This is a genomic window from Amycolatopsis sp. NPDC101161 (assembly GCF_044768185.1).
Lineage (GTDB): Bacteria > Actinomycetota > Actinomycetes > Mycobacteriales > Pseudonocardiaceae > Amycolatopsis.
This window is the reverse complement of record NZ_JBIWPI010000001.1, coordinates 440,868-490,905: the sequence shown is the minus strand read 5'-3', so window position 1 is coordinate 490,905 and position 50,038 is coordinate 440,868. Positions and strand designations below refer to the sequence as shown.

Sequence of the window (50,038 nt, the reverse complement as noted above, 5' to 3'; positions counted from 1 at the left end):
GCGGGGGGGGGGGGGGGGGGGGGGGCCCCCCCGGCCCCCCCCCCCCCCCCCGCGGCCCCCGCGGCCCCGGGCACCCGGGCCGGGGGGTGTTGGCCCCCCGCACCCCCCCCCCCCCCGGCGGTGAGGTCACGGGAGCTCGGGGGTCTCCGGGACGACCAGGGTCTCGGGCGTCTGCGGGTTCTCCTCGACCAGCCACAGCACACCCGCCGGCGGTAGCTGGAGCACCGCCGAGGCCGGCTGGCCGTGCCACGCGTCCTCGGTCGCCTCGACCGCGCCCAGGTTGCCGACGCCCGAGCCGCCGTACGCCTCCGCGTCGGTGTTGACCACCTCGCGCCAGCGTCCCGCGGCAGGCAGGCCGACGCGGTAGTCGTGGTGCGGCACGCCGGCGAAGTTCGCCACGCACGCCAGCCGCGAACCGTCGGTCCCGATGCGCAGGAAGCTCAGCACGTTGCCGCTGGAGTCGTTCGCGTCGATCCAGCGGAAGCCGTCCGGGGACGTGTCCTGGCTGAACAGCGCCGGAGTCGACTTGTACACCGAGTTCAGCGACCGCAGCAGGTCCTGGACGCCGCGGTGCAGCGGCTCGTCCAGCAGGTGCCAGTCCAGCGACCGCTGCTCCGACCACTCGGACGGCTGACCGAACTCGCCGCCCATGAACAGCAGCTGCTTGCCCGGGTGCGCCCACATGAACGCCAGCAGCGACCGCAGCCCGGCCGCCTTGTTCCACGCGTCGCCCGGCATGCGGCCCCACAGGGATCCCTTGCCGTGCACCACTTCGTCGTGCGACAGCGGCAGGACGAAGTTCTCGCTCCACGCGTACACCAGCGAGAACGTCATCTCGTTGTGGTGGTACGCGCGGTGGATCGGCTCGTGGGACAGGTACCGGAGCGTGTCGTGCATCCAGCCCATGTTCCACTTGAAGCCGAACCCGAGGCCGCCCAGGTGGGTCGGGCGCGTGACGCCCGGCCACGCCGTCGATTCCTCGGCGACCATCACGATGCCCGGGTGTCGCTTGTAGACGGTCGCGTTCAGCTCCTGCAGGAACTTCACCGCGTCCAGGTTCTCGCGGCCGCCGTACTGGTTCGGCAGCCACTCCCCTTCGTTGCGGGAGTAGTCGAGGTAGAGCATCGAGGCGACGGCGTCGACGCGCAGGCCGTCGAGGTGGAACTCCTCGATCCAGTACAGCGCGTTGGCGACCAGGAAGTTGCGGACCTCGTTGCGGCCGAAGTCGAACACGAGCGTGCCCCAGTCGGGCTGCTCCCCTCTCCGCGGGTCCGCGTGCTCGTACAGCGCGGTGCCGTCGAACTTCGCCAGCGCCCAGCTGTCCTTCGGGAAGTGCGCGGGCACCCAGTCGACGAGCACGCCGATCCCCCGCTGGTGCAGGCGGTCGACGAAGTAGCGGAAGTCGTCCGGGGAACCGAAGCGGGACGTCGGCGCGTAGTACGACGTCACCTGGTAGCCCCACGAGCCGCCGAACGGGTGCTCCGACACCGGCAGCAGCTCCACGTGCGTGAAGCCGGTCTCGACCAGGTAGTCGCCGAGCTGGTCGGCCAGCTCCCGGTAGTCGAGCCCGGGCCGCCACGAGCCGAGGTGGACCTCGTAGACGCTCATCGGCGCCGAGGCCCACTGGGTCGCTTCGCGGGTGTCCACCCACTCGTCGTCTTCCCACACGTAGGACGACGTGGTGACGACCGAGGCCGTCGCGGGCGGCTGCTCGGTGCCGAACGCCATCGGGTCGGCCTTCTCGTGCCAGTTCCCGTCGGCGCCGAGGATGCGGAACTTGTAGCAGGTGCCGGCCCCGACGCCGGGGACGAACAGCTCCCAGATCCCCGACGAGCCGAGCGAGCGCATCGCGTGACCGCGCCCGTCCCAGCCGTTGAAGTCGCCGATCACGCGGATGCCGCGGGCGTTCGGCGCCCACACCGCGAACGACGTCCCCTCGACGACCCCGTTCGGCGTCTCGTACGAGCGGACGTGCGCGCCGAGCACCTCCCAGAGCCGCTCGTGGCGCCCTTCGCCGATCAGGTGCAGGTCGAGCTCGCCGACCGTGGGCAGCCAGCGGTAGGGGTCGTCGGCGGTGACGGTGTGCCCGTCGTACTCGACCTCCAGCCGGTAGTCGCCCGGGTGCTCCGGCACCGCGGCGGCGAACAGCGCGTCGATCACCGGCTCCAGCGGGTACCGGTGCTCGCCCGCGAGCAGCGTGACCCCCTTGGCGCCGGGCAGCAGCGCCCGGGCCGCGAAGCCCTTGCCCACCGCGTGCACCCCCAGCACCGAGTGCGGGTCGTGGTGCGAGCCGGCGAGCAGCCGGTCGATGTCCGCGGCCGGCGGGGCCGCGGCCGGGAGGCCTTCCGGTACCGCGTTCACGGTGTCATCCCTCTCCGTCGGTGATCCGGGCGATCGAGGCGAGCGGCACGCCCAGCCAGTCCGGCCGGTTCGCGTGCTCGTAGCCCACCTCGTAGACCGCCTTGTCCAGTTCGAAGGCGCGCAGCAGCTCGCCCGCCTCGCGCGGGTCCGCCGCCACCGCCGCGTAGCCCTCGCAGAACGCCGCGCGGTTGCGTTCCGACCACTCGTGGGCGCGCTCGGCCAGCGCCGGGTCGTCCGGCTGGCCGACCAGCATCTGCTGGGCCGCGTAGTCGAACGACCTCAGCATGCCCGCCACGTCGCGCAACGGCGACCGCAGCGCGTGCCGCTCCTCGACCGGGGCCGCGGGCTCGCCCTCGAAGTCGATCAGCAGCCAGCCGCCGACCGTCCGCAGCACCTGGCCGAGGTGCAGGTCGCCGTGGATGTACTGCATGGTGACCGAGTCCAGCGGCAGCGTGCGCAGCTCCTCGAACGCCGCCCGCAGCGCCGGGGCGTGCGCGGCCAGCTCGGGCACCCGGCCGGCGATCGTGTCCAGGCGGTCGAGCATCGCCTTGGCCGAGCGTTCCAGCTCCTCGGCGTCGACCGGCTCGGTGCCGAGCGCCTCGGCCAGGTCCGCGTGCACCTCGGCGACCGCGCGCCCGAGCCGCTCGGCCTCGCCGGCGAAGTCGCCGCCGACCTCCCCGGCGTGCAGCTCCGGCGCCGCCATCAGGTCGCGGACGCTGGTGGTGGCCATCGCCCAGCCGTCGACCGCGTCGGAGACGAACTGCTGGAGCATGCCGACCGTGGTCGGCTCGCCGTCGAGGTCGCCGGTGATCGAGCCGAGCGGGGCCGCGATGTGCTTGCTGCCGACGCCCTGCAGCGCGCGGTGCAGCAGCAGGTCCTTGTTCTTGCCCGGGGTCAGCTTCCGGAACAGCTTGAGGATGTACTGCCCGCCGTAGACCAGGGAGGTGTTGCTCTGCTCCGACGTGATCGGACGCGCACGCAAACCGGTCTCCAGCTCGACGCCCGGCTCGTGCTCGAAGACGAGCGAGCCGACGCTGCCCTCCCGCGCCATCAGGTCCAGCAGCACGCCGGTGACGTCGAGGTCGCCGGACGCCTCGTAGGCGTTGAGGTCGCCGACCGCGCCGATCCAGCTGGTGGACGCGATCTCCGGCGGGTGCGTCCGCCGGCCCACGAGCAGCTGGTACGGCTCGCGCCGGTCGTCCTGGACGACCTCGACGACCACGTGCAGCAGCTGCGGATCGCCTTCGACCAGCTCGGTCACGCCGAGCGGCCGGACGCCGGTGACCGGCCGGTCCTTGCCGGCGAACCAGCGCTGCTCCGGCAGCCAGCGCTTCAGGTCCTCGGTCAGGTCGTCGACCAGCTCACGCGGGTCGGACAAGGGACTCACCTCGCTTCGCCTTCGTCTCCCGAGCTCGTCAGCTGGAACCAGTAGAAGCCGTGCCCCGGCAGCGTCAGCAGGTAGGACAGCTCCCCGATGCTGGGGAACCGCACGCCGCCGGTGAGCTCCACCGGCGTGCACCCGCGGTGCGCGGACAGATCCAGCTCCACCGGCTGCGGGAACCGGGAGAGGTTGTTCACGCAGAGCACGACGTCTTCGCCGCCGTCCGGGCGCCGCCACTGGCGCTTGTACGCCAGCACGCTCGGGTTGGACCCGCCGAGGTCGACGAACTCGCCTTCGGCGAACGCGTGGTGCTGCTTGCGCACCTCGATCATCCGCCGGGTCCAGTTGAGCAGCGAGGCGTCGTTGTTCGACTGCGCCTCGACGTTCAGGCCCTGGTAGCCGTACACCGGGTCCATGATCACCGGCAGGTAGATCCGGCCCGGGTCGCAGGAGGAGAACCCGGCGTTGCGGTCCGGGGTCCACTGCATGGGGGTGCGGACCGCGTCGCGGTCGCCGAGCCAGATGTTGTCTCCCATGCCGATCTCGTCACCGTAGTACAGAACGGGCGAGCCCGGCAGGGACAGCAGCATCGCGGTGAACAGCTCCTGCTGGTTGCGGTCGTTGTCCAGCAGCGGGGCCAGCCTCCGGCGGATGCCGATGTTGGCCTTCATGCGCGGGTCCTTGGCGTACTCCGCGTACATGTAGTCGCGCTCTTCGTCGGTGACCATCTCGAGGGTCAGCTCGTCGTGGTTGCGCAGGAAGATGCCCCACTGGGCCCCGCTGGGGATGGTCGGGGTCTGGGTGAGGATCTCCGAGATCGGGAACCGGGACTCGCGGCGCACCGCCATGAAGATCCGCGGCATCAGCGGGAAGTGGAACGCCATGTGGCACTCGTCGCCGCCGACGGCCGGGTCGCCGAAGTACTCGACGACGTCCGACGGCCACTGGTTCGCCTCGGCCAGCAGGATGCGGCCCGGGTACTCGTCGTCGACGACCTTGCGGCAGCGCTTGAGGAACTCGTGCGTGCGCGGCAGGTTCTCGCAGTTGGTGCCCTCCTGCTCGAACAGGTACGGCACGGCGTCCAGGCGGAACCCGTCGATGCCCAGGTCGAGCCAGAACCGCAGGGTGTCGATCATCGCGTTCTGGACGTCGACGTTCTCGAAGTTCAGGTCGGGCTGGTGGGAGAAGAACCGGTGCCAGTAGAACTGGCCGCGCACCGGGTCGTAGGTCCAGTTCGACGTCTCGGTGTCGACGAAGATGATCCGCGCGTCGGCGTAGCGGGAGTCGTCGTCGCTCCACACGTAGTAGTCGCCGTACGGGCCGTCGGGGTCCTGGCGGGACTGCTGGAACCACGGGTGGGCGTCCGAGGTGTGGTTGAGCACCAGGTCGGTGATCACCCGGATGCCGCGCCGGTGGGCCTCGTTGAGGAGGAAGACGAAGTCCTCGACGCTGCCGAACTCCGGCAGCACCGCGCGGAAGTCGCTGATGTCGTACCCGCCGTCGCGCAGCGGCGAGGCGTAGAACGGCGGCAGCCACAGGCAGTCGATGCCCAGCCAGGCCAGGTAGTCCAGCCGGCCGGCCAGGCCTCTCAGGTCGCCGGTGCCGTCGCCGTTGGAGTCGGCGAACGCGCGCACCAGCACCTCGTAGAACACCGCGCCCTTGAACCACTCCGGGTTGCTCGGCGCCTGCTGCGCCGACCGGAAGTCCCCGGCCTGCGGCTCGACGAGCATGCCGTCCGCGGTCATCGCCTCACCGGTGTGCGGCACGCCCTCCAGTCCCAGAGCCGCGTCGGGCCGGGTTTCTTCCGCCATGTGTTCCACCTCGTCCCTCGAGTCCCTGTCCTTCCCCGCTCAGCCGGCCAGCCGGCGTCTCACCGACACGACGTGCGCCACCGCGCGCCAGGGTTCGAGCCGGACGTAGTTCGCCGGGCCCCAGTCCCAGGTGTCGCCGGTGACCTCGTCGTGGGCGATCAGCCGTTCGTGGGCCTCGAACCCGAGCGCCTCCGTGTCGAGCCAGAGCGTGCCCTCCTGGGGCCCGTACGGGTCGAGGGTGACGACGGTGACCACGGTGTCGCCGGTGGCCGGGTCCTGTTTGGAGTAGGCCAGCAGCGCGTCGTTGTCGATGTGGTGGAAGTGCAGGGTGCGCATCTGCTGCAGCGCCGGGTGCGCGCGGCGGACGGCGTTGAGCTTCGCGATCCACGGCTCCAGCGAGCGGCCTTCGGCGAGCGCGCGCTCGAAGTCGCGCGGCCGCAGCTGGTACTTCTCGGAGTCGAGGTACTCCTCACTGCCCTCGCGGACCGGGACGTGCTCGAACAGCTCGTACCCGGAGTAGACGCCCCACGTCGGCGAGATCGTCGCGGCGAGCGCGGCCCGCAGCGCGAACATGCCCGGGCCGCCGCGCTGCAGCGACTCGTGGAGGATGTCCGGCGTGTTGACGAACAGGTTCGGCCGGCCCTCGTTCCAGTGGTCGCGCAGGTCGACGGCGAAGTCGATCAGCTCCTGCTTGCCGGTCCGCCACGTGAAGTACGTGTAGCTCTGGGTGAAGCCGAGCCGGGCCAGGCCCCACAGCCGCGCCGGGCGGGTGAACGCCTCGGCGAGGAAGAGGACGTCCGGGTGGGCGTCCTTGACCGACTGGATCAGCCAGGCCCAGAAGTCCGGCGGCTTGGTGTGCGGGTTGTCGACCCGGAAGATCTTGACCCCGTGGTCGATCCAGACCGTGATGACCCGCAGCATCTCCTCGTAGACGCCCTTGGGGTCGTTGTCGAAGTTGATCGGGTAGATGTCCTGGTACTTCTTCGGCGGGTTCTCCGCGTAGGCGATCGAGCCGTCCGGGCGGGTGGTGAAGAACTCCTGGTTCTTGAGCACCCACGGGTGGTCCGGCGCGGCCTGCAGCGCGAAGTCCAGCGCCACCTCCATGCCCAGCTCCTCGGAGCGGGCGACGAAGGCGTCGAAGTCCTCGAAGGTGCCGAGGTCCGGGTGGATGGCGTCGTGCCCGCCCTCGTCGGAGCCGATGGCCCACGGCGAGCCGACGTCGTCCGGCTTGGCGTCGAGGGTGTTGTTGGGGCCCTTGCGGTTCACGCGGCCGATGGGGTGGATCGGCGGCAGGTAGACGACGTCGAAGCCCATCTTCGCGACGCGGTCGAGCGCAGCCGCGGCGGTGGTGAAGGTGCCGTGCACCGGCTTGCCCTCGGCGTCGAGCCCGCCGGTGGAGCGGGGGAACAGCTCGTACCAGGAGCCGAACGCGGCCCGGCGGCGGTCCACCCAGACCTTGTGCGGCTTGCCCTTGGTGATCAGCTCGCGCACCGGGAACTCGCGCATGAGCTGGCGGATCTCGGGCGACAGCGCGGGCCCGACCCGCTCGGCGAGGCCGCGCGCTTCGTCGCGCAACGCCGCCACCGCGCCGGTCAAGAGCGCTTTCTCGGCCCGGCGGTCCGGGCGGCGGGAGACGCGCTCCAGCAGCCGGGCGCCGTTCTCGAGGTCGTTCGCGAGGTCCTCGGGTCCCTGCCCGGCGGCGACCTTCACCTCGACGTTGTGCTCCCAGGTCGCCCAGGGGTCGCCCCACGCGTCGATGCGGTAGGTCCACAGACCGGTGGTGTCCGGGACGATCACCGCGGCGAACTCGTCGGGGTGGTCGGGACCGCGCGGCACCATCCGCGTCTGGCGGGTCAGCCGGTCGGCCGGACCACGCCACGCGACGGTGGCCGCGACGGCGTCGTGGCCTTCCCGCCAGACGGTCGCGGTGACCGGGATGTGTTCCCCCACAACGGCTTTGGCCGGATACCGGCCGCAGCTCACGCTGGGGGAGACGTCGTCGATGCCGAGCCGGCCGGTCATGGGCAACGCCCCTCGGTGTGTTCGGTTGGACGCAGGCGACGCCAGTCTGCCTGACTCGATCAAGCGCCTGGGAGGCAGGGTTCTCTACGGTGTACCCACGTCGCCGCGGACGAAACGCTTTCCCCGCAACGAATTTCCGGATGATGTCCGGGACGTGAAGATCGTGTGCGAATGCGCGGGACCGACACGCGGACCCGAACGGCGAACACCCGTACCCGAATGGACGAACCGGACAGCGCCGGACCGGCCCCCGTCAGGGGCCTTCGACCGGCGTCTCCGCCGCCAGGCGCGGGGCCCGCAGCAGGAGCAGCGACCGCGACTGCAGCGTCACCCGGCTCTTGGCCTCCAGCGCACCCGGGTTGGCCGGGCTCCCGTCGGCGGTGCTCGTGTCGAGCGTCGGCTTGAACGTCTCGCCGTACTCGCGGCCGGGCAGCACGACCTCGGCCGGCTCGTCGCCCGCGTGCAGCCACAGCAGCCACGAGTGGTCGGGCACCAGTTCGCCGTCGCGGTTGCGGGCCTGGCTGTTCGAGCCGTCGATCCACATGCCGAGCGTGTGCCGGTCCTCGAACCAGTCGGTCTCGCCGAACTCCTCGCCGTCCGGGCGGAACCAGACCAGGTCGGGCTGGCCGGTCGGCGTCGTCCGGCCTTCGAAGAACTCCGGCTGCCGCAGCGCCGGGCTGTTCGCCCGCAGCCGCACGACGCGGCGGGCGAAGGTCAACATGGCCTCGGCCTCGGGGTCTTCCGGCGTCCAGTCCAGCCAGGACGTCTCGTCGTCGACGCAGTACGCGTTGTTGTTGCCGCCCTGGGTCCGCCAGAACTCGTCGCCCGCGGTGATCATCGGGGTGCCGGTGGACAGCAGCAGCGTCGCGAACAGGTTCCGCACCTGCCGGGCGCGCAGCTGGCGGATCTCGGGGTCGGTGGTGTCGCCCTCGGTGCCGTGGTTCCACGAGCGGTTGTCGTTGCCGCCGTCGCGGTTGTCCTCGCCGTTGGCCTCGTTGTGCTTTTCGTTGTAGGACACCAGGTCCCGCAGCGTGAAGCCGTCGTGGGCGGTGACGAAGTTGATCGACTGCCACGGCCGGCGCAGGTTGTGGTCGTACAGGTCCGACGAACCGGACAGCCGGTAGGCGAGGTCGCGGACGCCGGTCGCGCCGCGCCAGAAGTCGCGCACGGTGTCGCGGTAGCGGCCGTTCCACTCCGCCCACTGGGCGCCGAAGCCGCCGACGCGGTAGCCCTCGCCGGTGGCGTCCCACGGCTCGGCGATGAGCTTGCAGCGCGAGAGCACCGGGTCGGTGGTGATCGCGGTGAGCAGCGTCGACGCCGGGTCGAACGGGCCGCCGCGGGCCCGGCCGAGCGTGCTGGCCAGGTCGAACCGGAAGCCGTCGACGCCCAGCTCCTGCGTCCAGTACCGCAGCGAGTCGGTGACCAGCCGGACCACGGTCGGCGAGCCGGCCTCCAGGGTGTTTCCGCAACCGGTGATGTCGGCCATGTGCCCGCGGTCGGTGTGCAGGTAGTACACCGGCGCGTTCAGGCCGCGGAAGCTCAGCGTCGGCCCGTCCGGCCCGCCTTCGCAGGTGTGGTTGAACACGACGTCGACGATCACCTCGATGCCGGCCGCGTGCAGGGCGGCCACCATCAGCCGGAACTCCTCGACCTCGTGGCCGGGCTCGCTGGCGTAGGCGGCGTGCGGCGCGAAGAAGCCGAGCGGCGAGTACCCCCAGTAGTTGTGCCGCCCGGCCCGCACCAGCGACGGCTCGTCGAGGAACGTGTGCACCGGCAGCAGCTCCACCGAGGTGACGCCGAGCCGGGTCAGGTACTCGATGGCGACCGGATGGGCCAGGCCGAGGTAGGTGCCCCGCAGCGCCTCCGGGATGAACGGGTGCCGCTGCGTGAACCCCTTGACGTGCAGCTCGTAGATCACCGCCTCTTCGAACGGGACCTCCGGCTTGACGCCGGTGTCCGGCCCGCCGGGCGAGGACACCACCGACAGCGGCACGCTGCCCAGGGAGTCCACAGTGGACATCGGACCGCGTTCGGGGTCGCCGGTGAAGCCCTGGGCCGCGCTCAGGTCGGTGAGGCCGCCGGTGATCTGCCGGGCGTAGGGGTCGACGAGCAGCTTGTGCGGGTTGCAGCGCAGGCCCCGGCCCGGGTCGTACGGGCCGTGGACGCGGTAGCCGTAGCGCTGCCCCGGTGTCACCCCGGGCACCAGGCCGTGCCAGACGCCGAACGTGCGCTCGGTGAGCGCGATCCGGCGTTCCGACCCGTCGGCGTCGATCAGGCACAGGTCGACCGCGTCCGCGACGGCGGAGGTGATCGCGAACCGGACGCCGCCTGCCTCGGGGTGGGCCCCGAGCGGGAACGGGCGTCCGGCGCGGACGTGCTGGGTCGAGGGTCGTGTGGCCATTCCTGAATCGTCCCAGATCCGGCCCGTCCCCCGCGCCCCTATACCGGGACGGTTACCGGGCCGCCGCCGTTTCGACGAGGACGAAGGTGTCCGGCGGCAGCTGCGCGGCACCCCCGTCCACAGTGGCTTCCGCCCAGGTCAGCAGGGTCGTCGTGGCCCCGAGCGGGAGCGTGACCGGGCCTTCGCCGAAGTTGACGGCCAGCCGCAGCGCACCGCGGTGCAGCACGAGCCAGGACCCGTCCGGCGCGGCGTCGACGCGCAGGTCGCCGACCCGGGGGTCCGCCAGCTCGGGGTGGTCACGGCGCAGCCGGATCAACGCGCGGTACAGGTCCAGCACCTCGCGGTGACCGGGCTGGTCGGCCTCGGCCCAGTCGAGCCGGGAGCGGTCGACCGTGGCCGGGTCCATCGGGTCGGGCACCTCGGACTCGCCCCAGCCGTGCCGGGCGAACTCGCGGCGGCGGCCCGTGCGGACCGCTTCGGCCAGCTCCGGGTCCGGGAAGGAGGCGAAGAACTGCCACGGCGTGCTCGCCGCCCACTCCTCCCCCATGAACACCATCGGCGTGAACGGCGAGCAGAACAGGATCGCCGCGCCGCAGGCCAGCCGGTCCCGGGACACGGTCGCGGACAGCCGGTCGCCGGTCGCGCGGTTGCCGATCTGGTCGTGGTTCTGCAGGTAGGCGAGGAAGCGGTGGCCCGGCACGGTCCGGGTGTCGACCGGCCGGCCGTGGGTCCGCTCCCGGAACGACGACCAGGTCCCGGCGTGGAAGAACACCTCGCGCAGGACCCGCTCGACGGCGTCCTGCGCGGCGAAGTCCGTGTAGTAGCCGGACGTCTCGCCGGTGAGCTTGACGTGCAGGGCGTGGTGGAAGTCGTCCGACCACTGGGCGTGCAGGCCGTACCCGCCGCGCTCGCGGGGCGTCACCAGCCGCGGGTCGTTCAGGTCGGACTCGGCGATCAGCGTCAGCGGCCGGTTCAGCGCCGCCGACAGCGCCTCGGTCTCGGTGGCGAGCTGTTCGAGCAGGTGGACCGCGCGCCGGTCGAGCAGCGCGTGCACCGCGTCCAGGCGCAGCGCGTCGACGTGGAAGTCGCGGAACCAGCTCAGGGCGTTGTCGACGACGTACCGGCGGACCTCGTCCGAGCCGGCGCCGTCGAGGTTGAGACCCGGACCCCAGTCGTTCTGCCCGGCGAAGTACGGCCCGAACCGGTCGAGGTAGGCCCCCGACGGCCCGAGGTGGTTGTAGACGACGTCGAGCACGACGGCCAGCCCGCGCGCGTGTGCCGCGTCGACGAACCGCTTGAAGCCGTCCGGCCCGCCGTAGGGCTCGTGGACCGCGCCCCACAGGACGCCGTCGTAGCCCCAGCCGGCGGTGCCGTCGAAGGAGTTGACCGGCAGCAGCTCGACGTGGGTGATGCCGAGCTCGACGAGGTGCTCGAGCCGGTCGATCGCCGCGTCGAAGGTGCCGCCCTCGGTGAAGGTGCCGATGTGCAGCTCGTAGACGACCCCGCCGGGCAGCTGGCGGCCGTGCCACGCGTCGTCCGTCCAGTCGAACTCGGCGTGGTCGTAGACGCGCGACTCCTGGTGGACGCCGTGGGGCTGCCACCGCGACCGCGGGTCGGGCAGCCGCTTCTCGTCGTCGTCCAGCAGGAAGGCGTAGTTGATGCCCTCGGCCTCGGCGTGCCACCAGCCGCCCTCGCCGGCGGTCATCTCGTGCACGCCGGCGTCGACGCTCACCCGGACCCGCCCGGCGGCCGGGGCCCACACGCTGAACCTCATGCGTCTCCTCGCACCAGCAACGCGACGGGGTACCGGTCGAACAGGGTGGCCACGTCCGGAGTCGCGTCGCGGCCGGTCAGGACGTCGGTCCAGACGCCGTCGGGCAGCGGCAGCACGGTGTCGCCCCAGCCGCCGCCGGCCTCGAGCCCGACCGGCAGCCGGGTCACCGCGACGGCCAGGTCCGCGGACCGCGTGAAGGCCAGGACGTGCTTCGCGGCCGCGCCTTCGGCCCGCAGCGGCCGGTAGCCGCGGAACAGCGCCGGGTGTTCGCGGCGCAGCCGCAGCGCCTTGTGCACGACCAGGAGCTTCGCCGCGCCGGACGCGTCGATCTCCGGCTGCTCGCCGTCGGCGACCCGGGCCAGGATCTCGCGGCGGACCGCGTAGTCGACCGGGCGGCGGTTGTCGGGGTCGACCAGCGAGAAGTCCCACAGCTCGGTGCCCTGGTAGACGTCGGGGACGCCGGGCGCGGTCAGCTGAACGAGCTTCTGGCCGAGCGAGTTCGCGTAGCCGGGCCGCTCGATCCGCGCGACGAACGCTTCGATGTCCGCCGCCAGCTCGGCGTCGCCCATCACGTCCGCCGGCCACGCGGCGACGTCGGCCTCGAACGTCTCGTCGTGGTCGGTCCAGCTGGTCCGCAGCTTGGCCTCCTTGGCCGCCTTGTCGAGGTAGCCGCGCAGCCGGTCCGGCTCGATCGGCCAGGTCGACACCAGCGTCTGCCAGGCGAGGAGGTTCAGCGCCGGCTCGGCGATCCCGCGGCGCACCGTCCACCGGCGGACGGCGTCGGCGAACTCGCCGGGCAGCTCCGCCAGCACGGCCATCCGCGCGCGGGTGTCTTCCGAGCGCTTGGTGTCGTGCGTGGTCAGCGTCGTCATCGCGGCCGGGTAACCGGCCTCGCGCTCGGCCGCCAGGCGGTGGAACTCCTCGACGTCCAGGCCGAACCGGTCCGGGTTGCCGCCGACCTCGTTGAGCGCGGCGAAGCGGGTGTAGCGGTAGAACGTCGTGTCCTCGGTGCCCTTGGCCACGACCATGCCGGACGTCTGCTGCAGCCGGGTGGCCAGCTCGCCGTCCGGCTCGGCGCGGACCTGCGCGTCGAGGGCGTCCAGCGCGGCGCCGAGGTCGGGCCGGGCTTGCCGCGCCCCGGCGATCGCGGCCGCCCAGTGCGCCGCGCCTTCGGGCAGGTACGAGCGGTAGACGGGGAACGCGATCATGGTCTCGGCGACGGCCGCGCGCGCCGCGTCCTGGTCCAGCCCGCGCAGCAGCGCCGCGATCCGCCGGACCTCGGCGACGAGGATGCGGTCGGTGACCAGCCGCCGGGCCTCGGCCTCGACGCGGTGGTAGCCGGTCTTCACGCCCAGTTCGGTGGCCAGCTCGGTGAAGCCGGGCTCGCCCGCCGGGTCGACGAAGACGCCGGCGATCTCGCGCAGGGCGTCGTAGCCGGTGGTGCCGTCGACCGGCCAGCTCTGCGGCAGCGGCTCGCCCGGGTGCAGGATCTTCTCCGCGACGATCCACGCGTTCGGCGCGTTCTCCCGCAGCCGCCGGAAGTAGCCGCCCGGGTCGGCGAGGCCGTCCGGGTGGTCGACGCGCAGGCCGGTGACGTCGCCGTCGGCGACCCAGCGCAGGACCTCCCCGTGCGTCTCGGCGAACACCTTCGGGTCCTCGACGCGGACCGCGGCCAGGTTCGTGATGTCGAAGAACCGGCGGTAGCCCAGCTCCGCGTTGCCGCGGCGCCAGCCGATCAGGCGGTAGTGCTGGCGCTCGTGGACCTCCTGCGGCGTCCCGGCTTCGGTGCCGGGCGCGATCGGGAAGCGGTGGTCGTAGTAGGCCAGCTCGCCGTCCTCGACCGACAGCTCGGCGACGGCGTCGTCGTCACCGAGCACCGGCAGCAGCAGCGGGCCGCGCTCCCAGTCGATGTCGAAGAAGGACGCGTACTCGGAGTCGCGGCCGTGCTCGAGCACGTCCCACCACCAGCGGTTGAGCTTCGGCACCTCGACCGACATGTGGTTCGGCACGATGTCGACCACCAGCCCGAGCCCGAGCTCCTTCAGCAACGCGCCGAGCTCCTGGCGCGCCGCCTCGCCGCCCAGCTCCGGCCGCGCGCGCGTCGGGTCGACGACGTCGTAGCCGTGGGTCGAGCCGGGTGCCGCGTCCAGCACCGGCGAGGCGTAGAGCGCGCCGATGCCCAGGTCGCGCAGGTAGCCGGCGATGCCGGCGGCGTCACCGAACGGGAACTCCGGGCGCAGCTGCACCCGGTAGGTCGACTCCGGCACCGTCATGCGGGCTCCGTCCGCTGCAGCACGATCAGGGACCGGGCGGGCAGGGTGAGCTGGCCGCCCCCTTCGATGGGTTTCGCGTCGAGGGGCTCGACCTCGCCGGTCGCGGTGTCGACGACGACCGTCCAGGCCTGGCCGTAGCCGTTGCCCGGCAGCTTGGCGTCGATGTCCTCGTAGTGCGCGTTGAACGCGAGGAGGAACGAGTCGTCCTCGACGTGCATCCCGCGCGGGTCGAGGTCCGGGATGGCCTGGCCGTTGAGGAAGACGACGACCGCCTTGCCGAAGCCGTCGTCCCAGTTCTGCTCGGTCATCTCCTCGCCGGCCGGGGTGAACCAGGCGATGTCGCCGAGCTTGTCGCCCTTGCCGACCGGGCCGCCCTGGAAGAACCGGCGGCGGCGGAACACCGGGTGGCGGTGCCGGAACGCGCCCAGCCCGCCGGTGAACCGGACCAGGTCGGCGTGCTCGGTGGCCAGTTCCCAGTCCATCCAGGACAGCTCGGAGTCCTGGCAGTAGACGTTGTTGTTGCCCTGCTGGGTCCGGCCGAACTCGTCGCCGTGCAGGATCATCGGCACGCCCTGCGACAGCATCACCGTCGCCAGCATGTTGCGCTGCTGGCGGGCGCGCAGCTCGTTGACCTCCGGGTCGTCGGTCTCGCCCTCGACCCCGCAGTTCCACGACCGGTTGTCGTCGGCGCCGTCGCGACCGTCCTCGCCGTTGGCCTCGTTGTGCTTTTCGTTGTAGGACACCAGGTCCCGCAGCGTGAAGCCGTCGTGGGCGGTGACGAAGTTGATCGACGCGAACGGGCGGCGGCCGTCGTCCTGGTAGAGGTCGGACGAGCCGGTGATCCGCGACGCGAACTCGCCCAGCGTCGACGGCTCGCCGCGCCAGAAGTCGCGGACGGTGTCGCGGTACTGCCCGTTCCACTCCGTCCACAGCGGCGGGAAGTTGCCGACCTGGTAGCCACCGGGGCCGACGTCCCACGGCTCGGCGATCAGCTTCACCTGGCTGACGATCGGGTCCTGCTGCACGAGGTCGAAGAACGTGGACAGCCGGTCGACGTCGTAGAACTCGCGCGCCAGGGCCGAGGCGAGGTCGAAGCGGAAGCCGTCGACGTGCATCTCCGTCACCCAGTACCGCAGCGAGTCCATGATCAGCTGCAGGGTGTGCGGGTTGCGCACGTTGAGGGAGTTCCCGGTGCCGGTGTAGTCCATGTAGTACTCGGGCTCCCCCTCCACCAGCCGGTAGTAGGCCTCGTTGTCGATGCCCCGCATCGACAGCGTCGGCCCGAGGTGGTTGCCCTCGGCGGTGTGGTTGTAAACCACGTCGAGGATCACTTCGATGCCGGCCTCGTGGAAGGCCTTCACCATCCCCTTGAACTCCTGGACCTGGCCGCCCTCGCCGGGCATCGCGGCGTAGGCGTCGTGCGGCGCGAAGTAGCCGATCGTGTTGTAGCCCCAGTAGTTCGTGAGGCCCTTCTCCTCCAGCCCGTGGTCGGAGACGAACTGGTGCACCGGCAGCAGCTCGACCGCCGTCACGCCGAGCTTCTGCAGGTGCTCGACGACGGCGGGGTGCGCCATCCCGGCGTACGTGCCCCGCAGCGCCTCCGGCACGAACGGGTGGTTCACCGTCATGCCCTTGACGTGGGCTTCGTAGATGACCGTCTCGTTGTACGGCCGCTTCGGCTGGCGGTCGTTGCCCCAGTCGAAGAACGGGCTCGCGACCAGCGAGTACGGCACCCGGCCGGCGGAGTCGGCGTCGTTGCGCTCCTCCGGGTTGCCGAACTGGTAGCCGAAGAGCGATTCGTCCCACTTCACGCCGTGCGAGACGGCCTTCGCGTACGGGTCGATCAGCAGCTTGTTCGGGTTGCAGCGCAGGCCGCGGGCCGGGTCGTACGGGCCGTGCACCCGGAACCCGTAGCGCTGGCCGGGGCCGACGTTGAGCAGGTAGCCGTGGTGGACGAAGCCGTCCACCTCTTCGAGCGCGTACCGCGTCTCGTTGCCCTCGGCGTCGAACAGGCACAGTTCGACTCGCTCGGCGACCTCGGAGAACAGGGCGAAGTTCGTCCCGACTCCGTCGTAGGTCGCGCCGAGCGGGTAGGGCGTTCCGGGCCAGGGCCGCACTGGGGTCTCCTCGAGCTTTCACAGGGTTGTTCCGGGCGCGTCCGCGCTCGCGAACGCGCATCACTGCGGGGGTCGTACGCCGGGGAGTACCCGTTACCCGGGCAACGGACGCGCCGCTGCCAGCGGCGCCACCGCGGCGCGCACCCCCTTCGCGGTGAAGAAGCCGTCGACGCTGACGGGAAGGGGAATCCGCCAGTTAGGGTACTGGTCGACCGTTCCGGGCAGATTCGGCTGCCGCACCTGGCCCGCGACGTCGGCCGGAGACGTCAGCACCAGCCGGGATGCCGCCCGGGCGAGCAGGGTGTGCAGCGCGACGACCATGTCGTCGGCCGGAATCCCTTCCCGGGCAAGGAGTTCCCGGAGTGCCTGCCGTTCGGCGGCGGCCGCTTCTTCCTCCGCTTCGACGCCCCGGTCCAGCAGGCCCAGCTCGGCCCGGACGCGGACGTGCTCGCCCTGAAGCCAGCCGGAGACGGTCGGCAGGTCGTGCGTGGAGATGCTGGCCATCGCCTCCGGGTCCCAGGTGTCCGGACGCGTGAACGGCTTGCCCGGCGCGTCCCAGTCGCGTTCGAACCACAGCACGGCCGAGCTGAGCATGCCGCGCTCGTGCATGGTCTCGGTGACGGTCTCCTCGACCGTGCCGAGGTCCTCCCCCACGACGACCGCGCCGGCCCGGTGCGCCTCGAGCGCCAGCACCCCGACCATGGCCTCGGCGTCGTAGTGGACGTACGTGCCGCGGTGCGCGGGCTCGCCCGGCGGGATCCACCACAGCCGCCAGAGCCCGGCGATGTGGTCGACGCGGATGCCGTCGGCGTACCGCAGGACGCCGCGGATGACGTCCCGGAACGGCGCGTAGCCGGCCTCGGCGAGCTTGTCCGGCCGCCACGGCGGCAGGTTCCAGTCCTGGCCCTGCTGGTTGAAGGCGTCCGGCGGCGCGCCGACGCGTACGTCGGCGGCGAAGACGTCCCGCACCGCCCAGGTGTCGGCCCCGCCGGGGTGCACCCCGACCGGCAGGTCGTGCACGATCCCGACGGTCATCCCGGCTTCGCGGGCCTTCTTGCGCGCCTCTTCCAGCTGGATCCGGCAGAGGTGCTGCAGCCACGTGTGGAAGCCGACGCGCTCCTTCAGCTCTTCGCGGGCCTTCTCGACTTCGGGGCCGGCCGGGTCGCGCAGCGGCTCCGGCCAGTCCCGCCAGTCGGCGCCGTGCTGCTCGGCGAGGGCGCAGAAGAGGGCGAAGTCTTCGAGGTCGGCGTCCGTGGGCAGCTCTTCGACGCGGTGCGGCCAGAGCAGCTCGAGGGCGGCGCGCTTCGCCGTCCAGACGGCGTCGTAGTCGATCAGCTCGCCGTCGCGGTCCGGGGCGAGCGAGACGACCGCCTCCTGCGTGGCGGCGTCGGCCCGCTCGAACGTCTCGGTCGCGGTGACGCGCAGGTAGATCGGGTTGGCGAAGCGCCGGCTCGCGGGCGAGTACGGCGACCGCTCGACCGGGTGGGCCGGGCTGAAGGCCTGGACGGGGTTGACCAGCAGGACGCCGGCGTCCAGTTCCGAGGCCGAGCGGGCGGCGAAGGTGGCGAGGTCGGCGTAGTCGCCGATGCCCCAGGAGCCGGCCGAGTGCAGGGCGTAGAGCTGCAGCATCCAGCCCCACGCGGGCGGGACGTCCGGCAGCTTCGCGGGCACGACGGCGAGCACGACGTCCTGCCCGGCGGTGACCACCCGGTGCCAGCCGAGCGGCAGGTCGTCCGGCAGCGCGCCGGTCACCTGGCGCCGGGTGCCGTCTTCGAGGATCACCTCGGCGTCCCCGGGCAGCGGCCGGCCGGTGCCCTCCTTCAGCACGATGGTCGGCGGCAGCCGGTCGGGAGCCCGCTCGGCCAGGGCGGCGGCGACGGCGTCGTCACTGGTGGCGTCGACCCCGAACTGGCCCAGCACGGCGACGACGACGTCGTCTTCGACTTCGACCCACTCCTGGTCGGCGTTCTCGTACCGGGTGGCGACGCCGTGGCGGTCGGCGAGCTGGTGCAGGGCGCTGCGGGCGGGGATCTCGTCGGGCACGGGACCAGCATTCCGGTGGTTGGCCGTTCCCGCCATCCGCACGGGCTCACGTCACCCCGGAGCCGATCTGCGCGAATCCCCGTGACCTTCTAACTTCTCCTCATGGGTGTGCGGAGAACCTTGAACGTGGACGAAGTCCTGAAGCGCCAGGACTCGGGGGAGCTCAAGCGGCGGCTGCGCGGGCGCGACCTGGTCGGGTTCGGCATCGGGATCATCATCGGCACCGGCATCTTCACCCTCGCGGGCGTCGAGGCGAAGACCCACGCCGGGCCGTCGGTGACGCTGTCGTTCGTGCTCGGCGCGGTCGTCGCCGGCCTCGCGGCGCTCTGCTACGCCGAGCTCGCCTCGAGCGTCCCGACGGCCGGGAGCGCCTACACCTACGCCTTCGCCACCCTCGGCGAGATCTTCGCGTGGATCATCGGCTGGGACCTGCTGCTGGAGTTCGCGCTCGGCGCCGCCGTGGTGTCGCGCGGCTGGTCCGGTTACCTGGCCAACCTGCTCGGGCTGTCGCCGGAGTGGTTCGGCGAGGACGCGAAGGTCAACATCGGCGCGGTGCTGATCATCGCCGTGCTGACCGTGGTCGCCGTGCTGGGGATCAAGGAGTCGGCCTGGCTGACGAACCTGCTCGTCTGCGTGAAGGTCGCCGTGTGCGTGCTGGTCCTGGCGGTCGGCCTGTTCTTCGTCAAGGGCGCGAACCTGACGCCGTTCATCCCGCCGGCCCAGCCGCCCGCCAGCGGGTCGACGGTGCTGGAGCAGCCGCTCGTGCAGGCCGCGCTCGGCCTGGAGCAGTCGGTCTACGGCATCGCCGGCATGGTCACCGCTGCCGCGATCGTGTTCTTCGCCTACACCGGCTTCGAGGCGCTCGCCAACCTCGGCGAGGAGACGCTCAACCCGCGCAAGGACCTGCGCGTCGGCATCCTCGGCGCGCTGGGCGTGTGCGCGCTGCTCTACATCGGCGTGTCGATCGTGCTGACCGGCATGATCCCGTTCACCGACATCGACACGGGCGCGCCGCTGGCCGACGCGTTCGACCGGGTCGGCCAGCACTGGGTCGGCGCGCTCATCTCACTCGGCGCGGTGACCGGCCTGACGTCGGTGATGATGGTCGAGCTGGTGACGATCGGCCGCATCGGCTTCGCGATGGGCCGCGACGGCCTGCTGCCGAAGGCCCTCGGCACGGCGCACCCGAAGTGGGGCACCCCGCACCGGATGACCATCGGCGGCGCCGCGCTGATCGCCGTGCTGGCGGCGTTCATCCCGATCTCCGAGCTGGCCGACATGGTCAGCATCGGCGCGCTGTCGGCGATGATCATCGTGGCGGTGGCGGTCCCGGTGCTGCGCCGCCGCCGTCCCGACCTCGAGCGGCCGTTCAAGGTGCCGTTCTCACCGGTGGTCCCGATCTTGGCGGCGCTGGCGTGCTTCTACCTGACGCTCAACCTGAACGTGCTGACGTGGATCCGCTTCGCGGCGTGGCTGGTGATCGGCTTGGTGATCTACTTCGCCTACGGCCGCAAGCACTCCCGCTTCGCGACCGGCTCGGAGGTCAGTCCCAGTAGGACGGAGTGAGGCCGGCGACGCGGGCCGCCTCGCGCGTTGCCGCTGCTTGGTCCGCGTCGACGACCACCAGGACCCCCAGCCCGGCCAGGGCCGCCGTCATCCACTCGACCGGCTGGTCGTGGATCCCGTTGTCCCCGAACGACGGGTAAGTGTCCACAACGGACAGCAGGGTGCCTTCCGCGCCGATGCGGATGCCCGCCACCAGCACGAAGTGGCCGCCGGGTGGGCGCCAACGGGACGTCCACAGTGGAGGGACGCCCGTGTCGAGGTAGTCGAGCAGCGCGCGCTCCGGGGTGTCGTGCGCGCCGAGCTCGGCGGCGTCGATCCGGGCGATCACCGCGACGCGCGGGACGTCCCACAGGCCGGCCAGCAGGTCGAAGAGCGTCACGGTGGTCCACTCCCCCGTCACCGGGACCGCCGACAGGGCGCCGCCCGACAGCGCGCCGATCGCCGTGGCCAGCCCGGAAACCCGCGTTCCCGCCGCGGCCGGGTCGTCGACCAGCGGCACCGGCAGCCGGAAGTCCGGCCGCCCCGCCTCGCCCCGCGGGCGCACGACCGGCCCGCGGACCGTGCCCGCGGCCACCGCGACGGCGTCCTGGTCGAGCACGTCGAGCCCGGCCGCGCGCAGCGCCGCCAGGCCGCAGAACGCCGCGGCCAGGCCGTCCTTCTGGGGCAGCTCAGCCTGGGCCACCGCGGCCAGCCGGGCGCCGCCCGGCAGCCACCGCACCCCGGACAGGTCGAGCTGCCCGCCGTCGATCCCCGAAGACATCGGTCCCCTCAGGTCCTCAATAGCGCCACAGGTGTGCGGCGACGATCTCCTCGACGCTCCGCTCGGCCGCCCACGCCGCGTCCGACGCCCGGACCGCGCGGAACGCGCCCAGGAGCTCGTCGCCGAGCACGCCGGCGATCCGCGGCGAGGCGAGCAGCGCGGCGTCCTGTTCGGCGGTGTCGGCCGGCAGCCGGCGCACACCGCGTGTCTCGCGTTCGCCTTCGGTCCAGCCGCCGGGGTCCTCGGCGATCGGGTCGGGCAGCGCGGCCGCGTCCTCGATGCCGGCCATCCCGGCGGCGAGCACGACGGCCAGCGCGAGGTAGGGGTTGGCCGAGGCGTCGGACGTCTTGAGCTCGACGTTCGCGTGGTCGGCACCCAGCAGCGGCGAGCCCGGGACGTACCTCAGCGGCGCTTCGCGGTTCTCGACGCCCCAGAAGGCGTACGCGCCCGCGAAGTAGCCGGGGCGCAGCCGCAGGGTCGACGGAACGCTCGGCGCGGTGATCGCGGTCAGCGCCGGGAGGTCGCGCAGGAGCCCGGCGAGGTAGCCCTCGTCGGCCGGTCTGCCGTCGCCGACGGGTTCGAGGAGGTTGCGGCCCTTGCGGCGGACGGAGGTGTGCAGGTGCCAGCCGTTGCCGGCGGCGCCGAGCCCGATCAGCGGCGCGAAGCTGGCGACGAGGCCGTGCGTGCGGGCGGCGGCGTGGATGGTCTGGCGGGCCAGGAGCTGGTCGTCGGCGGCGGAGACGGGGTCGGTGGCGGCCAGCGAGAGCTCGAGCTGCGCTACGCCGTACTCGGCGTGCAGCTGGCCGATCCGCAGGCCGTTGGCGGCGAAGTCGTGCAGCAGGGCGGCGACGAAGCCGTCGAGGCCGATGAGGGCGTGCGGGCTGTAGGCGGGCCCGGGGTGCCCGGGGTTCTCGGTGATGCCGGCACTGCCCGCGGGCGCGACGGCGAACTCGAGCTCGTAGCCGGCCCGGAACTCCAGCCCCCGCCGCGCGCCCTCGGCGACCTGCGCTTCGAGGACGGCGCGCTGGCAGTACGGCCAGGGCTCGCCGTCCTGGGTGACCTGCCGCACGGGCGCCCAGGCGAGCGCGGGCTGCCCGGCGAGCCGCCGCAGCCGCTCGACGACGGGCACGAGCCGGATGTCGCCGGAGGGCGTGGCGAGGCCGGCGTGGCCGTAGGTGATGGCGTCGTGGCTGTCGAAGACGGCGAAGAGCGAGGTGGCCCCGACGCCCCGGGTGGCGGCCTCGGCGAGCCCGGCGACGGGCACGATGCGCGAGCGCGGGATGCCGTTGTTGTCCGCCCAGGCGAGGTGGACCCCACCCACCCCGGCGGCCGCGAAGTCCTTCGCCGCCGCCGACGCCGCTTTGGTCATGACCACCTGCTTCCGCTCGGCCCGGAGCCAAGTATCCCGGTCACCGACGGCGACGGCCATCACGATCCGGGCCGGGGCGCGAACTCAAGCCCGCGTCACCCCGGCGGCTCCGGCACCGCCCCATCCCGGCTCCGCAACGCCACCCCCGCCACCACGGCCAACGTCCCCACCGCCTCGGGCACCGAAGGCACCTGCCCCAACAGCACGAACCCCATCACCCCGGCCGTCACCGGCAGCAAAGCCAGCAACACCGCGAACCGAGCCTGCCCCAGCCGCCGCAAAACCACCTGGTCCAGCGCGTACGGCACCACGGTCGACAACACCCCCACCCCGATGCCCGACAGCAGCATCCGTGGCGAAGACCACACCGCCCCCGTGCCGAACGCCAGCGGCGACAAGACCACCGTCGCCGCCGCGAAGCCGATCGCCAGGCTGTCCAGGCCCGATGAAGACCTCGAAGCCACCCTCTTGCCCAGCACGATGTACCCCGCCCAGGCCGCCGCCGCGCCGAAGGCGAACAGCACCCCGGACACGGACCCCGACAGCTGGACGTCCGCGATCGCGACCACGCCGCACGCCACCAGGACCACCGCCAGCACGTCCCGCAACGACCGCGACCCGAACGCCGCCACCAGGACCGGGCCGGCGAACTCCAGCGCCACCACCGTGCCCAGCGGGAGGCGGGCGATCGCCTCGTAGAACAGCACGTTCATGCCCGCCGTCACCACGCCGAACACGATCGCCAGCCACAGCCCGCGGCCGCGCCACGCCGCCCGCCCGGGACGGCGCCACGCCAGCAGGACCACCGCCGCGCCGAGGCACCTCAGCCACGCCACCCCCGCCGGTGTCGCGTGGCCGAAAAGATCGACCGCGATGGCCGCTCCCGCGTACATCGAAATTCCGCTGAGAACGAACAAGAGCGGAGCGGGTACCCGGGAAACCCTTCGGGGCGAAGTCACCGTACTCACCACCTCATGGTGCCTGACCACGGAAAACGTAACTCTCCGGGTATTCGTCTCCTGCATTGCGGGACGCGGCTACGACATCCGGGGTAAATCGGCGTGACTCAGGTCCCACCGGCGCGGGAACACTTGCGAGCCGCGAAACGTCTGGAAGAGTGGAAGCACGAACACCGCGGAGCCGAAGGCGATCGCCGCCGGCGGCATCACTCCCGAAGTGGGCGTAGCTGGATCGATGGCACCGGGCAACCGGTGCCGGGACGGAGGGAGACCCCCATGACAACGCCGACGCTCACCCGCCCCGAACTGACCGCCGCCGACCGCTGTGACCGGTGCGGAGCAGCAGCTCAGGTACGCGCTGTCCTCTCCGGAGGCGGCGAACTGCTCTTCTGCGGGCACCACGCCCGCGAGCACGAGGCCAAGCTCAAGGAACTGTCCGCCGACATCCAGCGGTAACGACCCAGACGCGAAAGGCGGCCGGTGCGCACAGGCGCCGGCCGCCTTTCTGCATCTTGCAAACTGCGTGTCTGAAATCACGGTACGGCCGCGAACCGAAGTGATTGCGGACACGAAAGCGGACAAGAAATCAGACAGAATCCAGCACCACTTCGAACGCCACTTCCGCGGCGCCGAGCAGCTTCCCGTCGGCCCCCAGCGCGGAACTGACGATCCGGGTGCCACCCACCGCCCGGCTCACCAGGCTGCGCCGCCGCACCTCGGTGCCGACGTGCCGCAGCACCGCCTCCGGCAGCACCGTCAGCAGGTCGCCGAGGATCACCAGCTGCGGCCCGAGCAGGTTGACGACGTTGATCAGCCCCAGCGTCAGCCACTCGGCGAACTCCGCGAGCCGCGTCAGTGCCGCCTCCGGGTCGCGGCCCAGCTCGCGCAGCTCGAACAGGATCGCGCCGCGCGGCGTGTCCTCCGGCAACCCGAGCGCCCGGCACAGCGCCGCCTCGCCGACCTCGGTCTCCCAGCAGCCGCTGCTGCCGCAGTAGCAGGCGCGCCCGTCCGGGCGGATCACCATGTGCCCGATCTCGCCGACGTAGCCCGAGCCGCCGCGCAGCGCCGAGCCTTCGGCGATGACGCCGCCGCCGACCCCGACGTCCGCCGAGATGTACACCACGTCGGACGCCCCGCGGGCCGCCCCGCGCAGGTGCTCGGCGACCGCGCCGAACTCGGCGTCGTTGCCGACCAGGATCGGGATCTGCAGCACCCCGCCGAGCCGCTCGCCGAGGGCGACGTCGGTCCAGCGCAGGTTCGGGGCCTCGTGCACGTGCCCGTCCGCCCGCCGCACGACACCGGGCACCGACACCCCGGCCGCCACCGGGGTCACGTCGAGGTCGCCGGCCAGGATGGTCGTCGACTCGATGATGTGCGTGATGACCTCGTCGGGCTGGCCCATCCGGCCGCGCAGGTTCCAGCTGTTGCGGCCCAGGATCTGGCCGCCCAGCCCGACCAGCGCGATCGCGACGTGCTCGACCTGCAGGTCGACCGCGAGCACGACCGCCGCGTGCGGCTGGGGCAGGACCAGGAGCGAGGGGCGGCCCGCCCCTCGTCCCGGCCTCGGCACCTTCTCCTCGACGACACCGGCTTCGGCGAGCCCGTCGACGAGGGTCTTGATCGTGCTCCGGTTGAGCCCCAGCTCCGCGGCCAGGGTCGCCCGGGTGCTCGGCCCGCCGACGTGCAGCAGGCGGAGCAGGGTCGTGCGGTTGTGCCGGCGCACCTCGTCCGGTCGAGCAACGGGTGAGCTGGACACGGGCTTGATCATTCCATGCTGGTTCAGCGCGTCGACGCAGCCGCGCGGCGCCGGGACAGCGCGTCGACCGTGGCGGCGAGCAACAGGACGAGACCGGTGATGATGTTGACCACCGCGGCGGGCTGCTTGAGCAGGCCCAGACCGTTGATGACCACGGCGATCACCAGGCCGCCGACGACCGCGTCGGACACCCGGCCCTTGCCGCCGAACAGCGACGTGCCGCCGATGACGGCCGAGCCGACCGCGAACAGCAGCGTGTTGAGGCCACCGGACTGCGGGCTGACCGAACCGACCTTCGACGCGGCGACGATGCCGCCGATGGCCGCGATCGCCGAGCCGATGACGAACACGCTCGCGCGGATCTTCGGCACGTCGATACCGGCGCGACGGGCGGCTTCCTTGTTGCCGCCGACCGCGTAGACGTACCGGCCGTACTTGGTCCGGTTGAGCACGTAGGTCCCGGCCACCAGCAGCGCCAGCATGATCGGGATGACGTACGGGACGCCCTCGATCGTGACGACCGCCTTGTTCGGCGAGCGGTTGATCGTCAGCAGCCAGGTGCCGAGCGCCGACAGCACGACGAGCGCGCCGACCTTGACCATCACCAGCGCCGTCGGCTGGACGACCAGGCCGCGCTGAAGCCGCTTGAAGTGGCTGAGCAGCGTGATCACCGCGAACCCGCCCGCGGCGACGAGGAAGAAGATCCAGCTGCCGAGGGTGTTCAGGTTGCCGTTGGCGATCTTGTACAGGATGTCGGAGTTGGTGATGCCGATCGTGCCGCCCTCACCGATGAACTGCAGCAGGACGCCCTGCCACACGATGAACAGCGCCAGCGTCACGACGAAGGACGGCATGCCGATCTTCGACACGAGGAAGCCGGTGATGCAGCCGATCGCGGTGCCGACGCAGATGGCCAGCAGGATCTCCAGCCAGGCGTTGGCGGGCACGCCGATCGCGACGATCAGCAGGCCGATCAGCGACAGCGCCGCGCCGGCCCAGATCCGCTGGTAGGCCGACAGCAGCATGGCGACCGCGAGCACCGCGATGAACGTGATGAACACGCCGGAGCCCATGGAGCCCAGCAAGTTGCCCGCGTGGACGTAGTGCAGCGCCATCACCGACGCGGCGGTACCGGACGCGACACCGGCGGCGAGGTCGATCTCGCCGAGCAGCAGCACGAAGACGATGCCCATCGCGATGATGATCACGCCCGCACCCTGCGGGAAGACGTTGGCGATGTTGGCCAGCGTGAAGAAGTTGTCCGACAGCGCGCTGAACAGGATGACCAGCACGAGCAGGCCGAACAGCGACGGCAGCGCGCCGAGCTCGCCGGCCCGCAGGCGGGCGAAGTAGTCGCGGACGGCTTCGCCGGTTGACATCGATGTCGTGTCGATGCCGAAGTCGGTGATCGCCGCGGTCGGGTTCTGGGTCTGCGCGAGCGCGTCGGCGGGGGTGCCGACCTCGTGCTTGGCAGGGGTTTCAGTCATTTCCGGTTCTTTCTTCCCGCTCACAGGACCACGGCTTCGGGCCGGGCCAGGCCGAGGTCGCCGGAGCGACCCGCCGTGATCAGCTCCACGACCTGGCCGTGGGTGACGTCCTTCGTGTGCACCTCGGCGACGAGGCGGCCGAGGTAGAGCACCGCGATGCGGTCGGCGACCTCGAACACGTCGGCCATGTTGTGGCTGATCAGCACGACGCCGAGGCCCTGCTCGGCGAGCCGGCGGACCAGGTCGAGCACCTGCCGGGTCTGCGCGACGCCGAGCGCGGCGGTCGGCTCGTCGAGCACGACGACCTTGCTGTTCCACAGCACCGACTTCGCGATGGCGACGGTCTGGCGCTGACCACCGGACAGCGAGGAGACCGGCGTGCGGACCGACTTCACGGTCCGGACCGACAGGGAGGCCAGCGTTTCGCGGGCCGCCTTCTCCATGGCGGCCTCGTCCAGCTTCCACGAGCTGCCGCGCTCGCGGCCGAGGAACATGTTCTGGACGATGTCGAGGTTGTCGGCGAGCGCGAGGTCCTGGTAGACGACCTCGATGCCGAGGTCGGCGGCGTCGCGCGGGCCGCGGATGTGGGTGTCCTGCCCGTTGAACCGCACGGCCCCCGAGTCGTACGGGTGGATGCCGGCGATGCACTTGACGAGGGTCGACTTGCCGGCGCCGTTGTCGCCGACCAGCGCGGTCACTTCCCCCGCACGCACGTCGAAGTCCACGTCGTGGAGGACGTGGACGGGGCCGAAGCTCTTGTTCAGGCCCTTGATCTCGAGAATGGGCTCACTCATGGCTGGCTCTACTCCGAATTTCTGCTGCCCTGTGCCGCCGCTCGGGTCAGACGGGTGGGGACCGGGCCGGGACGCGCCGTCGGGGTGCGCGTCCCGGCCCGGCTGTTCATGGGAGGTGCGGGCGGCTCAGGAGATGCCGAGCGAGCTGCACTTGGCGGCGAGGTCGCCACCGCAGATCTCGCTGGCCTTCACGTAGCCCTGGGTCACGACGGTCTTGATGTCCTTCTCGAGGATCAGGGTCGGCGTGAGCAGCACGGACTTGATGTCGCGGTTGTTCTTCGGGTCGTGGAGCTTGCCCGTCGCGATCGCGTCCGCAGCCGCGGTGTCACCCTTGGCCAGGGCGGCCGCCAGCTTGGCGGTGGCCTCGGCCTCTTCCTTGATCGGCTTGAAGATCGTCAGGTACTGGTCGCCGCGCATGATCGCCATCAGGCCGTCCGCGGTCGCGTCCTGGCCGGTGACCGGGACCTTCCCGTTGAGGCCGTTCTTCTTGAGGATGGTGATGACCGCGCCGGCCAGACCGTCGTTCGCCGCGACGACGCCGTCGACCTTGCCGCCGTTGCCCTGCAGGATCTGCTCGAAGGTCGTGCCGCCGAGCTGGTTGTCCCAGTCGTTGATCGGCTGCTTCTGGACCAGCTTCAGCGCGCCCGAGGCGTAGAGCGGCTTGAGGACCGACTCCTGGCCGTTGGTGAACAGGGTCGCGTTGTTGTCGGTCGGGGCACCCTCGATCTGGATGACCTGCGCGCCCGGCTTGTCCTTCAGCTTGTCCGCGAGGCCCTGGCCCTGCAGCTGGCCGACCTTCTCGTTGTCGAACGAGACGTAGTAGTCGGCGGACCCGCCGAGGCTCGGCCGGTCGTAGTCGATGACCGGGATGCCGGCGCCCTTCGCCTTCGCCTCGACGGCGGCACCGACGGCCGGGTCGGACGGGGCGATGATCAGGGCCTTGACGCCGGAGCTGATGAAGCCGTCGGCCAGGGTGGAGAACTTCTGGCTGTCACCCTGGGCGTTCTGGATGTCGGCCTCGAAGCCCTGCGCCGAGAGCGCGGCCTGCAGCATCGGCTTGTCGAAGGCCTCCCAGCGCGCCGAGGTGGCGGTCTCCGGGAGGATGACGCCGACCTTGCCGCTGGCACCGCCACCGGCCTGCGCGGACGAGGAAGCGGAGCTGCTCCCCGTGCCCCCGCTGTTCGAACTGTTGGCACCGCAAGCGGTCAGCACCAGGCCGGTGCTCACCGTGGCGGCGAGGAGGGTAAGGGTTCTGCTGCGCATCCTCGTTCCTTCCGGATCCAAGCATTGGTGACGAGCGGGCCCTCGACGTCGCCTCGGGCCCTGCGGGGCGGTGATCCGGAGGGTCCCGGCGCACCGTCGCGCATATGTTGTGGGCGACAACATATGCCGCTGAGCGGCTGCGGGGAAGATAGCTGGATCGATTAAATGACACCAATTGGACACGGTTCGGCAACACGGGCTGAACCTCGCCCGGAAAGAGTAGATCCGCTGACGATGTGATCGCCAGCACTCACCCTCTGTTACATCCAGGTTTCTTGACGGCTTGAAGGTACTCCGCAGGGGTGTACGCAGCGCAATCCGCCGCGAAGTGGTGGTGAACCCACGTGCCGGTCCGCTGATTGGTCGCCGACTTGCGAACTTCGGAGTGGAAGATGCCCGGAGGGGCATCGAGTGGGGGACGCGCGGGCAGGCGAGGGGTGACGGAGGAGGTACGGAGGGGCACGTTCGGGCTGGTACTTACCAGGAACGGACGGTGACGGTGGAGTTCAGCCGGCTGGGCGACACCTGGTGGGCTGGAGGGGGACCTGGTGGGGCTGGCCGGGAGGGCGGGTCGGGTCGGGCGGGTTGGGGCTCGGCGGCGCGGGTGAGGGGTGGTCTGGAGCGGCCGGAGGCCGCGCGGGTTGCGGGTGGCGCAACAGATGGTGGGCTCGGGGCTGCTCGCCAAGCAGGCAAAGGACCGCGCGGCGGCGATCCCGCTCAGCCCGCACCCGGTTCACGCCCGGCGGCAACCTCCCCGCCGGCGGCCAACCGCACCCCTGCCGCGGCGCCCAGCCGAACCGCCTACCAGGACCGCAGGGTCACGATCCTTTCCTCGAGCTGCTCAACAGTCGCCATAGCGATCACCGGCCCACCGCAAACCCGCCGCAGCTCGTTGTGGATCGCTCCGTGCGGCTTCTTCGTCCGGTGGTGGTACATCCCCACCAGTGCGTTCAGCTCTTTCCGCAGTGCGCCGAGGCGCTCGCTCACCGACTGCGGGCGGGCCGCCGGGGGCGGGGCCTCCTCCTTCGCCGGCTTGCGGCGCTTCTCGTCCGCGACCTGCTCCTCCTGGCGCTTGCGCAGCAACGCCCGGACCTGGTCCGGCTCGAGCAGCCCCGGGAGCCCCAGGTACTCCTGCTCCTCGTCGGAACCCGAGAACACCGCCGTGCCGAAGGAGTTGCCGTCGTAGATGACCTGGTCGAGCTCGGCCGAGGCGCCCAGCGAGGTGAACGCCTTCTCCTCCTCGCCCGGCTCGTCCTCCGTGCGGTTGGCCTGGGCCAGGAGCTCGTCCTCCCAGCCCTCCTTCTCGCGGTGCGGCTTGCCCAGCACGTGGTCGCGCTGCGCCTCCAGCTCGCTCGCCAGCTCCAGCAGCACCGGCACCGACGGCAGGAACACGCTCGCCGTCTCGCCCTTCTTGCGGGCGCGCACGTAACGGCCGATCGCCTGGGCGAAGAACAGCGGCGTCGACGCGCTCGTCGCGTACACGCCGACCCCCAGCCGCGGGACGTCGACGCCCTCCGAGACCATGCGGACCGCCACGATCCAGCGCTCGTTCGTCTCGGAGAACTCCTTGATCCGGCCCGACGCCTTCGGGTCGTCCGACAGCACCAGCGTCGGCATCTCGCCCGAGATGCGCTCCAGGATCTTCGCGTACGCCCGCGCCGACTCCTGGTCCGTCGCGATCACCAGGCCGCCGGCGTCCGGCACGTGCTGGCGGACCTGCGACAACCGCGTGTCGGCCGCCTGCAGCACCGCCGGGATCCACTCGCCCGCCGGGTCGAGCGCCGTGCGCCACGCCCGGGCGTTCTGCTCCGCCGTCAGCGGCTCGCCGAGCCGCGCGGTGAACTCCTCCCCCGCGCTCGTGCGCCAGGAGGCCTCGCCGGAGTACGCGAGGAAGACGACCGGCCGGACCACGCCGTCGGCCAGCGCGTCCGCGTAGCCGTACGAATGGTCGGCCTTGCTGCGCTGGAAGCCGCCCGCGTCCGGCTCGTAGGTGACGAACGGGATGGCCGAGTCGTCGGACCGGAACGGGGTCCCGGTCAGCGAAAGGCGCCGCACGGCCGGGGTGAACGCCTCGCGGATCGCGTCGCCCCAGGACTTCGCGTCGCCGCCGTGGTGGATCTCGTCGAGGATCACCAGCGTCTTTCGGTTCTCGGTGCGCACCCGGTGCAACGTCGGGTGCGCCGCGACCTGCGCGTACGTCAGCGCGACGCCGTTGTAGTCCGACGACGTGACGCCGGTGGTGTTGCGGAAGTTCGAGTCGATGGCGATGCCGGCCGCCGCGGCCGATGCCGCCCACTGGTGCTTGAGGTGCTCGGTCGGGGTGACGATGGTGATCGCCTCGACCGTGCGGTCGCTCAGCAGTTCCGCGGCGATCCGCAGGCCGAACACCGTCTTGCCGGCGCCGGGCGTCGCCACCGCGAGGAAGTCCTTGGGCTTCTGCGTCAGGTACTTCGTGAGCGCCCGCCGCTGCCACGCCCGCAGCGGGCGCGCGGTCGAGTCCTTCTCCGCGGGAGGCGCCCCGAGCTGCGTCTCCGTCATGCCGGTCCTCCCCCTCGCTCATGCCTTTGACGTGCGAAAACCCTCACTGTGGAACCGACTGCTGCTGCGTCGAGCTGCCGGCGGCTTGCGGTGAGGGCACTGAAGCGAGTCTACCGGCCGGGTCCGACAGTTCCGGGCACCGGCACGGGTGATGTCCCCCGACACGCCCGGCCGCAGGGGGTGTGACGAGCCAAATCAGCAGCGATGGACCATGCTGGACACGTCATGGGTGAGGTGCAGCCGTCCGCAGCGACGAAGGTGGCCCGCAAGGGGCCGTGGCGCCTCCTCACGCGCACGCTCGGCAAGGCCTGGGAGGGCAACATCTTCTCCGAGGCCGCCGAAGCGGCCTTCTGGCAGACGCTGTCGCTGCCCCCGCTGCTGCTCGGGCTGCTCGGCAGCCTCGGCTTCGTCGGCGAGTGGTTCGGCCAGGACGTCGTCGCCGCGGTGCACGACCGGATCATCGGCTTCTGCCGGACCGTCTTCAGCGCCAACGCCGTCCACGACATCATCGAACCGACGGTGAACAGCATCCTCACCGTCGGCAAGGGCGAGATCGTCTCGGTCGGCTTCCTGATCTCGCTGTGGGCGGGTTCGTCGGCGATGTCGTCCTTCGTGGACGCGATCACCGTCGCGCACGACCAGTACGGCGTCCGCAACGACGTCTGGCAGCGGATCTTCGCGCTGCTGCTCTACCTGTGCGGCCTGGTCATCCTGGTCGTCGGGCTGCCGCTGCTGGCGATCGGGCCCGACCTGCTGCCGGAGTTCTTCCCGGGCGCCTGGCGCCCCACCGTGACGGCGTGGGTGAGCGCGCTGTACTTCCCGACGCTCGGGGTGATGATCACCCTCGCGCTGACCACGCTGTACAAGCTCGCCCTGCCGCGGAAGCTGCCGTGGCACCGCGGCCTGCCGGGCGCGGTGCTCGCGATGGTCGTGTTCCTGCTCTCTTCGGTCGGCCTGCGCATCTACCTCAACTGGATCACCAAGACCGGCTACACCTACGGCGCGCTCGCCGCGCCGATCGCGTTCCTGCTGCTGATGTTCTTCATCGGCCTGGCCGTGGTCGGCGGGGCCTACTTCAACAGCGCGATCCAGGAGCTGTGGCCGGCCAAGGCGACGCGGCGGCAGCGCCGCAAGTGGCGGCGGCTGGAGATGGAACGCGCCTCCGAACGCCTGCGCTCGGAAGAGGGCCGCAAGCTGTGGGAGCGCACGACCACGCCGCTGCGGCGCCCGCGCGCCGAAGACGCCTCCTCCAACGGTGACGCGCCGACCGGCGAAGCACCGTCCGAAGAGGACGAAGAGGACGAGCCGTCACCGAGCGCGGCCGAACCGGCACCCAGCGCTTCTCAGGGTCGCGTCTCCTCCCAGGGGACGACCCGGAATCCACCCCCAGACTGAGTCGCTCCTCAGGTCGGGCGTGGCACGCTTCCCCCATCGCGCGCGCCGGCGTCGGCCGCCGCGCCATTCCCGAGGGGGTTTCCACAGCCATGTCCGTGCTGGCCAGATTGAGCCTGCGCAACCGAAGCCTGATCGGCCTGCTCGCGCTGGTGGTCATCGGCTTCGGCGCTTTCGCGCTGCCGCAGATCAAGCAGCAGCTGTTCCCGTCGCTGCAGTTCCCGCAGGCCCAGATCGTCACCTCCTACGCCGGCGCGTCGCCGGACGCGGTCGACCGGCAGGTCTCCGAGCCCCTCGAAGGGGCGCTGCAGGGGCTGAAGGGCCTGGAGTCGATCAACTCCACGTCGTCGGACGGCGTTTCGCGCGTCGTCACGCAGTTCGCGTTCGGCACCGACCTCGACGCCGCGGTCTCCCAGATCCAGCAGGCGGTGAACCAGGTCCGGCCGCGGCTGCCGCAGAACTCCGAGCCGTCCGTGTCCGCCGGCAGCACCGACGACCTGCCGGTCGTGCTGGTCGCCGCGGGCACCTCCGGTGACCCGCAGCAGCTCGCGCCCGCGCTGACCGACCAGGTCGCGCCGGAGCTGCGGAAGATCGACGGCGTCCGCACGGTGACCGTCACCGGCGTGCAGCAGCCGCGCGTCACGATCGCGCTCGACTACGCGAAGCTGGCCGCGGCCGGCGTCGACCCGGCGTCGATCGCGACGACGTTGCAGACCGCCGGCGCCACCGTGCCGGCCGGCACGCTGACCGAAGGCGACAAGACGCTGAGCGTCCAGGTCGGCGGCGGGCAGACCACTGTGGACACGATCCGCAACCTCTACCTGACGCCGAGCGCGGCGTCCGCCGGCGGCGCTCGCGCACCGGCCCGCGGCCCGGTGAAGCTGGGTGACGTCGCCGACGTCCAGACCGGCTTCGCGCCGCCGACGTCGATCACGCGCACCAACGGGAAGCCGAGCCTCGGCCTCTCGATCACCATGGTGGACAACGGGAACGCCGTCGCGATCTCCGACGCCGTCCGCGGCAAGCTGCCGGACCTGGCGAAGAAGACCGGCTCCGAGATGAGCGTCGTGTTCGACCAGGGCACGCCGGTGAAGGACGCGATCAGCGGCCTGACCACCGAAGGCCTGCTGGGCCTGGCGTTCGCCGTCGTCGTCATCCTGCTGTTCCTGCTGTCGGTGCGCTCGACGCTGGTGACCGCGGTGTCCATCCCGCTGTCCGTGGTGGTCGCGCTGATCGCGCTGTGGACCGGCGACCTGTCGCTCAACCTGCTCACCCTCGGCGCGCTGACCATCGCGATCGGCCGGGTGGTCGACGACTCGATCGTCGTGCTGGAGAACATCAAGCGGCACTTGGGTTACGGCGAGGAGAAGCAGCGGGCGGTGCTCGACGGCGTCCGCGAGGTGGCCGGCGCGGTGACGTCGTCCACGCTGACGACCGTCGCGGTGTTCCTGCCGATCGCGTTCGTCGGCGGGTTCGTCGGCGAGCTGTTCTCACCGTTCGCGATCACCGTCACGGTGGCACTGCTGGCTTCGCTGCTCGTGTCGCTGACCGTGGTTCCCGTGCTGGCGTACTGGTTCCTGAAGCGGCCCGAGGTCCCGGCGGACGCCATCGAGGCCGAGCGGGCCCGCGAAGCGGCCGTCGAGAAGGAGCGCCGCAGCTTCCTGCAGCGCGCCTACCTGCCGGTGATCCGGTTCGCGACCAAGCGGCGGCTGACTGTCGTCCTGCTGGCGCTGCTCATCTTCGCCGGCACGGTCGGGCTCGCGACGCGGCTCAAAACCAACTTCCTCGACCAGTCCGGCGGTACCACGCTGAACATGACGCAGAAGCTGCCCGCGGGCACGAGCGTCGAGGCGAAGGAGAAGGCGGCGACGGCGGTCGAGCAGGCCCTCGCGGCCGAGCCGGCGGTGCGGACCTACCAGGTCAGCATCGGCGGGGGCGGCACGTTCGGCTTCGGCGGCGGGACCAACACGAGCATCTCGGTCACCGTCGCGAAGGACACCGACCTCGACGCGCTGTCGGACCGGCTGCGCTCGAAGCTGACCTCGCGGCCGGAACTGGGCGAGGTCAAGATCGGCGCGGACGCGTCCGGGTTCAACTCCGACCAGATCTCGGTGACGGTCACCGCGCCGTCGGAGGCTGCGCTCAAGCCCGCGTCCGACCAGGTCGTGCGGGCGCTGGGCGGGGTGTCCGGGCTGACCGAGGTGTCCAGTGACCTGGCCGTCGGTTCGCCGCGGGTGCAGGTCGAGGTGGACGACGCCGCGGCCGCCGCGCACGGGCTGTCGGCGAGCACCATCGGCCAGGTCGCCAACCAGGCGATCGCCGGCCGGACGGTGACGCAGCTGCCGGTCGACGGCCAGCGCACCGACGTCGTGCTGCGCGCCGGCACGGCGCCGGTGACGGTCGACCAGGTGAAGGGCCTGCCGATCCCCGGTCCGACCGGGGTCGTCCGGCTCGACGAGGTGGCGAAGGTGTCCACTGTGGACGGACCGGCGTCGGTGCACCGCACCGGCGGCGACCTCAGCACCACGGTGACCGCCAAGAACACCGGCGCCGACCTCACCAAGACGACCGCGGACATCAAGTCCAAACTGGACGGACTGACGTTCACCGGGGGCGCGTCGTACTCGCTCGGCGGCGTGAGCCAGGACCAGCAGGAGGCGTTCTCGAACCTGTTCCTGGCGCTGCTGGCGGCGATCGCGATCGTGTTCCTGATCATGGTCGCGACGTTCCGGAGCCTGATCCAGCCGCTGATCCTGCTGGTGTCGATCCCGTTCGCGGCGACCGGCGCGATCGGGCTGCTGCTGGCCACCGGCACCGCGCTCGGCCTGCCGGCGCTGATCGGCATGCTGATGCTGGTCGGGATCGTGGTGACGAACGCGATCGTGCTGATCGACCTGATCAACCAGTACCGCACGGAGGGCATGAGCGTCACGGAGGCGGTGACCGAGGGCGGCCGGCGCCGGCTGCGCCCGATCCTGATGACCGCGGCGGCGACGATCTTCGCGCTCGTCCCGATGGCGCTGGGCATCACCGGCCAGGGTGGCTTCATCGGCCAGCCCCTCGCGATCGTGGTGATCGGCGGCCTGGTCAGCTCGACGCTGCTGACGCTGGTGCTGGTCCCGACGCTCTACACGATGGTCGAGACCCGCAAGGAACGGCGGCGCGCGCGTCGCGAAGCCAAGCGGACCCCGGCGAAGGCGCCGGAGTCGGAGTCCCTGGACCCCGCCCCGACCGCCTGACCGCGTGACGAAGGCCCGGCGCTTCCCCTGGGGAAGTGCCGGGCCTTCGGCGTTCACTGCTTGAAGCGGTAGGTCATCGAGTCGAAGAGGATGCAGATGCTCGGCGACATGACGATCACCCGCAGGGTGCCGTCGCGCTCGTCGAAGTCGATGCCCTCCACCTCGAAGGACCCGCTGCAGCCGCTGCGCAGCGGGAGCTGCCCCAGCGACGTCACGTGCCCGGTGACGTCGGAGCCGTTGAGCGCGCCGGCCAGGTCCACCTGCAGCAGCGGCTTCGTCGTGCCGAAGAGGCTGCCGTCCGGGTCGTCGGACGCGCAGAGCAGGCGGGTCGCCGTCTGGAAGTCACAGCCCTGGACGTCGCGGACCGGGTGGTCGAGGCGGATCGCCGCCGCGTACGGCAGGTTCTGCGCCGGGTCCGTCGCCACCACGCCGGGCATGGGGTGGACCAGGAGCCGGTCCATCGTGCCCCACTCCCCCGCGACCAGCCAGCGCGCGTCGGGCGACACCGCGGCGAAGGAGTTGTTGTTGGCTTCCCACGACTCGAGGTTGTGCTTGTAGTTCGCCCACGAGCCGTCCGGGGCCTGGACGCGGAAGAGCTTCGCGCCGCGGTCGTCGCGCTGGTAGGGCTCGACGTACCAGCCCTGGGCCGAGCCCGGGTCGCCGACGTGGTTCCAGCCCTGCGAGTTGAGGTCCGCGGGGATGGTGCCGACCCCGGTGTAGCGGATGGTGGTGCCCGACGGCCGGACGATGGTGGCGAGGCCCTGGCTCTCGTCGAGGGCGCGGGCGTGGTCGGACCCGACCTCCGTCCAGCCCGTGGCGGCCTGGGCCAGTGCGGGCGAGAACGCGGTCAGCAGGGCGGCGACGGCGAGGGCGGTCCCGGTTCTGCGCATGTGCGACTCCGGTGGGTGAGGGAACCTGGCACGGAGGATTTACCAGCTCACCGGCACCCGGCACACCCGCCGAATGAAGGTTTTTCACGTTTGTTCGACGACTTGTCCGCTTCCGGACAGCAAGAAGCCCCGGCGGGCTCACCCGCCGGGGATCAGGCCGGGATCACTCCCCCGGGCGCAACCCGTCGAAGATCTCCTTGCAGGCCGGGCAGACCGGCGACCCGGGCTTCGGCGACTTCGTCACCGGGAAGACCTCGCCGCAGAGCGCCACCACGTGATTACCCATGACCGCGCTCTCGGCGATCTTGTTCTTCTTCACGTAGTGGAACATCTTCGGGGTGTCGTCGTCGGTGGTGTCCGTGCCCTCGGGCGTGGTCTCCGGCTTCGTCAGCGTCTCGGTGCTCACCCGCCCATTGTGCCTGAGTCCCCGCGCGAAAGGTCTTCGGCCTGGCAGGATCCACGGCATGTTCCAGAAGGTGCTCGCGACGTTCGGCTCGGGCGGGGCGAAGATCGACGCCCGCCTGCTCGACCGGACCGCAACCCCCGGCCGGCCCCTGCACGGCGAGGTCCTGCTGGCCGGCGGCGACGTCGACCAGGAGATCAAGGGCCTCGCGGTGACGCTGCTGGCCCGCGTCCAGGTCCCCGGCGCGGACAAGACCGAAGACCTCCCCTTCGGCACCCAGCAGCTCGTCGGGCGGGAGGTCATCCGCGCCGGCCAGCAGGTGCGGGTGCCGTTCGAGGTGCCGCTGCCCTGGGAGACGCCGGTGACCAGCGTCTACGGCAAGCCGCTCACCGGCACGGCGGTCGGCGTCCGGGCCGAGCTGGACCTCGCGGCGGCGGTGTCCGACCCGTTCGACGCCGACGCCGTCGCGATCGAGCCGCTCCCCGCGCAGAAGCGGGTCCTCGACGCGCTGAGCCGGATCGGCTTCACCTTCCGCGAGGCGATTCTCGAGCAGGGCCGGATCAACGGCGCCCAGCAGCAGCTGCCGTTCTTCCAGGAGGTCCGCTTCACGCCTTCGCCGCGCTTCGCGAGCGTGTTCTCGCAGCTCGCGGTGACGTTCCTGGCGTCGTCGGACCGCACGGACGTCGTCCTGGAGGTCACCAAGCGGGTCCGGGTTTCGAAGACGGGCGGCTTCGGCGGGCGCGGGCAGGACTTCCTCGGGATGTTCACGATGAAGCCGGACGTGAACTGGGAGAAGCAGCTCGACGACTGGCTGGACCAGGTCGCGCGGCCGCGGGGGATCTTCGACTGATGGGCGAGCCCCGCGCCGCCCGGCCGCACATGCCGGGCTACGGCATCACGGCCGGTCCCGACGGGCTGCTGCCCTGGTCCTGGGCCGACGAGCGGCTGCGGGACTCGCACGACTTCTGGCTGGCGACCGTCACCCCCGGCGGGCGCCCGCACCTGATGCCGGTCTGGGCGGTGTGGACCGGCGAGGTCCTGTGGTTCTCCTCGTCCCGGCGGTCGGTGAAGGCCCGGAACATCGCCGCGGGTTCGGCGGTGTCGATCGCCACGGACGATCCCTACGAGCCCGTCGTCGTCGAGGGCACGGCCGAAATCGTCACCGACCCGGCGGCGCTGCGGGAGTTCCTGGCCGCGATGAACGCGAAGTACGCGACGGCGTACGAAGAAGACTTCCTCGACCCCGCCGCCAACGCGTCGATGCGGCTGCGGCCGGAGAAGGTCATCGGCCTGCGGGAGAAGGACTTCACGCGCACCCCGACCCGCTGGACGTTCCCGTGAAGTGGGCCGATGCGATCGCCGTCCTCGGCGGCACTCCCGGCGCCTGGCCGGAACTCCGGGCCCGCTACGGCGAACCCCACCGCCGCTACCACACGCTCACCCACGCGGCCGCTGTCGCGCGGGACTCCGCCTGGCTGGCCGAAGACCTCGGCGAAACCGACCGCGCGATCGTCGCCGTCGCCGCGTGGACTCACGACGTCGTCTACGACGCGAAGCCCGGCGAAGACGAACGCGCCAGCGCGCGATGGGCTCGCGAGGCGCTGGACGGAGTCGGCGAAACGGCCAAGAACCGCGTCGAAGGCCTGATCCTCGCGACGATCGAGCACGACGCCCCACCGGACGACCGCCTCGCCACCGCGCTCCTCGACGCCGACCTCGCCGTCCTCGGCGCACCCGCCGAGGACTACGCGGTCTACGCGGAAGGCGTGCGGCAGGAGTACGCGAAGTACCCCGACGACGTCTGGCGCGAAGGGCGCATCGCCGTCCTCGAACGCATGCTCGCGCGGCCGCTCTACCGCAGCGAAGCCGCGCGGGCACGCTGGGCGACCGCCGCGGCGGCGAACCTCGCCGCCGAGCTGACCCACTGGCGCGGCGAGCGGGACGATCACCGATGATGGTTCCTCGTGACCACCCCACTCAACCTGCACGAAGAGGTCGCCTCGGCGCTGCGTGACGGGCACCCCGTCGTCGCGCTGGAGAGCACCATCCTGTCCCACGGGCTGCCGCCGGGCCGCAACCTCGACGTCGCCCGCCGCCTCGAGCGCGTGGTGCGCGACGGCGGTGCCGTCCCGGCCACCATCGCCGTGCTCGACGGCCGCGTCGTCGTCGGCCTCTCCCCCGCCGAGCTCGAGCGCGTCTGCGCGCCGGACGCCGGCCTCGACAAGCTCTCGCTGCGCGACCTCGGCCCGGCCGTCGGCCTCGGCCGCTCGGGCGCGACGACCGTCGCGAGCACGTCGGCGCTGGCCGCCGCGGCCGGCATCGGGATGTTCGCGACCGGCGGGCTCGGCGGCGTGCACGTCGGCGCGGCGCAGTCCTGGGACGTCTCGGCGGACCTCGGCGTGCTGGCCAAGGTGCCGACCGTCGTGGTCTGCTCCGGCGTGAAGTCGGTCCTCGACATCCCGGCCACGCTCGAAGTGCTGGAGACGAACTCGGTGCCGGTGCTGGGCTACCGCACCGACGACTTCCCGGCGTTCTACCTCCGCTCGTCCGGGCACCGGGTCGGCTGGCGGGTCGACGACCCGAAGCAGGCCGCCGCGGTGGTCGCCGCGCACCGCGCGTACGCGGGTTCCGGTGTCCTGCTGGCGAACCCGATCCCGGAAGTGTCCGAAATGGACAAAGAGCTGCACGACCGGCTGCTCGCCGAAGGCCTCGCGCTGGTCGCCGAGCGGGGCGTGCACGGCGCCGACGTCACCCCGGTGCTGCTGGAGCACTTCCACACGGCCAGCGGCGGCGTGAGCATCGACGCCAACGAAGCCCTGGTGCTCAACAACGCGAAGCTGGCGACCGAAGTCGCGGTGGCGCTGGCATGAGCGGCATCGTGGTGGTCGGCGACGCGGCCCTCGACGTGATCGCCCGGCACGACAAGCCGCTGCCGCACGGCGGCGACGCCCGCGCGAAGATCCGGTTCACCGGCGGCGGCTCGGGCGCCAACACGGCGCTGTGGCTGCGGCACCTCGGTGCGAAGACGACGCTGGTCGCGCGCATCGGCGACGACCCCGGCGGCCGGCTGATCCGCGCGGAGCTGGAGGCGGCGGGCGTGCGGTGCGCGTTCGCCGTCGACCCCGAGGCGCCGACGTGCTGCGTCGTGGTGATGGTCGACGGCTCCGGGCAGCGCAGCATGCTCGCCGACCGCGGCGCCAACCAGCGCTTCGCCCCCGAGGACGTCACGCCCGAAGCCCTGTCCGGCGCTCGGCATCTCCACTTGTCGGGGTACGTCCTGCTCGACCCGCCGTCCCGCGCGGCCGGGCTGGCCTCCCTGGCCGCCGCGCGCGAGGCCGGTTTGACGACATCGGTCGACCCGCAGGCGGCCGCGCACATCACCGACCCGGCGGCGTTCCTCGACGACGTCCGCGGCGTCGACCTGCTGATGCCGAACACCGAGGAACTGGTGGCGCTGACCGGCTCGGCGGACCCGGCGTCGGCGAAGGAGCTGCTCGGCACGGTCGGCGCGGTGGTGGTGACCGCCGGGCTGGACGGCGCGAGCTGGGTCGACGACGGCGGCGTCACGAGCGTCCCGGCCGTGGAAGCGGAGTGCGTCGACTCCACCGGCGCGGGCGACGCGTTCGACGCGGGCGTGCTCACCGGCTGGCTGGCCGGGGAGTCCACTGTGGACGTCCTGCGGCACGGGACGCGGCTGGGCGCCCTGGCCGTCGGGAAGGTGGGCCCGCAGCCGGTCTGACGCTAGCCGTCGATCACCCGGTGGCTGGTGCCTTCGATCGCCGTCGCCTCGCGCTGGTAGGTCGAGACGTTCTCGGACTTGCGGGGCGGGCGGTCGTTGGCGATCAGGACCGCGATCCACGGCAGCGGGACCGAGATCGCGAGGAACCCCAGCGCCAGCCACCACGTGTGGTAGGTCAGCCCGGCGAGGATCAGGCACGGGATCCGGCAGGCCATCATGATCACGTACTTGCGCTTGCGGGCGGCGAACTGCTCTTCGTACGACGGGGCCGCCCCGGTGATCAGCACCGGGTCCGAGTCCTTGGCGGGCGTGGTCACTGCACCACCTCCACGATCCATCGTCCCACCTGTGGCGCTCATCCGACAGCGGGGTGGGACAACCGGCTCAACGCGGCTGCGACGAGCGTCTCGATGCCCGTGCGCAGCGTCGGGTGCAGCACCGGGGCGAAGCGCGGCGAGTGGTTGGACGGGACGTCGCGCTCGAACCGGCCCTCGGTCATCGCCGTGATGACCGTCTCCGGGTCGAAGCCGCCGACCAGCCAGAACACCGACGGCACCCCGGCCGCGCGGCCGAACTCGCTGAAGTCCTCGCTGCCGGTGACCAGCGGCGCCGGCAGCACGACGTCGGCGCCGAACCGCGCGCGGAAGACCTCGGTGAGCGCGTCGTTGGCGGCCTCGTCGTTCTCGGTGATCGGGTAGGAGCCGGACCGGACGACCTCGGGCGGCTTCGGCGCGCCGGCCGTGGCCGCCTCGCCGTGGACGATCCGCTCGACCGCGGCCAGCACCCGCTCGCGGACGGCCTGGTCGAACGACCGGACGTTGACCTCGAGGACGGCGTCGTCGGCGATCACGTTGCTCGCCGTGCCCACGTGCAGCGAGCCGACGGTGACCACGGCCGAGTCGGTGGCGGCGATCTCGCGCGAGACGATCGTCTGCAGCTTGAGGACCACCGACGCGGCCAGCACGGCCGGGTCGACGGTCGTCTCCGGGCGCGAACCGTGCCCGCCGCGGCCGTGCAGGGTGATCCGCAGGGTGTCGGTCGCGGCCATGATCACGCCGGGCCGGGTGAGCACCCAGCCGGCCGGGCCGGGCACCAGGTGCTGGCCGAACACGACGTCGGGGGTGCCCGCCCGGTCGAAGAGGCCGTCCCGGATCATCCGGGCGGCGCCACCCGCGCCCTCCTCGCCGGGCTGGAAGACCACCTGCAGCGTGCCGGACCAGGCGTCCCGCCCCTTCGCGAGCAGCGCGGCGGCGCCGGAGAGCCAGGTGGCGTGCATGTCGTGGCCGCACGCGTGCATGACCGGGACGTCCTTGCCGTGCTCGTCGGTGCCGCGCGCGGTGCTCGCGTACGACAGCCCCGTCTTCTCCTCGACCGGCAGCGCGTCGATGTCGGCGCGCAGCAGGACCGTCGGGCCCTCGCCGTTGCGCAGGACGCCCAGCACCCCGGTGCCGGCGATGCCGGTGTGCACCTCGTAGCCGTCGCGCTCCAGCCGGCGGGCCAGCTCGGCCGCCGTCCGGGTCTCGGCGAAGGACAGCTCCGGGTGCCGGTGGAGGTCGATGTACAGCGCTTCGAGCTCGGGCAGCGCCGCGTCGAGCGGGGCGAGGACGCGTTCAGGGGTCACGGGGGCCATCGTGGCAGCATTACCCACCGTGAGCACGCGAAGCGTACTGCCCGACCTGTCCGACGACGTCTGCGCGCGGTTGCGCGAGGCCTTCCGGCGCACTTCCTACGACGCCGACGGCGTGGTGGCCGCCCTCGGCGGGGCCGCCCACGCGGCGCTGGGCCGCGGCGAGCCGCTGCCCGCCGAACGCGCGAGCCGGGACGCCGGTGACCTGGGCACGCTGATCCGGCTGTTCCTGCTGGGCGGCACCGAGCCGGAGACCGCGGTCAAGGCCGCCTTCGCCCCGCTCACGCCGTCGGACGCGGTGGCCGCGGGTGTGCTGGCCTCGGTGTCCGAGGGATACCGCGCCGCCCTCGACATCCGGCCGCACGGTGACGACGAAGGCTCCTGGTGGGTCGTGTCCGACCTCGACGCCGACGTGCTCGGCACCACCGTGCCCGAGGACCACGTGCTCGGCGTCGGCCACGCGTCGCTGTCGCTGATCCGCGCGACCAGCCGCCGCCCGGTCGGCACGCTGCTCGACCTGGGCACCGGCAACGGCGTCCAGGCCCTGCACGCGACCCGGCACGCCCAGCGCGTCACCGCGACCGACGTCTCGGAGCGGGCCCTCGTCCTGGCCGCGGCGACGTTCCGGCTGAACGAGCTGGACGTCGAGCTCGTGCGCGGCGAGTGGTTCGCGCCGGTCGCGCGGCGGAAGTTCGACCAGGTCGTCTGCAATCCGCCGTTCGTGGTCGGCCCGGCGCGCGTCGACTACACCTACCGCGACTCCGGCCTGGCCGGCGACGACGCGAGCGCGCTGGTCGTCCGGCAGCTGCCCGGGTTCCTGAACGAGGGTGGCGTGGGGCAGCTGCTCGCCTCGTGGCTGCACACGGGGAAAGAGGACTGGGCCGACCGGGTGAGCCGCTGGCTGCCCGCCGAGACCGATGCGTGGTTCGTCCAGCGCGATGTGGCCGACCCGGCGCTCTACGTCGGCACCTGGCTGCGGGACGCGGGCCTCGACCCGCGCTCGCCGGAAGGCCGCGCGAAGGCGGCGGCGTGGCTCGACTGGTTCGCGGCGAACGACGTCCAGGGCATCGGGTTCGGCTTCGTCACCTTGCGGCGCGCGTCCGGGCGGACACCGACCGTCGTCTGCGAGGACCTGCGGCAGGCCTACGACGACCCGCTGGGCCCGGAAGCGGCGGGCTGGCTGGACCGCGTCGACTGGCTGCGCGAATCGGGCGATTCATTGCTCGATGTCCGTTTTGTGGTGCCCGACACGGTTCTGCTGGAAAGCATCGAAGAACCCGGCGACGAGGGCTGGGCGACGACCGTCCGGCGGCTGCACCGCACCGACGGGCCGGGCTGGCAGCACGAGGTCGACGAACTGGCCGCGCGGCTGCTCGCCGGCTGCCGGGGCGCGCTGCCGCTGGAGGACCTGATCGAGCTCCTCGCGTTCTCGCAGGGACTCGACGCTTCGGAGCTCGCCGCCACCGCGTTGCCCGTCGTCCGCGAGCTGGTCCGGCACGGGATGCTCGTCCCGGCGGGCCGGTGAGGGCCGTCGCGGCCCGCGTCGCGCGGGCGGACGTGACGGTCGACGGCGAGGTCGTCGGCGCGATCGACGGACCGGGTTTGCTTGTGCTGCTGGGAATCCACGTCGACGACGACGCGGCGAAGGCCGCCGTGATGGCGCGCAAATTGCACGAGCTGCGCGTGCTTCGCGACGAGGAATCATGCGCCACGGCGAATGCGCCGCTGCTCGTGGTGAGCCAGTTCACGCTCTACGGCGACACGAAGAAAGGGCGGCGGCCGTCGTGGACGCGGGCTGCCCGGCCGGAGGTCGCGGAGCCGTTGGTGGACGCCGTCGTGGCCGAGCTGCGCGGGCGCGGCGCCACCGTCGCGACGGGGCGTTTCGGGGCGATGATGGCGGTCTCGAGCGTCAACGACGGTCCGTTCACCGTTCTCGTAGAGGTCTAGACCACTACGATCCGGTTCGGTTTATGACCGGATTCATAGGGAATTCTCAGGTTCTCCGGTCACGGACCGTTCTCAGCAAAAGCTCAGCATTGGTTGAGCAACCGGATCGCTCCGGCAGCCGTCTTCTCCTATGACGAGCCGGGAACGTTTTGGGAACCCGGAGCGTTGTGCCAGATGTCCAGCCAAGCCGGCCGGACCGGCGTACCGGGTTCCACAGGCCCCGGTCCGCGGGTACGCACCCGGTGGGACGACCGCAGCAGCACGTTCAGCCCGTGACCGGGGAGGCAGAATGTCAGTCCAGACTCTCGAACGCGAGTCGCGCGGGATTCGCGAGCGCATCCCGGCTCAGGTGTCCGAGGAGCCGGTGAGCGTGGGGGCGCTCGCCGACGGCGACCTCGACGCCCCGAGCCCCGCCGCCGACCTCGTGCGCGTCTACCTCAACGGTATCGGCAAGACGGCGCTGCTGTCCGCGGCCGACGAGGTCGAGCTCGCCAAGCGCATCGAAGCCGGCGTCTTCGCCCAGCACATGCTGGACACCGGGGAGAACCTCACCCCGAAGCGCCGCAAGGAGCTGTCCGCCCTGGTCCGCGACGGCCACGTGGCCAAGAACCACCTGCTGGAGGCCAACCTCCGCCTGGTGGTCTCGCTGGCCAAGCGCTACACCGGCCGGGGGATGCCGCTGCTCGACCTGATCCAGGAGGGGAACCTGGGTCTGATCCGCGCGGTGGAGAAGTTCGACTACTCCAAGGGGTTCAAGTTCTCGACCTACGCGACCTGGTGGATCCGCCAGGCCATCACCAGGGGGATGGCCGACCAGGGCCGCACCATCCGGCTCCCGGTCCACCTGGTGGAACAGGTCAACAAGCTCGCCCGCATCAAGCGCGACCTGCACCAGCAGCTCGGGCGCGACGCGACGAACGAGGAACTGGCGGCCGAGTCGGGCATCCCGGCGCACAAGATCTCCGACCTGCTCGACCACTCGCGTGACCCGGTAAGCCTGGACATGCCGGTCGGCACCGAGGAGGACGCCCCGCTGGGCGACTTCATCGAGGACTCGGAGGCGACGGACGCCGAGAGCGCCGTGATCTCGGGCCTGCTGCAGGACGACCTGCGCCGCGTACTGGCGACGCTGGACGACCGCGAGCAGCACGTGATCCGCCTGCGCTACGGCCTCGACGACGGCCAGCCGCGCACGCTCGACCAGATCGGCAAGCACTTCGGGCTTTCCCGCGAGCGCGTCCGCCAGATCGAGCGCGAGGTCATGTCGAAGCTCCGCCAGGGCGAGCGAGCCGACCGGCTCCGCGCGTACGCCAGCTGATCGCTTTTCGTGAAGGGGCGGGTGCTCTCTGCACCCGCCCCTTTCGCACGTCCACGACCAGCGGTTCCGCGTTTCCCGTGGCGGTCGTCGAAAATTCTTCACGAAAACTGGGTTTGGCCTCCGACAGCGGTGGGTAGCAACCCTCCGCTGGTACCCGTTCGGCCGCGTTGACTTATGACCTCCGTCACGCCACATTCGTGGAGCGGCTTGCGGTACGGCACTGACCAGGCGCCCGGGTGTGCACGCACCCGGCGCTTTCCCCGGGAGGTCGGGTCCGTCGGGGTGGACCCGGCCTCCCGACCAAACGTCCGAGGCGAAGCGAACGCACGCCGGCGGCACAACCCGCACCCACGCAGCCAGACCTCCCCGCAACCCGCACCCCACGCAGCCAGACCTCCCCGCAACCCCGATCCGAAGCCAGAACACGGCCGGCGGTGCCGGGTCAAGGCACGCTTTCCCGCCTTGACGCGGTACTGCCGGCCGTAGTCACAATCGGGCTTCGGGGTTGTGGGGACATCGAGCCCGCGGCCGAACGGCGTGGGGTGGCCCACAGTGATCGCATGCCTCTTCGGCGTGGCCCTCCCCGCTGCGTAGGGTGGACCGATCCCGGAGCTGGCAAAGGAGCCTGGCAGTGCCGTCCACCACCACGTTTCAGCACACCGAAGTCCTCCCGCTGGGCAAGGACACCACCACCGAGTACCGGCTGGTCACCGACGAGGGCGTCGAAACCGTCGAGGCGGCCGGGCGGAAGTTCCTGAAGATCGACCCCGCCGCACTGACCACGCTCGCCCGCACCGCGATCACCGACATCCAGCACCTGTTGCGCACGTCACACCTGCGGCAGCTGCGGGCCATCGTCGACGACCCCGAGGCGTCCGGCAACGACCGCTTCGTCGCCATGGACCTGCTGCGCAACGCCGCCATCTCGGCCGGCGGTGTCCTCCCCATGTGCCAGGACACCGGGACCGCCATCGTCATCGGCAAGCGCGGCGAAGGCGTCCTCACCGGCGGTGACGACGAGCGCGCGCTCTCGCAGGGCATCTTCGACGCCTACCAGCAGCTGAACCTGCGCTACTCGCAGATGGCGCCGGTGAACTTCTGGGACGAGCGCAACACCGGCACCAACCTCCCCGCCCAGGTCGAGCTTTACCACAGGGACAACACAGCCGGCCAGCCCGAAGATCCTTTCTACGAGTTCCTCTTCATGGCCAAGGGCGGCGGCAGCGCCAACAAGACCTTCCTCTACCAGGAGACCAAGGCCGTCCTGAACCCGAAGCGGCTCGCGCGCTTCCTCGACGAGAAGCTGCGCAGCCTCGGCACCGCGGCCTGCCCGCCGTACCACCTGGCGATCGTCGTCGGCGGCATGTCGGCCGAGTTCAACCTGAAGGTCGCGAAGCTCGCCTCCGCGCGCTACCTCGACAACCTCCCGGCCGAGGGCTCCGAGCTCGGCCACGCCTTCCGCGACCAGGACCTCGAGCAGCAGGTGCTCGAGATGACCCGCCAGTTCGGCATCGGCGCGCAGTTCGGCGGCAAGTACTTCTGCCACGACGTCCGCGTCATCCGGCTCCCCCGCCACGGCGCCAGCTGCCCCGTCGGCATCGCCGTGAGCTGCTCCGCCGACCGGCAGGCCAAGGCGAAGATCACCGCCGACGGCGTGTTCATCGAGCAGCTCGAGCGCGACCCGGCGCGGTTCCTCCCCGACGTCACCGAGGAAGACCTCTCCGACGACGTCGTGAGCGTCGACCTCAACCGGCCGATGGCCGAGATCCGCGCGCAGCTCTCGCAGCTACCGGTCAAGACGCGGCTTTCGCTCACCGGTCCGCTGGTCGTCGCCCGCGACATCGCGCACGCGAAGATCGCCGAGCGCCTCGACGCCGGCGAGGAGATGCCGGACTACCTGAAGAACCACCCGGTCTACTACGCCGGGCCCGCGAAGACGCCGGAAGGCTACGCGTCGGGCTCGTTCGGCCCGACGACCGCCGGCCGGATGGACTCCTACGTCGAGCAGTTCCAGGCCGCCGGCGGCTCACTCGTCATGCTGGCGAAGGGAAACCGCTCGAAGCAGGTGACGAACGCGTGCCAGTCGCACGGCGGGTTCTACCTCGGTTCGATCGGCGGCCCGGCCGCGCGGCTCGCTCAGGACTGCATCAAGAAGGTGGACGTCCTCGAGTACGCCGAGCTCGGCATGGAAGCCGTCTGGAAGATCGAGGTCGAGGACTTCCCGGCGTTCATCGTCATCGACGACAAGGGCAACGACTTCTTCGCCAGCACCGGTGACCCGGTGCTGCAGATCAGCTTCCGTTAGAACGCAGGGGAAGGGGACACCGGCCCGCCGCCGGTGCCCCCTTTCTTCCCTGCTCCCTCAGCCGACGCGCTCGATCCGCGCGTGCCGGATGAGGAACTTTCCGGGTTCCCGCACCTGCTCGAAGGCCGCGTTGTTGAGCAGCGTGCAGCTGCCCGACACCGACGTGACCGCCACCGTGGTGGACTTCGAGTTGTCCAGGTTGGTCACCTTCAGCTTCGTCCCCGCCGGGAACTGGTTGCTGGACGCGGCGGGCGCGCCGCCTTCGCCCGAGAGCGTCACCGTCGAGCCCGGGCAGACGACGGCACCGACGGCGCCGGTGTCCACACCGGACGGGTTCTGCTTCTGCGGCTGGTTCTGGTTCTGCTGGGCCGGCGCCTGCTGCGCCGGGGCTTGTGCGGCCGGGGCTTGCGCGGCCTGGCCGTTGTTCGCGGCGACGTTCGCCGTGCAGCCCGCGACCTGCCGCCGTTGCTGGATCAGGTCGACGACCGCCTGCCGGTTGGCGATCCGCGCGGCCGACTGCGCGTCCGGGTTCGCCCGCTGGCCCGCGATGAAGTTCAGGTTGTTCTGCAGGGCGGTGTCGAGTCCCCCGCAGTTCTCCTTCGGTGCCTCGGCCGCGTTGCCCGCGGGACTGCTCAGCGCGATGGCGGCCGCGGTGATGCCGGAAACGCCCAGCAACGCGGCCAGCCCGACGGTCGCCTGCTTGCGGTGCCGACCACTGCTCAACCGGGGCATGTGCCCCTCCTCTCTGATCACCACCTCACCCTTGGATACGGCCCGGTAATACGGGCGGTTCACCGGAACCGCCGGAAGTTTTTCGACGACTTCGACGCGCGAGGGAAAGAGGTGGTCCGGACCACTGGGGTGAAGAGTGGCGGCCACCTGCGGCCCGATGCGAGGATCACGCCGCGGGGCGCGAGTGGTTCGGACCATGCTTCAGCGCGCACGCCGGCCACGGTCCGGGCCTGGTCACGCCACCAGCGCACCGCCGACCGCTCCCCCACCCCGGCCCACGCCACCAACACACCGCCAGCCGCGGTGTGGGCCCCGCTCATACCACCGGCACACCGCCAGCCGCGGTGCGGGCACCGCTCACACCCCTAGCGCACCGCCAGCCACCGCCCCGCTCCGGCTCCAGGCCACTTGCACCGCCAGCCGCCGCCACTGCCCCGCCGCCCTGGCTCAGGCCACTGGCGCGCCGTCGTGGTCCGAGTTGCCTACCCGGGCCGCCGTCGCCAGGGCCCAGCGACCCGTCGTCACCAAACCCAGCGCGAACACCACCACTCCGCAGCCCGCCACGATCGCCCACACCGCGTGGCCCGTCCCCGGCGGCGTTCCCACGTCCGCCGCCACCACCGCGCCGATCACCGCCACCCCCAGCGACGTCCCCACCTGGCGGCTCGTCGACGCCACCGCCGCCGCCAGGCCCGCCTGCTCGCGCGGCATCCCGGACACCGCCGCGTTCGTGATCGGCGCGTTGAGCAACCCGTAGCCGATGCCGAAGCACACGTACCCCGTCACCACCCACGCGATCGGCGTCGCCGGGCCGGTGCCCGCCAGTACCACGCCGGACGCCGCGATCCCCGCGCCGGCCACCAGCAGCGGCAGCCGCGGGCCGCGGACGCCGGTCAGCCGGCCCGACAACGGCGCGCCCACGGCCGTCAGCACCGCCATCGGCAGCGTCAGCAACCCCGCGTGCAGCACCGAAAACCCGCGCGTCTCCTGCAGGTACAACGTGGTCAGGAACAAGAACCCCGACAGCGCCGCGAATCCCGCGATCGCGGTGAGCGTCGCGCCCGAGAACGGGACGCTCCTGAAGAACCTCAGCTCCAGCAACGGGTCCCGGCGCCGTCGCTCGTACGGCAGCAGCACCGCCAGCGCCGCCGCGGCGAGCACGAAGCAGCCGACCATCACCGGTGCGCCCGAGCCGCGGCCTTCGATGATCCCGTACGTCAGCGACGCCAGCAGCACGATCACCAGCAGCTGCCCGACCGGGTCGAGGCGGCGCGGGCGCGGGGCGCGCGACTCCGGGACGAACAGCGCCGTCAGCACGATCGCGGCGACGCCGACCGGGACGTTGATCCAGAAGATCGAGCGCCAGCCCGCCCAGGCGACGAGCACGCCGCCGAGCACCGGGCCGACCGCCAGGCTCAGCCCGTTCACCCCGGCCCACACGCCGATCGCGCGGGCGCGGTCACGCGGGTCGGTGAAGACGTTCGCGACGATGGACAGCGCGACCGGGTTGAGCATCGACCCGCCGATCGCCTGCAGCGCGCGGAACGCGACCAGCAGCCCGATCGACGGCGCGATCCCGCACAGCAGCGAACCGAGGCTGAACAGGGCGAGCCCGGTCTGGAACGTCCGGCGCCGCCCGATCCGGTCCGCGGTCGAGCCGGACAGCATGAGCAGGCTCGCCAGCACCAGCGTGTACGCGTCGATCGTCCACTGCAGACTGGACACCGACGCGCCGAACTCGTGGCGGATCGACGGCAGCGCGAGGTTCACG

36 protein-coding genes (1 of these 36 running past the window's edge) are annotated in these 50,038 nt (G+C 71.6%); 13 read left to right on the top strand and 23 right to left on the bottom strand.

Translation table 11 applies throughout. The features are described from left to right. Positions 1-126: 126 nt before the first annotated feature. The 9 genes from glgB to malQ all read right to left on the bottom strand — a co-directional run bounded on the left by glgB (position 127) and on the right by malQ (position 18,183). Positions 127-2,361 carry a 1,4-alpha-glucan branching protein GlgB gene (glgB, locus tag ACIRSS_RS02400; RefSeq protein ID WP_400889705.1) on the bottom strand — a complete coding sequence of 745 codons (2,235 nt, stop codon included), beginning with the start codon at positions 2,359-2,361 and terminating at the stop codon, positions 127-129. Positions 2,362-2,365: 4 nt separating this feature from the next. Continuing rightward, the gene (locus ACIRSS_RS02395; RefSeq protein WP_400889703.1) at positions 2,366-3,739 is read right to left on the bottom strand and encodes an aminoglycoside phosphotransferase; all 1,374 of its coding nucleotides are present in this window, start codon (positions 3,737-3,739) and stop codon (positions 2,366-2,368) included. A gap of 5 nt (positions 3,740-3,744) precedes the next feature. Continuing rightward, complete coding sequence (gene treS / locus ACIRSS_RS02390; RefSeq protein ID WP_400889701.1) at positions 3,745-5,553, bottom strand: maltose alpha-D-glucosyltransferase; 1,809 nt, start codon at positions 5,551-5,553, stop codon at positions 3,745-3,747. A gap of 39 nt (positions 5,554-5,592) precedes the next feature. Beyond that, positions 5,593-7,575 carry a maltotransferase domain-containing protein gene (locus ACIRSS_RS02385; RefSeq protein ID WP_400889699.1) on the bottom strand — a complete coding sequence of 661 codons (1,983 nt, stop codon included), beginning with the start codon at positions 7,573-7,575 and terminating at the stop codon, positions 5,593-5,595. 253 nt (positions 7,576-7,828) lie between these two features. Then, positions 7,829-9,976, bottom strand: coding sequence for a glycogen debranching protein GlgX (gene glgX, locus ACIRSS_RS02380; protein WP_400889697.1), 2,148 nt, complete (start codon positions 9,974-9,976; stop codon positions 7,829-7,831). Between the two features lie 52 nt (positions 9,977-10,028). Next, positions 10,029-11,750 carry a malto-oligosyltrehalose trehalohydrolase gene (gene treZ / locus ACIRSS_RS02375; protein ID WP_400889695.1) on the bottom strand — a complete coding sequence of 574 codons (1,722 nt, stop codon included), beginning with the start codon at positions 11,748-11,750 and terminating at the stop codon, positions 10,029-10,031. Beyond that, positions 11,747-14,023: a malto-oligosyltrehalose synthase gene (treY, locus tag ACIRSS_RS02370; protein WP_400889693.1), complete on the bottom strand. Its 2,277-nt coding sequence runs from the start codon at positions 14,021-14,023 to the stop codon at positions 11,747-11,749. The genes treZ and treY overlap by 4 nt, the downstream gene beginning before the upstream one ends. Next, on the bottom strand, positions 14,020-16,140 hold the full coding sequence (gene glgX, locus ACIRSS_RS02365) for a glycogen debranching protein GlgX (protein WP_400889691.1): 2,121 nt from the start codon (positions 16,138-16,140) through the stop codon (positions 14,020-14,022). Before glgX (ACIRSS_RS02365) ends, treY begins: the two co-directional genes overlap by 4 nt. 93 nt (positions 16,141-16,233) lie before the next feature. Continuing rightward, positions 16,234-18,183, bottom strand: coding sequence for a 4-alpha-glucanotransferase (malQ, locus tag ACIRSS_RS02360; protein WP_400889689.1), 1,950 nt, complete (start codon positions 18,181-18,183; stop codon positions 16,234-16,236). Between the two features lie 102 nt (positions 18,184-18,285). Between malQ and ACIRSS_RS02355 the strand changes: the two genes are divergently transcribed. Next, positions 18,286-19,749, top strand: a complete 1,464-nt coding sequence (locus ACIRSS_RS02355) for an APC family permease (protein ID WP_400889687.1) — start codon at positions 18,286-18,288, stop codon at positions 19,747-19,749. Here ACIRSS_RS02355 and ACIRSS_RS02350 read toward each other — a convergent pair. The 3 genes from ACIRSS_RS02350 to ACIRSS_RS02340 all read right to left on the bottom strand — a co-directional run bounded on the left by ACIRSS_RS02350 (position 19,727) and on the right by ACIRSS_RS02340 (position 22,771). Further along, positions 19,727-20,509, bottom strand: coding sequence for a DUF6885 family protein (locus tag ACIRSS_RS02350; protein ID WP_400889685.1), 783 nt, complete (start codon positions 20,507-20,509; stop codon positions 19,727-19,729). The two genes, ACIRSS_RS02355 and ACIRSS_RS02350, sit on opposite strands and share 23 nt — an antisense overlap. A gap of 16 nt (positions 20,510-20,525) precedes the next feature. After that, positions 20,526-21,878 (bottom strand): glutamine synthetase, encoded by a 1,353-nt coding sequence (locus ACIRSS_RS02345; protein WP_400889683.1) that lies wholly within the window; start codon positions 21,876-21,878, stop codon positions 20,526-20,528. Positions 21,879-21,973: 95 nt separating this feature from the next. Further along, the gene (locus tag ACIRSS_RS02340; protein WP_400889681.1) at positions 21,974-22,771 is read right to left on the bottom strand and encodes an EamA family transporter; all 798 of its coding nucleotides are present in this window, start codon (positions 22,769-22,771) and stop codon (positions 21,974-21,976) included. Between the two features lie 342 nt (positions 22,772-23,113). Here ACIRSS_RS02340 and ACIRSS_RS02335 point away from each other — a divergent pair, with 342 nt between their 5' ends. Next, entirely contained in the window at positions 23,114-23,293 is a 180-nt protein-coding gene (locus tag ACIRSS_RS02335; RefSeq protein ID WP_086862682.1) for a hypothetical protein, read from the top strand. A gap of 130 nt (positions 23,294-23,423) precedes the next feature. Here ACIRSS_RS02335 and ACIRSS_RS02330 read toward each other — a convergent pair whose 3' ends face one another. The 5 genes from ACIRSS_RS02330 to ACIRSS_RS02310 all read right to left on the bottom strand — a co-directional run bounded on the left by ACIRSS_RS02330 (position 23,424) and on the right by ACIRSS_RS02310 (position 30,675). Beyond that, positions 23,424-24,605, bottom strand: coding sequence for an ROK family protein (locus ACIRSS_RS02330; protein ID WP_400889679.1), 1,182 nt, complete (start codon positions 24,603-24,605; stop codon positions 23,424-23,426). 11 nt (positions 24,606-24,616) lie between these two features. Further along, on the bottom strand, positions 24,617-26,080 hold the full coding sequence (locus ACIRSS_RS02325) for a sugar ABC transporter permease (RefSeq protein ID WP_400889677.1): 1,464 nt from the start codon (positions 26,078-26,080) through the stop codon (positions 24,617-24,619). 20 nt (positions 26,081-26,100) lie between these two features. Next, a complete protein-coding gene (locus ACIRSS_RS02320) occupies positions 26,101-26,874 on the bottom strand; it encodes an ATP-binding cassette domain-containing protein (protein WP_400889675.1) in 774 nt (257 codons plus the stop codon). Between the two features lie 126 nt (positions 26,875-27,000). After that, the gene (locus ACIRSS_RS02315) at positions 27,001-28,137 is read right to left on the bottom strand and encodes a sugar ABC transporter substrate-binding protein (protein WP_400889673.1); all 1,137 of its coding nucleotides are present in this window, start codon (positions 28,135-28,137) and stop codon (positions 27,001-27,003) included. A gap of 801 nt (positions 28,138-28,938) precedes the next feature. Then, entirely contained in the window at positions 28,939-30,675 is a 1,737-nt protein-coding gene (locus tag ACIRSS_RS02310) for a DEAD/DEAH box helicase (protein ID WP_400889671.1), read from the bottom strand. 225 nt (positions 30,676-30,900) lie between these two features. Between ACIRSS_RS02310 and ACIRSS_RS02305 the strand changes: the two genes are divergently transcribed. After that, positions 30,901-32,070, top strand: a complete 1,170-nt coding sequence (locus ACIRSS_RS02305) for a YihY/virulence factor BrkB family protein (protein ID WP_400889669.1) — start codon at positions 30,901-30,903, stop codon at positions 32,068-32,070. An 89-nt stretch (positions 32,071-32,159) separates the two neighbouring features. Continuing rightward, positions 32,160-35,306, top strand: a complete 3,147-nt coding sequence (locus ACIRSS_RS02300; RefSeq protein WP_400889667.1) for an efflux RND transporter permease subunit — start codon at positions 32,160-32,162, stop codon at positions 35,304-35,306. A gap of 53 nt (positions 35,307-35,359) precedes the next feature. Here ACIRSS_RS02300 and ACIRSS_RS02295 read toward each other — a convergent pair whose 3' ends face one another. After that, positions 35,360-36,196 (bottom strand): hypothetical protein, encoded by an 837-nt coding sequence (locus ACIRSS_RS02295; protein WP_400889665.1) that lies wholly within the window; start codon positions 36,194-36,196, stop codon positions 35,360-35,362. A 163-nt stretch (positions 36,197-36,359) separates the two neighbouring features. After that, positions 36,360-36,602, bottom strand: a complete 243-nt coding sequence (locus tag ACIRSS_RS02290) for a DUF3039 domain-containing protein (protein WP_167379801.1) — start codon at positions 36,600-36,602, stop codon at positions 36,360-36,362. A gap of 58 nt (positions 36,603-36,660) precedes the next feature. Between ACIRSS_RS02290 and ACIRSS_RS02285 the strand changes: the two genes are divergently transcribed. From ACIRSS_RS02285 to ACIRSS_RS02265, 5 genes are read left to right on the top strand one after another with little or no spacing between them, the layout of a single operon-like run. Continuing rightward, positions 36,661-37,449 (top strand): sporulation protein, encoded by a 789-nt coding sequence (locus ACIRSS_RS02285; RefSeq protein ID WP_400889663.1) that lies wholly within the window; start codon positions 36,661-36,663, stop codon positions 37,447-37,449. Beyond that, on the top strand, positions 37,449-37,940 hold the full coding sequence (locus ACIRSS_RS02280) for a PPOX class F420-dependent oxidoreductase (protein WP_400889661.1): 492 nt from the start codon (positions 37,449-37,451) through the stop codon (positions 37,938-37,940). The genes ACIRSS_RS02285 and ACIRSS_RS02280 overlap by 1 nt, the downstream gene beginning before the upstream one ends. After that, on the top strand, positions 37,937-38,554 hold the full coding sequence (locus ACIRSS_RS02275) for an HD domain-containing protein (protein WP_400889659.1): 618 nt from the start codon (positions 37,937-37,939) through the stop codon (positions 38,552-38,554). Before ACIRSS_RS02280 ends, ACIRSS_RS02275 begins: the two co-directional genes overlap by 4 nt. 9 nt (positions 38,555-38,563) lie before the next feature. Further along, positions 38,564-39,469: a pseudouridine-5'-phosphate glycosidase gene (locus tag ACIRSS_RS02270; protein WP_400889657.1), complete on the top strand. Its 906-nt coding sequence runs from the start codon at positions 38,564-38,566 to the stop codon at positions 39,467-39,469. Next, positions 39,466-40,338: a carbohydrate kinase family protein gene (locus ACIRSS_RS02265; protein WP_400889655.1), complete on the top strand. Its 873-nt coding sequence runs from the start codon at positions 39,466-39,468 to the stop codon at positions 40,336-40,338. Before ACIRSS_RS02270 ends, ACIRSS_RS02265 begins: the two co-directional genes overlap by 4 nt. Before the next feature lie 2 nt (positions 40,339-40,340). On the opposite strand, the gene ACIRSS_RS02260 is transcribed toward ACIRSS_RS02265, so the two are convergent. Both ACIRSS_RS02260 and ACIRSS_RS02255 read right to left on the bottom strand, forming a co-directional pair. Continuing rightward, positions 40,341-40,676 carry a DUF3099 domain-containing protein gene (locus tag ACIRSS_RS02260; protein ID WP_400889653.1) on the bottom strand — a complete coding sequence of 112 codons (336 nt, stop codon included), beginning with the start codon at positions 40,674-40,676 and terminating at the stop codon, positions 40,341-40,343. A 17-nt stretch (positions 40,677-40,693) separates the two neighbouring features. Further along, on the bottom strand, positions 40,694-41,959 hold the full coding sequence (locus ACIRSS_RS02255; protein WP_400889651.1) for an amidohydrolase: 1,266 nt from the start codon (positions 41,957-41,959) through the stop codon (positions 40,694-40,696). 28 nt (positions 41,960-41,987) lie between these two features. Between ACIRSS_RS02255 and ACIRSS_RS02250 the strand changes: the two genes are divergently transcribed. The 4 genes from ACIRSS_RS02250 (at position 41,988) to ACIRSS_RS02235 (ending at position 47,535) form a co-directional block, all read left to right on the top strand. Then, entirely contained in the window at positions 41,988-43,490 is a 1,503-nt protein-coding gene (locus ACIRSS_RS02250) for a methyltransferase (protein ID WP_400889649.1), read from the top strand. Beyond that, the gene (gene dtd, locus ACIRSS_RS02245) at positions 43,487-43,912 is read left to right on the top strand and encodes a D-aminoacyl-tRNA deacylase (RefSeq protein ID WP_372668244.1); all 426 of its coding nucleotides are present in this window, start codon (positions 43,487-43,489) and stop codon (positions 43,910-43,912) included. The genes ACIRSS_RS02250 and dtd overlap by 4 nt, the downstream gene beginning before the upstream one ends. Before the next feature lie 289 nt (positions 43,913-44,201). Then, positions 44,202-45,230, top strand: a complete 1,029-nt coding sequence (locus ACIRSS_RS02240; RefSeq protein WP_400889647.1) for a sigma-70 family RNA polymerase sigma factor — start codon at positions 44,202-44,204, stop codon at positions 45,228-45,230. A gap of 631 nt (positions 45,231-45,861) precedes the next feature. Continuing rightward, on the top strand, positions 45,862-47,535 hold the full coding sequence (locus ACIRSS_RS02235; protein ID WP_400889645.1) for a fumarate hydratase: 1,674 nt from the start codon (positions 45,862-45,864) through the stop codon (positions 47,533-47,535). 57 nt (positions 47,536-47,592) lie between these two features. On the opposite strand, the gene ACIRSS_RS02230 is transcribed toward ACIRSS_RS02235, so the two are convergent. Together ACIRSS_RS02230 and ACIRSS_RS02225 are read right to left on the bottom strand one after the other, a co-directional pair. After that, the gene (locus ACIRSS_RS02230; RefSeq protein ID WP_400889643.1) at positions 47,593-48,267 is read right to left on the bottom strand and encodes a hypothetical protein; all 675 of its coding nucleotides are present in this window, start codon (positions 48,265-48,267) and stop codon (positions 47,593-47,595) included. A gap of 447 nt (positions 48,268-48,714) precedes the next feature. Then, positions 48,715-50,038, bottom strand: the 3' portion of a protein-coding gene (locus tag ACIRSS_RS02225) for an MFS transporter (protein ID WP_400889641.1). 80 nt of this gene lie beyond the right edge of the window; the window shows 1,324 of its 1,404 coding nt (coding positions 81-1,404); its start codon lies off the right edge, out of view; the stop codon is at positions 48,715-48,717.

Excerpts from the sequence above, each read along its gene's own strand:
- ACIRSS_RS02310 (WP_400889671.1), bottom strand. The coding sequence starts at position 30,675 with ATGACGGAGACGCAGCTCGGGGCGCCTCCCGCGGAGAAGGACTCGACC.
- ACIRSS_RS02280 (WP_400889661.1), top strand. The coding sequence starts at position 37,449 with ATGGGCGAGCCCCGCGCCGCCCGGCCGCACATGCCGGGCTACGGCATC.
- ACIRSS_RS02325 (WP_400889677.1), bottom strand. The coding sequence starts at position 26,080 with ATGACTGAAACCCCTGCCAAGCACGAGGTCGGCACCCCCGCCGACGCG.
- ACIRSS_RS02315 (WP_400889673.1), bottom strand. The coding sequence starts at position 28,137 with ATGCGCAGCAGAACCCTTACCCTCCTCGCCGCCACGGTGAGCACCGGC.
- ACIRSS_RS02265 (WP_400889655.1), top strand. The coding sequence starts at position 39,466 with ATGAGCGGCATCGTGGTGGTCGGCGACGCGGCCCTCGACGTGATCGCC.
- ACIRSS_RS02230 (WP_400889643.1), bottom strand. The coding sequence starts at position 48,267 with ATGCCCCGGTTGAGCAGTGGTCGGCACCGCAAGCAGGCGACCGTCGGG.
- ACIRSS_RS02285 (WP_400889663.1), top strand. The coding sequence starts at position 36,661 with ATGTTCCAGAAGGTGCTCGCGACGTTCGGCTCGGGCGGGGCGAAGATC.
- treY (WP_400889693.1), bottom strand. The coding sequence starts at position 14,023 with ATGACGGTGCCGGAGTCGACCTACCGGGTGCAGCTGCGCCCGGAGTTC.
- ACIRSS_RS02385 (WP_400889699.1), bottom strand. The coding sequence starts at position 7,575 with ATGACCGGCCGGCTCGGCATCGACGACGTCTCCCCCAGCGTGAGCTGC.
- ACIRSS_RS02320 (WP_400889675.1), bottom strand. The coding sequence starts at position 26,874 with ATGAGTGAGCCCATTCTCGAGATCAAGGGCCTGAACAAGAGCTTCGGC.
- treS (WP_400889701.1), bottom strand. The coding sequence starts at position 5,553 with ATGGCGGAAGAAACCCGGCCCGACGCGGCTCTGGGACTGGAGGGCGTG.
- ACIRSS_RS02240 (WP_400889647.1), top strand. The coding sequence starts at position 44,202 with ATGTCAGTCCAGACTCTCGAACGCGAGTCGCGCGGGATTCGCGAGCGC.
- treZ (WP_400889695.1), bottom strand. The coding sequence starts at position 11,750 with ATGAGGTTCAGCGTGTGGGCCCCGGCCGCCGGGCGGGTCCGGGTGAGC.
- ACIRSS_RS02305 (WP_400889669.1), top strand. The coding sequence starts at position 30,901 with ATGGGTGAGGTGCAGCCGTCCGCAGCGACGAAGGTGGCCCGCAAGGGG.
- ACIRSS_RS02350 (WP_400889685.1), bottom strand. The coding sequence starts at position 20,509 with ATGTCTTCGGGGATCGACGGCGGGCAGCTCGACCTGTCCGGGGTGCGG.
- ACIRSS_RS02340 (WP_400889681.1), bottom strand. The coding sequence starts at position 22,771 with ATGTACGCGGGAGCGGCCATCGCGGTCGATCTTTTCGGCCACGCGACA.
- ACIRSS_RS02345 (WP_400889683.1), bottom strand. The coding sequence starts at position 21,878 with ATGACCAAAGCGGCGTCGGCGGCGGCGAAGGACTTCGCGGCCGCCGGG.
- ACIRSS_RS02330 (WP_400889679.1), bottom strand. The coding sequence starts at position 24,605 with ATGATCAAGCCCGTGTCCAGCTCACCCGTTGCTCGACCGGACGAGGTG.
- ACIRSS_RS02260 (WP_400889653.1), bottom strand. The coding sequence starts at position 40,676 with ATGGATCGTGGAGGTGGTGCAGTGACCACGCCCGCCAAGGACTCGGAC.
- ACIRSS_RS02335 (WP_086862682.1), top strand. The coding sequence starts at position 23,114 with ATGACAACGCCGACGCTCACCCGCCCCGAACTGACCGCCGCCGACCGC.
- ACIRSS_RS02355 (WP_400889687.1), top strand. The coding sequence starts at position 18,286 with ATGGGTGTGCGGAGAACCTTGAACGTGGACGAAGTCCTGAAGCGCCAG.
- ACIRSS_RS02295 (WP_400889665.1), bottom strand. The coding sequence starts at position 36,196 with ATGCGCAGAACCGGGACCGCCCTCGCCGTCGCCGCCCTGCTGACCGCG.
- ACIRSS_RS02300 (WP_400889667.1), top strand. The coding sequence starts at position 32,160 with ATGTCCGTGCTGGCCAGATTGAGCCTGCGCAACCGAAGCCTGATCGGC.
- glgX (WP_400889697.1), bottom strand. The coding sequence starts at position 9,976 with ATGGCCACACGACCCTCGACCCAGCACGTCCGCGCCGGACGCCCGTTC.